Annotated in this window: 51 protein-coding genes and 4 pseudogenes; 27 read left to right on the top strand and 28 right to left on the bottom strand. The window is 41.8% G+C overall.

The features are described 5' to 3' along the window. The first annotated feature begins 259 nt into the window (after positions 1-259). Together PI95_RS14015 and PI95_RS14010 are read left to right on the top strand one after the other, a co-directional pair. Positions 260-1102 carry a cyanophycinase gene (locus PI95_RS14015; RefSeq protein ID WP_039747761.1) on the top strand — a complete coding sequence of 281 codons (843 nt, stop codon included), beginning with the start codon at positions 260-262 and terminating at the stop codon, positions 1100-1102. A gap of 167 nt (positions 1103-1269) precedes the next feature. Next, positions 1270-2940 carry an alpha-amylase family glycosyl hydrolase gene (locus PI95_RS14010; RefSeq protein WP_039747759.1) on the top strand — a complete coding sequence of 557 codons (1671 nt, stop codon included), beginning with the start codon at positions 1270-1272 and terminating at the stop codon, positions 2938-2940. An 8-nt stretch (positions 2941-2948) separates the two neighbouring features. Here PI95_RS14010 and PI95_RS14005 read toward each other — a convergent pair whose 3' ends face one another. Beyond that, positions 2949-6551, bottom strand: coding sequence for an AAA-like domain-containing protein (locus PI95_RS14005; RefSeq protein ID WP_039747757.1), 3603 nt, complete (start codon positions 6549-6551; stop codon positions 2949-2951). A gap of 452 nt (positions 6552-7003) precedes the next feature. Between PI95_RS14005 and PI95_RS35215 the strand changes: the two genes are divergently transcribed. Together PI95_RS35215 and PI95_RS13995 are read left to right on the top strand one after the other, a co-directional pair. Then, on the top strand, positions 7004-7951 hold the full coding sequence (locus PI95_RS35215; RefSeq protein WP_201280444.1) for a hypothetical protein: 948 nt from the start codon (positions 7004-7006) through the stop codon (positions 7949-7951). A gap of 333 nt (positions 7952-8284) precedes the next feature. Continuing rightward, a complete protein-coding gene (locus PI95_RS13995) occupies positions 8285-8710 on the top strand; it encodes a mannose-binding lectin (protein WP_039747755.1) in 426 nt (141 codons plus the stop codon). Positions 8711-8896: 186 nt separating this feature from the next. Here the strand turns inward: PI95_RS13995 and PI95_RS13990 are convergent, their stop codons facing one another. Beyond that, positions 8897-10315, bottom strand: a complete 1419-nt coding sequence (locus tag PI95_RS13990) for an AAA-like domain-containing protein (protein WP_039747753.1) — start codon at positions 10313-10315, stop codon at positions 8897-8899. 266 nt (positions 10316-10581) lie between these two features. Here PI95_RS13990 and rpsO point away from each other — a divergent pair, with 266 nt between their 5' ends. From rpsO to aroF, 3 genes are all read left to right on the top strand, one after another. Further along, entirely contained in the window at positions 10582-10851 is a 270-nt protein-coding gene (gene rpsO / locus PI95_RS13985; protein WP_039747752.1) for a 30S ribosomal protein S15, read from the top strand. Positions 10852-10862: 11 nt separating this feature from the next. Beyond that, the gene (locus PI95_RS13980; protein WP_039747750.1) at positions 10863-11324 is read left to right on the top strand and encodes a PAM68 family protein; all 462 of its coding nucleotides are present in this window, start codon (positions 10863-10865) and stop codon (positions 11322-11324) included. A gap of 225 nt (positions 11325-11549) precedes the next feature. Then, the gene (gene aroF, locus PI95_RS13975) at positions 11550-12605 is read left to right on the top strand and encodes a 3-deoxy-7-phosphoheptulonate synthase (RefSeq protein ID WP_039747748.1); all 1056 of its coding nucleotides are present in this window, start codon (positions 11550-11552) and stop codon (positions 12603-12605) included. Between the two features lie 48 nt (positions 12606-12653). Here the strand turns inward: aroF and PI95_RS13970 are convergent, their stop codons facing one another. From PI95_RS13970 to PI95_RS13955, 4 genes are all read right to left on the bottom strand, one after another. Beyond that, on the bottom strand, positions 12654-13541 hold the full coding sequence (locus tag PI95_RS13970; RefSeq protein WP_039747747.1) for a hypothetical protein: 888 nt from the start codon (positions 13539-13541) through the stop codon (positions 12654-12656). A 70-nt stretch (positions 13542-13611) separates the two neighbouring features. Further along, a complete protein-coding gene (locus PI95_RS13965) occupies positions 13612-14202 on the bottom strand; it encodes a DUF1517 domain-containing protein (protein WP_039747745.1) in 591 nt (196 codons plus the stop codon). Further along, the gene (locus tag PI95_RS13960) at positions 14178-14321 is read right to left on the bottom strand and encodes a hypothetical protein (RefSeq protein WP_163518882.1); all 144 of its coding nucleotides are present in this window, start codon (positions 14319-14321) and stop codon (positions 14178-14180) included. Before PI95_RS13960 ends, PI95_RS13965 begins: the two co-directional genes overlap by 25 nt. 62 nt (positions 14322-14383) lie before the next feature. Next, positions 14384-15940 (bottom strand): pentapeptide repeat-containing protein, encoded by a 1557-nt coding sequence (locus tag PI95_RS13955; protein WP_039747743.1) that lies wholly within the window; start codon positions 15938-15940, stop codon positions 14384-14386. Positions 15941-16016: 76 nt separating this feature from the next. On the opposite strand from PI95_RS13955, the gene PI95_RS13950 reads away from it, so the two are divergent. After that, complete coding sequence (locus PI95_RS13950) at positions 16017-16856, top strand: prephenate/arogenate dehydrogenase (protein ID WP_039747742.1); 840 nt, start codon at positions 16017-16019, stop codon at positions 16854-16856. A 57-nt stretch (positions 16857-16913) separates the two neighbouring features. After that, positions 16914-17219: a Uma2 family endonuclease gene (locus PI95_RS13945; protein WP_336507213.1), complete on the top strand. Its 306-nt coding sequence runs from the start codon at positions 16914-16916 to the stop codon at positions 17217-17219. A gap of 15 nt (positions 17220-17234) precedes the next feature. On the opposite strand, the pseudogene PI95_RS13940 reads toward PI95_RS13945, so the two are convergent. From PI95_RS13940 to PI95_RS13930, 3 genes and pseudogenes are all read right to left on the bottom strand, one after another. Then, positions 17235-17897, bottom strand: a pseudogene (locus PI95_RS13940) (DnaJ C-terminal domain-containing protein); the annotation flags it as partial. 969 nt (positions 17898-18866) lie between these two features. Beyond that, a pseudogene (locus tag PI95_RS35940) lies at positions 18867-19475 on the bottom strand (caspase family protein); the annotation flags it as partial. Next, the gene (locus PI95_RS13930; protein WP_039747739.1) at positions 19444-19878 is read right to left on the bottom strand and encodes a sugar ABC transporter permease; all 435 of its coding nucleotides are present in this window, start codon (positions 19876-19878) and stop codon (positions 19444-19446) included. The pseudogene PI95_RS35940 and the gene PI95_RS13930, both read right to left, overlap by 32 nt. Positions 19879-20090: 212 nt before the next feature. Between PI95_RS13930 and PI95_RS13925 the strand changes: the two genes are divergently transcribed. The 3 genes from PI95_RS13925 to PI95_RS13915 all read left to right on the top strand — a co-directional run bounded on the left by PI95_RS13925 (position 20091) and on the right by PI95_RS13915 (position 22296). Further along, positions 20091-21341, top strand: a complete 1251-nt coding sequence (locus tag PI95_RS13925) for an HhoA/HhoB/HtrA family serine endopeptidase (protein ID WP_039747737.1) — start codon at positions 20091-20093, stop codon at positions 21339-21341. An 18-nt stretch (positions 21342-21359) separates the two neighbouring features. After that, positions 21360-21539: a hypothetical protein gene (locus PI95_RS13920; protein WP_163518881.1), complete on the top strand. Its 180-nt coding sequence runs from the start codon at positions 21360-21362 to the stop codon at positions 21537-21539. A 172-nt stretch (positions 21540-21711) separates the two neighbouring features. Continuing rightward, positions 21712-22296 carry a DUF1003 domain-containing protein gene (locus PI95_RS13915; RefSeq protein WP_052325229.1) on the top strand — a complete coding sequence of 195 codons (585 nt, stop codon included), beginning with the start codon at positions 21712-21714 and terminating at the stop codon, positions 22294-22296. Positions 22297-24404: 2108 nt separating this feature from the next. Here PI95_RS13915 and PI95_RS13910 read toward each other — a convergent pair. The 3 genes from PI95_RS13910 to PI95_RS13900 all read right to left on the bottom strand — a co-directional run bounded on the left by PI95_RS13910 (position 24405) and on the right by PI95_RS13900 (position 27051). Then, a complete protein-coding gene (locus tag PI95_RS13910; RefSeq protein WP_039747734.1) occupies positions 24405-25517 on the bottom strand; it encodes a sensor histidine kinase in 1113 nt (370 codons plus the stop codon). Next, positions 25518-26228: a response regulator transcription factor gene (locus tag PI95_RS13905; protein ID WP_039747732.1), complete on the bottom strand. Its 711-nt coding sequence runs from the start codon at positions 26226-26228 to the stop codon at positions 25518-25520. It abuts the gene before it with no gap. Positions 26229-26364: 136 nt separating this feature from the next. Then, positions 26365-27051, bottom strand: coding sequence for a LabA-like NYN domain-containing protein (locus PI95_RS13900; protein WP_039747730.1), 687 nt, complete (start codon positions 27049-27051; stop codon positions 26365-26367). A gap of 898 nt (positions 27052-27949) precedes the next feature. On the opposite strand from PI95_RS13900, the gene PI95_RS13895 reads away from it, so the two are divergent. After that, a complete protein-coding gene (locus PI95_RS13895; RefSeq protein ID WP_163518880.1) occupies positions 27950-28180 on the top strand; it encodes a hypothetical protein in 231 nt (76 codons plus the stop codon). Between the two features lie 357 nt (positions 28181-28537). Next, the gene (locus tag PI95_RS13890; protein ID WP_089127712.1) at positions 28538-28738 is read left to right on the top strand and encodes a hypothetical protein; all 201 of its coding nucleotides are present in this window, start codon (positions 28538-28540) and stop codon (positions 28736-28738) included. Positions 28739-28844: 106 nt separating this feature from the next. Here the strand turns inward: PI95_RS13890 and PI95_RS13885 are convergent, their stop codons facing one another. After that, entirely contained in the window at positions 28845-29372 is a 528-nt protein-coding gene (locus tag PI95_RS13885) for an SH3 domain-containing protein (protein ID WP_039747727.1), read from the bottom strand. Between the two features lie 150 nt (positions 29373-29522). Between PI95_RS13885 and PI95_RS13880 the strand changes: the two genes are divergently transcribed. Beyond that, positions 29523-29978, top strand: coding sequence for an endonuclease domain-containing protein (locus tag PI95_RS13880; RefSeq protein WP_163518879.1), 456 nt, complete (start codon positions 29523-29525; stop codon positions 29976-29978). A gap of 183 nt (positions 29979-30161) precedes the next feature. Beyond that, on the top strand, positions 30162-30503 hold the full coding sequence (locus PI95_RS13875) for a hypothetical protein (RefSeq protein WP_163518878.1): 342 nt from the start codon (positions 30162-30164) through the stop codon (positions 30501-30503). On the opposite strand, the gene PI95_RS13870 is transcribed toward PI95_RS13875, so the two are convergent. From PI95_RS13870 to PI95_RS13855, 4 genes are all read right to left on the bottom strand, one after another. Beyond that, the gene (locus PI95_RS13870; RefSeq protein ID WP_039747723.1) at positions 30500-31285 is read right to left on the bottom strand and encodes a hypothetical protein; all 786 of its coding nucleotides are present in this window, start codon (positions 31283-31285) and stop codon (positions 30500-30502) included. The two genes, PI95_RS13875 and PI95_RS13870, sit on opposite strands and share 4 nt — an antisense overlap. Positions 31286-31328: 43 nt before the next feature. Continuing rightward, a complete protein-coding gene (locus PI95_RS13865) occupies positions 31329-31703 on the bottom strand; it encodes a transposase (RefSeq protein ID WP_039747721.1) in 375 nt (124 codons plus the stop codon). A gap of 191 nt (positions 31704-31894) precedes the next feature. Further along, positions 31895-33403 carry a UbiD family decarboxylase gene (locus PI95_RS13860; protein ID WP_039747720.1) on the bottom strand — a complete coding sequence of 503 codons (1509 nt, stop codon included), beginning with the start codon at positions 33401-33403 and terminating at the stop codon, positions 31895-31897. Positions 33404-33516: 113 nt separating this feature from the next. Further along, positions 33517-33663 (bottom strand): hypothetical protein, encoded by a 147-nt coding sequence (locus PI95_RS13855; protein WP_163518877.1) that lies wholly within the window; start codon positions 33661-33663, stop codon positions 33517-33519. A gap of 111 nt (positions 33664-33774) precedes the next feature. On the opposite strand from PI95_RS13855, the gene PI95_RS13850 reads away from it, so the two are divergent. Beyond that, positions 33775-34461 (top strand): MotA/TolQ/ExbB proton channel family protein, encoded by a 687-nt coding sequence (locus PI95_RS13850; protein WP_039747718.1) that lies wholly within the window; start codon positions 33775-33777, stop codon positions 34459-34461. 7 nt (positions 34462-34468) lie between these two features. Here the strand turns inward: PI95_RS13850 and PI95_RS13845 are convergent, their stop codons facing one another. Continuing rightward, on the bottom strand, positions 34469-34777 hold the full coding sequence (locus tag PI95_RS13845; RefSeq protein ID WP_163518876.1) for a hypothetical protein: 309 nt from the start codon (positions 34775-34777) through the stop codon (positions 34469-34471). A 191-nt stretch (positions 34778-34968) separates the two neighbouring features. Between PI95_RS13845 and PI95_RS13840 the strand changes: the two genes are divergently transcribed. Both PI95_RS13840 and PI95_RS13835 read left to right on the top strand, forming a co-directional pair. Continuing rightward, the gene (locus tag PI95_RS13840; RefSeq protein ID WP_163518875.1) at positions 34969-35586 is read left to right on the top strand and encodes an IS607 family transposase; all 618 of its coding nucleotides are present in this window, start codon (positions 34969-34971) and stop codon (positions 35584-35586) included. Continuing rightward, positions 35510-36736 (top strand): RNA-guided endonuclease InsQ/TnpB family protein, encoded by a 1227-nt coding sequence (locus PI95_RS13835; RefSeq protein ID WP_236117061.1) that lies wholly within the window; start codon positions 35510-35512, stop codon positions 36734-36736. The genes PI95_RS13840 and PI95_RS13835 overlap by 77 nt, the downstream gene beginning before the upstream one ends. A 41-nt stretch (positions 36737-36777) precedes the next feature. Here the strand turns inward: PI95_RS13835 and PI95_RS13830 are convergent, their stop codons facing one another. Both PI95_RS13830 and PI95_RS13825 read right to left on the bottom strand, forming a co-directional pair. Continuing rightward, positions 36778-37221: a hypothetical protein gene (locus PI95_RS13830; RefSeq protein ID WP_236117058.1), complete on the bottom strand. Its 444-nt coding sequence runs from the start codon at positions 37219-37221 to the stop codon at positions 36778-36780. Positions 37222-37258: 37 nt separating this feature from the next. After that, positions 37259-37954, bottom strand: a pseudogene (locus PI95_RS13825) (chlorophyll a/b binding light-harvesting protein); the annotation flags it as partial. 352 nt (positions 37955-38306) lie between these two features. Between PI95_RS13825 and pstS the strand changes: the two are divergent. The 6 genes and pseudogenes from pstS (at position 38307) to PI95_RS13795 (ending at position 49754) form a co-directional block, all read left to right on the top strand. Further along, complete coding sequence (gene pstS, locus PI95_RS13820; protein ID WP_039747710.1) at positions 38307-39344, top strand: phosphate ABC transporter substrate-binding protein PstS; 1038 nt, start codon at positions 38307-38309, stop codon at positions 39342-39344. A gap of 306 nt (positions 39345-39650) precedes the next feature. Next, complete coding sequence (gene pstC / locus PI95_RS13815; RefSeq protein WP_039747708.1) at positions 39651-40628, top strand: phosphate ABC transporter permease subunit PstC; 978 nt, start codon at positions 39651-39653, stop codon at positions 40626-40628. Between the two features lie 93 nt (positions 40629-40721). Then, positions 40722-41597 carry a phosphate ABC transporter permease PstA gene (pstA, locus tag PI95_RS13810; RefSeq protein ID WP_039748849.1) on the top strand — a complete coding sequence of 292 codons (876 nt, stop codon included), beginning with the start codon at positions 40722-40724 and terminating at the stop codon, positions 41595-41597. A gap of 99 nt (positions 41598-41696) precedes the next feature. Beyond that, complete coding sequence (gene pstB, locus PI95_RS13805; protein ID WP_039747707.1) at positions 41697-42476, top strand: phosphate ABC transporter ATP-binding protein PstB; 780 nt, start codon at positions 41697-41699, stop codon at positions 42474-42476. Positions 42477-42864: 388 nt separating this feature from the next. Continuing rightward, positions 42865-45696, top strand: a pseudogene (locus PI95_RS13800) (esterase-like activity of phytase family protein); the annotation flags it as partial. A 104-nt stretch (positions 45697-45800) separates the two neighbouring features. Then, positions 45801-49754, top strand: a complete 3954-nt coding sequence (locus tag PI95_RS13795; RefSeq protein WP_039747703.1) for a phytase — start codon at positions 45801-45803, stop codon at positions 49752-49754. A gap of 119 nt (positions 49755-49873) precedes the next feature. Here the strand turns inward: PI95_RS13795 and PI95_RS13790 are convergent, their stop codons facing one another. The 4 genes from PI95_RS13790 to PI95_RS13780 all read right to left on the bottom strand — a co-directional run bounded on the left by PI95_RS13790 (position 49874) and on the right by PI95_RS13780 (position 53128). Continuing rightward, a complete protein-coding gene (locus PI95_RS13790) occupies positions 49874-50149 on the bottom strand; it encodes a ribbon-helix-helix domain-containing protein (protein WP_039747701.1) in 276 nt (91 codons plus the stop codon). A 52-nt stretch (positions 50150-50201) separates the two neighbouring features. Further along, positions 50202-50336, bottom strand: a complete 135-nt coding sequence (locus tag PI95_RS36805) for a hypothetical protein (protein ID WP_268896771.1) — start codon at positions 50334-50336, stop codon at positions 50202-50204. 5 nt (positions 50337-50341) lie between these two features. Then, entirely contained in the window at positions 50342-51544 is a 1203-nt protein-coding gene (locus tag PI95_RS13785; RefSeq protein ID WP_039747700.1) for a tetratricopeptide repeat protein, read from the bottom strand. Between the two features lie 249 nt (positions 51545-51793). Beyond that, complete coding sequence (locus PI95_RS13780; RefSeq protein ID WP_039747698.1) at positions 51794-53128, bottom strand: P-loop NTPase family protein; 1335 nt, start codon at positions 53126-53128, stop codon at positions 51794-51796. Positions 53129-53554: 426 nt separating this feature from the next. Here PI95_RS13780 and PI95_RS13775 point away from each other — a divergent pair, with 426 nt between their 5' ends. Further along, complete coding sequence (locus PI95_RS13775) at positions 53555-55228, top strand: outer membrane protein assembly factor BamB family protein (protein WP_052325227.1); 1674 nt, start codon at positions 53555-53557, stop codon at positions 55226-55228. Between the two features lie 734 nt (positions 55229-55962). Continuing rightward, positions 55963-56193, top strand: coding sequence for a hypothetical protein (locus PI95_RS13770; protein WP_201280443.1), 231 nt, complete (start codon positions 55963-55965; stop codon positions 56191-56193). Positions 56194-56195: 2 nt separating this feature from the next. Here PI95_RS13770 and PI95_RS13765 read toward each other — a convergent pair whose 3' ends face one another. Genes PI95_RS13765 through PI95_RS13750 form a run of 4 tightly spaced genes read right to left on the bottom strand, consistent with a single transcriptional unit; the run spans position 56196 to position 57542 of the window. After that, positions 56196-56348: a hypothetical protein gene (locus PI95_RS13765; protein WP_163518873.1), complete on the bottom strand. Its 153-nt coding sequence runs from the start codon at positions 56346-56348 to the stop codon at positions 56196-56198. 1 nt (position 56349) lies between these two features. Beyond that, positions 56350-56658 (bottom strand): hypothetical protein, encoded by a 309-nt coding sequence (locus PI95_RS13760; protein WP_039747694.1) that lies wholly within the window; start codon positions 56656-56658, stop codon positions 56350-56352. A gap of 12 nt (positions 56659-56670) precedes the next feature. Further along, on the bottom strand, positions 56671-57231 hold the full coding sequence (locus tag PI95_RS13755) for a hypothetical protein (RefSeq protein ID WP_039747692.1): 561 nt from the start codon (positions 57229-57231) through the stop codon (positions 56671-56673). Next, positions 57231-57542, bottom strand: coding sequence for a hypothetical protein (locus PI95_RS13750; protein WP_039747690.1), 312 nt, complete (start codon positions 57540-57542; stop codon positions 57231-57233). The genes PI95_RS13755 and PI95_RS13750 overlap by 1 nt, the downstream gene beginning before the upstream one ends. Between the last annotated feature and the right edge of the window lie 129 nt (positions 57543-57671).

Genomic DNA, 57671 nt, shown 5'->3' with positions numbered 1-57671 from the left:
AAATTAAGGTGCATTTTCTCACATCTTACTCACGATTCGATGAAAGCGATCGTCAGTAAGATGTTTTTGATTCAACCAGAATTAGAAAAACTTTATAAGCAAAACTATCAGTTTTCTTTCTTCAGCTTTAGCAGCGTGCCGTAAAAATATACTACATTTGATATTTAATTTTTGTATCTAAATCTACCATATGGATGTTTTTCTAGTTTAAATTGTCGTGTTTTATTAAAAATAACAGACTTAAAAATCCGGAGGCATCATGGCGGCGACTGAAACCAAACGGCAGTTGGTGATTATTGGCGGTGCAGAAGACAAAGAAGGCGATTGCCAGATCCTGCGTGAGTTTGTGCGACGTTCTGGCGGCACCAAAGCCAGAATTGTCATTATGACAGCAGCAACCGAACTGCCAAGAGAAGTAGGGGAAAATTACATCAGAGTGTTTGAGCGGCTGGGAGCAGAGAATGTTAGGATAATTGACACCGAAAGCCGTGAAGATGCATCTTCATCCACAGCGCTGGAAGCAGTTGACAAAGCTACAGGCGTATTTTTTACAGGAGGCGACCAAGCGCGGATTACCAGCATCCTCAAAGGCACTGAACTTGATACCGCAATTCACAAACGCTGCGCTGAAGGAGTTGTCATCGGTGGCACAAGCGCCGGAGCAGCTGTCATGCCAGATGTGATGATTGTGGAAGGCGACTCAGAAACAAATCCTCGGATTGACATAGTAGACATGGGACCCGGTATGGGTTTTTTACCTGGGGTGGTGATTGACCAGCACTTCTCACAGCGCGGACGCTTGGGACGCTTAATTTCAGCTTTGCTGATAGAGCCTGCTGTGTTGGGATTCGGCATTGATGAGAATACGGCAATGGTTGTTACTGATAACCAATTTGAAGTGATTGGGCAAGGTTGCGTCACCGTCGTCGATGAATCAGAAGCTACACATAGCAACATTGACGACATTTTGAAAGATGAGCCTTTGGCGATTTGCGGAGCCAAGCTGCACATTTTGCCAAATGGATATAAATTTGACTTAAAAAACCGCAAACCTATTTTAGATAATCAGCCTGTGGCAAATGCCTCTGTACCTGTTGGTTAGATAAATACTAACTTTTAGCAGATGCATAAAGATTGAGCGGGAAGTAGCGTTAACAACTTCCCGCTTTTTTATTTATTAATATTACTTTAGAAAGAAGCTTAACATAAATTTATATTAGAAAATAATTTTCAGACCAGGAACTATAGTATTTTTTTTAAAAGGTGGAAATGGCAAGTGTAATTGAATTTAATTTGTTTGCTCCTCGTAACAAAAAAGCAGCTTTAATTGGGTCTTTTTCTGATTGGAAAGAGATTCCAATGCAAAAAGGCGAAGATGGTTATTTTCGTACTGAAATAGAAATAGAAGACGGTGTTTATGAATATAAATTCCGCGTTCAAAGCAAAAGTCCAAATTTTCAACCAGATGAATGGGTGGATGTAGTTGACCCTTACGCCACAGATGTAAATGATGAGAAAAAAGTCAGTATAACGCGGGTCAAAGATGGTCAGCGAATAGTTGATACTTATGTTTGGCAGCACGACGATAAATTATTGCCAGGAAATCATGAATTAGTAATATATGAAATGCACGTTGCCGATTTTACAGGTGGAGAAGTTGATCCTCACAAACGCGGCAAATATTTAGATGCGATTGAAAAGTTAGATTATCTGCGCGAATTGGGAATTAATGCAATAGAATTAATGCCAGTAAATGAGTATCCTGGCGATTATAGCTGGGGCTATACAGTGCGGCACTTTTTCGCTACAGAATCCAGCTACGGATCAACAGAAGATTTGAAGCGGTTTATTGACGAGTGTCATGCTAGAGGCATTCGGGTTTTCATGGATGGAATTTACAACCATACAGATGGAGAATGCCCGCTAATGCTGATTGACCGGAATTATTGGTACTACGAACACATGCATTATCCGGAAGACCAGAATAATTATTGGGGACCGGAATTTAATTATGATAATTATGACGAAAAATTAGACGTTAAACCTGCTTGGAAATATGTTGGGGATGTGGTTCGTTATTGGGTTCAAGAGTATCACATTGACGGAATTCGCTTTGATGCGGTGCGGCAATTAGCTAACTTTGAATTTTTGGATTGGCTGGCACAACAATCAAAAAAGAATACTGCACCCAAGCCATTTTATAATATTGCCGAACACATTCCCGATACAAGCACCGTGACAGCGCCAGAAGGACCGCTGGATTCTTGTTGGCATGAAAGTTTTCGTTACTTTATGCTTCCTCACATTTGCGGTGAAACATTTGAATTAGACCATCTGAAGGAGGTTTTAGACCCGAAACAGCAAGGTTATGCGACTGCGATAAATGTGATAAATTATTTAGCAACTCACGATCGCGAACATTTATTTAGAGAATTAGGCGATCGCGGCATTTTTGATGAAGCTGCATTTGTCCGCGCCAAGTTAGGTGCTGTACTGTTAATGACAGCAATGGGTATACCAATGCTGTGGATGGGTGAAGAATTTGGCGAACATAAGCGCAAAAGCCAAACCGTGACTCAGCCGAAAAAAATAGCCTGGGCTTTGTTGTCAAGAGACGAAAATCGCGATTTATTTGAATATTACAAAAAACTAATCGCCCTACGCAAGCAAATTCCAGCTTTGCAAAGCGATAATATTGAGTTTTTCCACGAAAATCCGGAAGCGAAAGTACTCGCTTACACCCGCTGGAATTTCCAAGGTTCTCGCGTCGTCGTCGTGGTAAATTTCTCTGACCAGAATTTCCCAGAATATCAAATTCCCAACTTCCCAGCGGCAGAATCTTGGCAAGATTGGTTGACTGAAACTTCTGTAAAAGTTGATGAAAATACTCTAACCACTGAGATAGCGCCATTTACGGCAAAAATATTCGTTTCTCAGTAGTAATTCTTCTAAAAATTTGGAGAGGCGATCGCCTTCTTTGCATCCTTCCTTCTATTATTGCAAAGGGAGCGATCGCTCTTCTCCACTTCTTTATTAGTTTTCAAATAATCCCGCACCAGACCGCAACCATAACTCAATGCATCTAGGTTGAGAATTCGCGGCAGATTCCACAGAATGAGTGTGTTGTCATCACCTCCTGAGACAAGCATTGTCCCGTCTGGGCTAATGGCAATATCCCTAATAGCTGCGGTATGTCCTCGCAGAGTCGTTAGTTGGGTACCATCAAGTTTCCAAAGCTTGATAGTATTATCCACGCTGCCAGAAGCCACGATCCCCCCTTCGCCCACGCCCCCCTTTTTAAGGGGGGTTGGGGGGATGGGACTAAACGCAACTCCCCAAACCGCAGCTGTGTGACCTTTGAGAGTTTTCAGCAACTTGCCATCAAGCGTCCACAGCTTAACGGTATTGTCGCCACTTCCAGTAGCTACCATTTTACCGTCTTGGCTAAAACCAACTCTCCATACTGCCGCTGTATGTCCTACAAGGGTTTTAAACAATTTACCATCAAGCGTCCACAGTTTAGCAGTACCATCGCCACTAGCTGAACCAACCAGCCGACCGTCCGGACTAAATACGACATGCCACACTTCCGCTTGATGTCCTTTGAGAACCTGCGGGGAAGGACGATCTCTATGCCATATCTGAGCAATCTTGTCAACATTTGACATTGCGATCGCTTGTCCTGAGGGACTCAATACTGCTGCTAAGAGTTTACCGACAGGATCTTTGTAAGTAGCAACCAAAGTGCCGTCTGGCTTCTGGAGTTTTATCCTATCCCCGTAAGTGCGAAGAGCAATTAACTTGTCATCGCCACTGAATGAAGCTTCTGAGATTGCGCCCCCAGATTCCGTGAAAGTTTTCAGCAATTTACCTTGGCGACTCCAAAGTTTAGCGGCGTTTTCGTGGCTTGCTGTGGCGATAGTCGAACTGTCGGAGGCGATCGCTATTGACCAAATCCCGGCTTGATGGGCAATGATAGACTTCTGGAATGGATTCTCTTTCTGCCAGAGTCTGACAACGTTTTCTGCACCTGCCGAAGCAATAAAGCTGCTGTCAGGGCTAAAAGTTACTCCCCAAACGGACGCACTGTGTCCTCTAAGCGTCCTCAGTTGGGTGCCATCAATGTTCCAAAGTTTAATCGTTTTGTCGAGACTGGCGGTGGCAATAGTCTGACCGTCGGGACTAAAAGCAACTCCCCAAACCCCGGCACTGTGACCAGTAAGAGTTTTATACTGACGGTAGCTTCCATCTGTGCTGTCTCGCTGCCAAAGTTTGACGGTTGTATCTTCACTCGATGAAGCAATAATCTGACCGTCAGGGCTGAAAGCGACTCCTACAACCCAACCGGTGTGACCTTGGAGAGATGGTAGGCGCTTGGCATTTTGCCAGCCCGAAGCGTCTCGTTTCCACAAGTTTACTGTCCCGTCTAGACTTGTGGCAGCAACGATATTACCATCAGGACTAAACGCGACTCCCCATAACGCCCTTTTGTCACCTTGAAACGTTCTTAGCAGCTGACCGTCTCGCTTCCAGAGTTTCACAGTTGTGTCCCAACTGGCAGAGGCAAAAAACTGACCATCCGGACTAAATGCTATCCAGACCGAAGCAGTGTGACCTTTGAGAGTTCTTAGCAGCTGACCGTTTCGCTTCCAGAGTTTAATGATACCATCTTCACTAGCCGAGACAAGCAGCTGACCGTCAGGGCTAAAATCGACTGCCTTAACTGCTGCGGTATGACCTTTGAGAGTTGCAACTTCTCTACCATCACGTCGAATTAGCTTAATTGTTTTATCTATACCTGCTGAGGCAATCAGAGAACTGTCAGGACTGACATCTACTGCCAGAACAGCTGCTGTATGACCGGAAAAACGGTTGTACTCATCTGCTCCATAAACTGCTTGCCGTAATGCATTTTCTACCTGACGCTCAAGATTTGTCTCTGGTTTACGTAGTTTTTGCAGTCTACGTTTGGCTTTAATTGCTTCTACAAGCGCATCTAATCTGCGATTTGAGGCAAAAAGTCCTTCAGAAGAAGATACAAGCGCTTCAATTTCGCTGCTTCTGGCTTGAGTTTCGCTTTTGATAGCTTGGCGGTACAGAATGAAACTGCCTAGCCCCAAACTGCTAGAAACGAGCAAGCCGATACACACTGCAACTAACAAAAACCTTTGTAATTTAGCCGTTTTTTTTTCTTGTGCTAGTCGTGCTTCTACCTCTTTCGCTCGTGCTGCCTCTAATGCCGTTTGCACTGCTCGCTGTTCGCATTCAATACTTGCGGCGAAAAATTGATAATCCAAATCGCTCAGACTTTTGCCCTGCGCCCAATTTTGAGTATCTTTTAGAGCCTGTCCTCGCAACAGACGCGATTCATCTTTATAGCCAGATGCTACCCATGCATTAAATGCTTGAGAGTAAGGACGCAGATTGTCTAGTTGTCTTAACACCCATTGAGCATTAAAAACACTTTCATATATGGGATTTTTAATTTTGAGATAGCCGTTGTGTTTCTCGACTAAACCAGATAACAACAGTTCTGTCTGTTCTCGACTGTCGTCAGTCGGGACACCAGAAGTTTGATTCTCTTGTGCTTGCAACACCCGCTGATAAAGACCTAACAACCGTCCTGCCCGCTGTTCCTTGAAAAGTAGGCGATCGCGAATCGTGCGGAGGTGTTCCGGTTCATCTTGTGATTCCCAGTGTTGTATAATGTGCGATCGCACAAATTGCTCTACCCAATATGCTGCGGTTTCTGGAGGTAAAACAATTTTTCTATTTGATGTCTCTAAAGCTGTTCGGACAATTAACTGACAGAGTTTTTGAGTCAGAAATGGTTGTCCCCCTGTCCAGTAGATAATTTCCCGCAGCACTGAAGAGGGTTGGCTGATAACTTCCTCTAACCCTTTGAGCAATGGTTTGGCTTCATGCAGTTGAAACCCATATAACTCAATCGCTGTACCAATGTTAAAGGGTGTTCGACGTTTATCAGCAATTAGGTCAGATGGACTAGCTACCCCAAATAGGGCAAATCCCAAGCGTTGGAAATTCCGGTCATGTGCCTGCTGATTGTAGCAATGACGAATCCAGGCAAAAAAGTCATTGACAGGAAAACTCAAACTCAGCAGACTATCAATCTCATCAATGAAGATGAAAATGCGATCGTTTTGAATATTTGGCAGTAAAACTCCTTCAACAAACTGGTGTAGTTTTTGCACTGGGGAAATACCGACTTGCATATCCCACCAATTTTTAAACTTGACGTGTTCCCCTAGATTGAAGTCGTAGAACAAGCTGAGGATGATACCTTTGTACCATTGTTCTGGTGTAGTATTCTCGCTACCCAATCGAGTGACATCCAAGTAAGCACAGCTATAGCCTTCTTCCACCAGACGATAACTCGTGCGTTGTAATAACGATGACTTGCCCATCTGGCGAGAATTTAAGACATAACAAAAATCGCCGGCTTTCAAGCTGGTATAAAGTTGTTCGTCTGCTTGACGGACAATATATGTGGGATCGTTACTGCGGAGGCTGCCTCCTACCTGGTATCTCATCTCAAAGTGTGATTAAAATTAGCTCTTTCAAGGTGAAGCGTAAGCACAAGCTCTATAAAGGGAGAGCAAAACTTGCCATTTTCGTCTGGTTTAGCAACTATTGTCTCACTATTTCCGATCTGCTGCTCCTGTATTCTCTTAACTGTCTTAACTGTCTTAACTGTCTAATTGTAGGTTATTAAATTCTTTTTAACTGTCTACTTAACTGTCTTATCTGTCCTTGCATTTTCTCTATAAAAGCAAGAGTATGTATATACGGAGTTAAGGCAACTTCTACTCACAGCTTTGTCAAACAGGACACGCGCTCAAAGCGCGATTATATACTCTGCTGCAATAGTATTGAGCCACAGACTAATGTCTTGTGGCGAACTATTGTACTGAGTTGTCTGTGTGTTGACAAAGAAGGAAAAAGCCTCAATATCCATAATTCAGTCATTTAGGAAATTCAAATTATGACAACCACAACCGCACCAAATCAGACAACCAATAGCACACAAGTAACAACCGTGTTGACAGTTGCCAAGATTGCATCGGGAAGAACCCAACCAGGTGCAACCAATTGGCAACAATCTAACGATTATGTTTATGTGGATGTTGACACCAGTGCTGCTGGGTTTGCTCAAACACCAGTATACGTAACATCAATTGGCGGTGATAGCAACCATTTCGGAACCACTGGAGCTAGTTCTGTCTACAGTGCTACCGCCACAGGCTTTCGTATATTTATTAGATGGGAGAAAGACTACAAGACTACAGCTATTACCCCAGAAGAAGCCAATGGTTATAAATGGCATATCAATTGGATTGCCATTGAGCCTTTCTCACAGCAAGGACAAGGAACCAGCACTCAACCATCCTCAACAACTGCTCTTATTTATGGTAAAACGTACCATATTCAGAACGGTTACGCAAATTGGGGAGGAGGGTACTTAGACACTTGCAATCATGCCGCTGGAAATAAATATGATGTATCAACAGCTAATACCCCCACTAGAGCTCAGGGTACTGGTACATGGAAAATAGTTTCCGCCAGTGGCAAGCAAAATGGTACTCCTGTCCTAGTTGGTGACAATATCTACTTGCAGAATCAATATCAGGGTGATGGTGGGTACTTAGACACTTGCAATAATGCCACTACAGGAAATAAATATGATGTATCAACAGCTAATACCCCCACTAGAGCTCAGGGTACTGGTACATGGAAAATAATTTCCAGTGGCAAGCAAAATGGTACTCCTGTCCTACTTAATGACGATATCTACTTGCAGAATCAATATCAGGGTGATGGTGGTTACTTAGACACTCGCAATCAAGCCACTGGAAATAAATATGATGTATCAACATCTAATACCAAGGAAAGAGACAATGGTAGTACTCACTGGCGTTTTATAGACTTGTAGTAAGCATTCAGGTGGTCGGTTAGGGCAACAGAGATGGCTGGGCTGTCGAACAGCAATCTTTGGTAGTTCTAAACATCTAAAGGCAGGCAACATTATCCCATAATCAAGGAGATTTGTAACCTTCAAATCTCCTTGATTCTTGAATTTTGTTAAACAATTGTTGATAGTTGTTTTGCAAAATAGGCACGGTAGAGTTCGCAACGCGGTAAAATGCGATGTCTACGACGGGCGTAGCTGGGGCACTCATGTTTGAACCTTAATTATTGACAAAGCTCAAATAACCATTTAGTCTAAACACTTAGAAACATTTCAAACAAAAGAGGTTAATAGAAAATGAAGAAAGTCTGGCTACTACTGAGAGTTGCTATGGTCTTTTTGTTTGCTTTCGTTATGTCACTTAACTTTGTTGTTGATAAAGCGATGGCGACAGGTCAATTTAGCCTAAGCTGTGACAAAGACAACATAGAGCTTGATGGTTCAACCCTATCAACGAAGTGCCAAAAAAGTAATGGCGATTCTCAGCAAACCTCCATCGACTTAAATCGATACATTGGCAACCACGATGGAAAGTTATCCTGGGGTGATAAGGATTTTTCTAAAACATGCAAGAATACTGGTCTAGCACAGTTGCTGAATACCAGACAATTAATACTCGTTGCTGAATGTCAACCAGCAGACGGAGGAAATACATATTATCCATCAGAGCTTGAGCTAGATGCTCACATTGTCAACGCTGAAGGCACCCTAAAATACGAATAATTGTAGTCAGCGTGTGTGCAGGTTGGGAAAATCTCAACCTGTAATTTGTTTAGGTCGCTTCTTGTAGCAGGTCTTCTAGGGTGATTTTTTGACAGCACAGATAATTTGGTAAAAACTTTAATGGGATGACTGAACTCTTGTAAGCCGATTATTCAGGGAATTAAGAGTGGTTTTAAACCTCCATTATTAAACAATTGCCGATAGTTGTTTTGCAAAATAAGCGCGGTAGAGTTGGCAACGCGGTAAAATGCGATCGCCCTCAAAGCAAATCAATCCCATACTTTCGAGCTTATAAGCCTCTATAGGATCAAGAGAAATACTTTCCTGGGTCGTGACAACTTTCTCATATATCTTTGCCAGACTGGGTGTTTCTTGCAGTTTCGCCCACTGTCGCCATAAAATATAGCGGTAAATGCCCCCGTTGTCAAGTACCTCCTGCATTAAATCTTCTAAAGTAATTACCCCAGAGCAAATATAATACAGAGCAATCCGAATCAGCGCTGGATGACCCCCTACAAGTGACATCAGTTGAGCAGATTCTTTACCACTACTCCAGTCTAGCCCGTGCCGCTGGGCTAAATATTCTACTTGTTGCTGAGTAAATTCGCTTAGACGGATAGGTAGTCCGATATTAAATGGCGATCGGTTGATATCCAGAGTGGCATAATCTTCTGTAGAGTAAACCACCACTAGCTTGAGCTTCTGCCAATTAATATTTTGTCGTGCTGACTCGCACCACGATCGCAATAAGGCAAAGAACTCACTAGCAATGTGAGGATATTCAAAAAAGCGGTCAACTTCGTTTAACACCAGAACCACTGGACTTTGAATCTGCTTGAGCAAATAGCTCTGCAAGTAAAGGCTACAACTCAACTTACAACCAACTTCCTCATCCCATATATCATTCAGGTTGGGGTCAATGCCTAATTCTGTTGCAATTTGCCAGCAAAAATTACGTAAAAGCTTATTTAAGTCAGTTAGACAATCAGAATCTATCTGGTAGCAATTTAGATTTACTGTGCTATACCCTTGCTTTTGTGCAAAGGCTAACAGTCGCAGCACCAGAGAAGTCTTACCCATCTGTTTGGGGGAGCGAATCCGAATCACACAGCCAGGTTGATGTACCTCATGATAAACGAGTTCCTCAATTGGGGGACGTTCGATATAGAAGGGAGAATCCAAAGGTACGGGTCCATCTGGGTATGACCAGAGATTTTCAAGTTGGTCAGGCTGTTCATTAACAAATGAGTCTACGGATAAAGACTCAGACGAATTTACTTCTTCTGTATCTAAATTCAACGAGAGCGCATCAGAAGTTTCAGTATTGTTCGGTTCACTTAGTATTGCATAGTCTTCATTGCGTAATTCCAAGTTAAAGGTGCTAAAGCACAATTTTAAAGTTTTTTGGTCTACGCCTGTATCTAAAGACCACAATCGCGAGAGTGTTTTGCTAGAAACATTCATGCGATCGCCTAGCTCGTCGAGAGTCAAGCGGATGCCGTTGTTCTCTGCCATCTCCACAGCCAAAATCGCATCCTGTAAACGCTTCAGCCCAACAGGAGTCAGCACAAATCCCCGCCTTCGCGTGCCCTTAAGTGCTTTCATATCGCTATTTATTAACCTGTTTTTTGTTAAGTCTATATCATTCTTCCACTTTTTAATCAGTTATAAAACTGTTACTTAACGTACATATAATTAAACACAAGATGCTTTCTGGCTTGTAGTTGGGGTTTTAGTGCTAAAACGCCAAACACTAGCATTAATTTATTCATGCGTATCTACTTCAAAGCGTAGCAGCAAACGTGATTCCACATACAGCGTGAGGGCTATGATATTATGGGAAACTGCTGCATATATAAATAGAATCCATCATGGCTTTAACGCAAGAGCGCAAACAAGAGATCATCACCAATTACCAAGTTCACGAAACCGATACAGGCTCTGCCGATGTGCAAGTTGCCATGCTGACAGAGCGGATTAACCGTCTCAGCTTGCATCTCCAAGCAAACAAGAAAGACCATTCTTCGCGCCGGGGATTGTTAAAGCTTATCGGTCAGCGCAAGCGCCTTTTAGCTTACATCCAAAAAGACAGCCGGGAAAAGTATCAAGCTTTAATTGGTCGTCTCGGTATTCGTGGATAGGGACTACGCTTATGTCTGCTGAAGAATCCGAACGCAGTCAATTGCCCTTTGAACCGAAGAAAAAACGCCAAAAAGCGGCTAAATCTCAAAATAAGCCGATTGTTAAGCAAGAAGCTGAGAAGGTTGACAAAAAGCGTTACACCAAAGAAGAAATGGCAATCCCCAAGGTTGTCAGTCAGCGCATGATTAGACGGGTCGCTGGCTTCTGTGGTGTACCAACATTTTTAGGCATTGCCACCCTAGTTGTTAGCTATCTGCTAGCTATTTACGCCCACATTAGGCTACCTGCGATCGCTGTGTTACTAGTTAACATGGGATTATTCGGTTTAGGAGTGTTAGGGATAACTTATGGTGTCCTATCTGCCTCTTGGGACGAAGAGAGAGTTGGGGGTTTGGTGGGCTTAAGTGAGTTCAGCACCAACTGGGGACGAATGGTCGAAGTTTGGCGGGAAACTCGTCAAAAGAACGTATAATTATCAGCGCTCAGGTATTAGCTTTTGCACTGTTGGGTAAATTTTAAAGTAAATGTTGAAGTTGAAATTTTAGATAATTTTTAGAACTTCAACATTGCTAATTAAAAATTTATAATTTTTTTGAAACCCAAAATACAGTTACAAAACAATCTGAGCGCTATATTTTTTCATAGATTTTGTTAAGTAAATATAGATAATAGCAATTAGCGATAAAGGAAATTTAACATGATTGTAGTCATGAAAATTGGTTCCCCAACCGAAGAAATTAACCGCATTGAAGAGGAACTGACTAGCTGGGGACTGACACCCGAAAAAATTGTTGGTAAACACAAAGTTGTAATCGGCTTAGTAGGTGAAACCGCTAATTTAGACCCACTACAAATTCAAGAAGTCAGCCCTTGGATTGAGCAAGTGTTGCGGGTAGAATTGCCTTACAAACGCGCTAGCCGCCAATACCGCCACGGTGAAGCTTCTGAGGTAGTGGTGGATACACCTAATGGAAAAGTTGTATTTGGTGAACACCACCCAGTTGTCGTTGTAGCCGGTCCCTGCTCGGTAGAAAATGAAGAAATGATTGTGGAGACGGCACAGCGCGTAAAGGCGGCAGGAGCGCAGTTTCTGCGGGGTGGAGCGTATAAACCCCGGACTTCGCCTTATGCTTTTCAAGGACACGGCGAAAGTGCTTTGGAATTGTTAGCGCAAGCGCGAGAAGTCAGCGGACTCGGTATTATCACGGAAGTGATGGACTCTAGCGAGTTAGATAAAATTGCCGAAGTTGCTGACGTGATTCAAGTTGGGGCGAGAAATATGCAGAATTTCTCGCTGCTGAAAAAAGTGGGAGCGCAACCCAAACCGGTGCTTTTAAAGCGGGGAATGGCAGCGACAATAGAAGATTGGTTGATGGCTGCTGAGTATATTATGGCGGCAGGAAATGCGAATGTGATTTTGTGCGAGCGGGGTATTCGCACCTTCGATCGCCAATTTACTCGCAATACTTTAGATTTGTCGGTGGTGCCAGTGTTGCGAAAAGTGACACACTTACCGATTATGATCGATCCCAGCCACGGCACAGGTTGGTCTGAGTTTGTGCCTTCAATGTCAATGGCTGCGATCGCATCCGGATGTGATTCTTTGATGATAGAGGTTCATCCCAACCCCCCCAAAGCCTTATCTGATGGTCCCCAATCTCTCACACCAGAACGTTTCGACCGTTTGATGCAAGAACTTGCCGTGATTGGTAAAGCAGTTGGACGTTGGCAGCAGGCGATCGCCATAGCATAAAAAAATTAGGAATTGTAGAGACGCGAGGAACATCGCGTCTCTACTTTATTAACGTCGTCTACCAGAACCAAACGAGCGGCTTGGTGCAGAACGCCTGCCGCTACCAAAACCACTACTAGAAGGACGTCTGATGGTGCTGGATCTGCCAGAAGGTCTTAAAGTACTGCCGCCATAACCTGAACCGGTGGCGCGGCTGTTGCCCGTGGAAGGACGCGGTACAGTACGTACATTAGAACTACCAGGATATGACCTTCTAATCGATCCTGTACTGCGGAAAGCAGTGCGGTTTCTCTCGACTGCGGGTGGCGCATTGTAACGAGTTCGGTAATTACTAACCGCTTCACCGTAGCTGCTACCATAGCCGCCGTAGCCTCTGAGCACCCCTCCCGGCTGATAAGCTGGCGGTACATAGTACTGAGGTCTAAACAACAAACTACCGATCGCCTGTCCTGCTATGCTACCAGCCACAGATCCAGCAAACGGCGCCCAGAAGCTATTTTGTTGTCTGACTACAACTGTTTCCTGCTGTCCGGTTTGCGGATTTGTTCTATTTTCGGTGACATTATGGACATATTCAATTTTGAAGTCTGGTGTCAAATATAAAGCTGGCTGACCGTTTTCTACTTTTAGGTAACTTTTCTTACCTTGGTTAACTTCATCATCGGTAAGCCGTGCCATTTGCAGATTTTGCGATTTAAAAGCTGGGGGGTTAGCATTAAATAAAAATAGCGTGTATTCCCCATTGCTATCGTCGAATGTAGCTTGTTGCACATCATACTGACCATCACTCAGCTTTGTGTTAGTTGATGTTTGGCTAGCATTCCTAGCTTGAGGAGTAGTAGCTTGATTTGAATTGCCGCCGCACCCGACAGTTGTCAAGCACAAACTCAGTGCTAAAAAAACGGCTGTAAATTTACGCATTATTGACATCAGCATTTTACTATTATCCTATCTTCGAGCTTAACAAGTTATTCATTCCGGCAGTAAGTAGGGACTACCCTACAAGTTACAAGGGAATCAATTCTGGGTAATATTGCAACAACTGATCGTTGCTTAGTTCGTCACCTAGCTGCGCGGGCGAAAAATGTACCTGGACTGCTCTTAGTTTATGTTTGTAATGCAAGTTTATAATCGCTTTCAATCCATCTTTTAGGGCTGCAATGTTAGAAAGGTCGCTTTCTAATTCTGGTACTTCTCCTTCATAAGCTAATGTAATCATTACAATTACATTGCGCGTCACAGGTATAGATAAAGGTTCATTCGACCTATTAGAACTAAAATCTGGTTCACTCAGATAACGTTCGGCGGAGTCGGTAAATAATTCATTTACATAATCTCCTGCCTCACCTTCACTCCAAAATACATCTCCTTCATTCGCCGCAGAAGTCCAATATTCATCGTATTGCAGTAGAGTTTGGCAGAGTTCTACCAATCCTTCTCCTAAAACTTCTACGTCGCCATCGACATCAATTGCTTGGCGTGCCCCTCGATTTAATTGTCCCAAAATCGGTGCTACTTCAGATCCTGCTAAATGTATAAACAGGCGACAGACTACATAGCGAGTCCGACCCATCATTCTATTAAAGCCATCGCGCATTTTTGATTCTCCTTCAATTTGTTGGTTGTTGGTTGTTGGTTGATAGTTGTTAGTTGATAGTTGTTGGTTGTTGGTTGTTGGTTGTTGGTGGTTAGTTGTCCCAAATAACTCTTAGCCACTAACCACTAACTACTATCCACTAACCACTATCCAAATTCCACTATCCACTCTCCACTCTCCACTAACTAATATAATGAAATCCTTTAACGAAATCGACAATTGTGTTTAACGAAGGTAGTATAACATTGCTAGATGTGTTAGAGCTTTCATCATATGAAGGATTAATTGCTCCGCGATTAATAAATTTTTTCCCAAAGTTGGGATGGTCATGCACAATCAAAGTGTGAGCGCTGGAATTTGTTAATATAGTTTGGGTAGGTGTTTGAAAGAAGTTTAATTTTGCTGCTATTTCTAGAATTTTTTGCATTTGTCTAATTACATCGGCATTATTTCTAGCTTCTTCTATCAAAGCAGATAATTGCTTGGTGCGATCGCTCTTATTTTCTCTCGCAGAAATATCTTCATTTTTAACTATTTCTACAACTTCATGAATATTTCTTTGGGTAGTTGCGGCATCTTTAAAAGGAAGAATGGCAATGTAAGCTGTGGGAAATAAAGCTGCGTCGCTATCTACGCGAAAGGTGAAAACAGTCCGACGCCGCCCGATTTCCATGCTGGGGGGTTGTCTGAGTTGCCGATATTGCTGACTTATTTGATAATAAGCGCCAGCAAGGGCAAAATGTGCTTCTGGTTCTAGAGCCGCATCTACGATAATGCGGATTGTCGGCGAAGTTTCGTTAAAAAAGTCTGGTGAGTCAACAGAGGTAAAATGTTGGATAATTGAGCGATCGCCTGTCGGACTCAAATCAACCCATTCGCAAGTTATACCTTCAGTTTTTAAACCAAATCGTGAGGTAGCGTAAAGTTTTGCCCCAGTTAAAGTCGCTCCGGTTAAATCTGCGCCTACCCATTCTGCCTTAATTAATCTTGCTTCTGATAAATCAGCGTGTACCAAACTCGCATTTGTTAAATTTGCATTACTCAAGTCTGCGCCAATTAAGTTTGCGCCACTCAATTTTGCCTCGCTTAAATCTGCCCATCGCAGATTCGCACCGCTTAAATCTGCCCATCGCAGATTCGCTCCACTCAAATTAGCACCTTTGAGGTTAGCTGCTTTCAAATTCGCTTGTCTGAATTCGGCTTCTCGGAAATTTGCACTTTCTAGGTCAGTACGACCCAGATCGGTGACGTTGAAATTAGCTTGCTCGCAATTAGCTTGCGTCAAACAAGCACCTCTAAGGTTCGCCTCGCTCAAATTAGCGCGACAAAGTACGGCACGACGCAGTGTAGCTTCTCGTAAATCGGCGCTGCTAAGATTTGCTTCTAAAAGGTCAGCGTGACTGAGATTAGCGCGAATTAACTCGGCGCGGATCAGCGTTGCAAACCTGAGATTAGCGCGACTGAGATCGGCGCGAATTAAATTTGCTACGTTGAGACTGGCACCCTTTAAGATAGCATCGCTGAGATTAGCACCACTCAATCTTGCTACATTCAGCTTGGCATAGCTTAAATTTGCTTGACTGAGATTTGCCCCACTGAGGTTTACCACACTCAAGTTAGAGCTCGTAAGATTCGCACCACTGAGTTTAGTGCCACTCAGATTCGCTTCCTTCATGTCAACACCACTAAAGTCTGTGACTCCGAAAGCGTATTTTTCCAGTAATTCCTCTACAGTCATGAATGTCACCCCTCGAATGCCAAGGCTAATAGTTGGTATATGTAGAAATTATGTAAAAGCAATGTGAAAATCACAGATGAACATTGGTATTTTAGGATTGGGATTGATCGGTGGTTCTTTGGGTTGGGATTTGCGATCGCAAGGACATCATGTTTTAGGAGTCAGCCGTCGTGAATCGACTTGTGAAAGAGCGATCGCCCTCGGTAGTGTTTCCGAGGCTTCAGTTGACTTGAGCCTGCTGTCAAAAGCAGATGTGGTATTTATTTGCACACCTCTAGGGCTTATTATTCCCAAATTTGAGGAATTAATTGCTTATTTGTCGCCTTCTACAATTGTTACTGATGTCGGTTCGGTGAAAGCACCGATAGTGAAAGCGCTTTCTCCACTTTGGGATAATTTTATTGGCGGACATCCAATGGCAGGAAACACAGACAACGGGATAGAAGCGCGAGAAAGTAATTTATTTGTCAATAAGCCTTATGTGTTAACACCGATATCGACAACGCCAGCTTATGCGATTGAAGTTGTCGAGAAAATTGTGCGATCGCTTAATGCTAATATCTATTATTGTCAGCCAGAACAACACGACCGCGCCGTTAGTTGGATTTCTCATTTACCAGTCATGGTCAGTGGTTCCTTGATTGCTGCTTGCATGAGTGAAACTGACTCAGAGGTATTAGAATTAGCCCAAAAATTTGCAAGTTCCGGCTTTAAAGATACAAGCCGCGTCGGTGGTGGAAATCCCGAATTAGGCTTAATGATGGCACGATATAATCGGCAAGCATTGCTTAATTCCCTGCAACAATATCGCCACAATCTCGACGATTTAATTAACTTAATTGACCAAGAAGATTGGACAGCCTTAGAAGAAAAGCTGAACTTAAATCACAAAGCGCGACCTGATTTTCTTGAATAATCTTACTGTAGTCGGCGCTTCAGCGCTGAAGCGCCGACTACAAAAGTTTTTTTACTTATTGAAGTAGCTGATTCTAGTCTGAGATACGATCGCGAAGTGAAAGCGATCGCTTATGCCAAATCAGGTATTGCTGATTACTGGATTTTAGATGTAAATCAGCGTAAACTGCATGTATATCGCTTACCAAGTTCAGATGGTTATCAAAGTGAGACGATACTTTCGTTTATATGTGACGATTTCACCGCTGGCATTTGGTGCTACAGCGATCGCTCCACGGCAATTATTACGACCTGCAAGTTAAGATCAGGCGATCGCTCTTTTCACTCAACCAGTAGCGTGGCTTTTTTGATTTTTGGGCACTAGTACAAATTAGGTAACAATTTGAACGGTGATCAGATGGTCACCCCGACTTGTGGGATTTCCCAAATGAGGTACACCGCGATTTTTCAGCTTCATTACCGCATTCGGCTGGGTTCCAGGTGGAATGATCAGTTCCACTGAAGAACCATCTATCGTATTTACCTGCAAACGGCAGCCTGAAGTCGCTTGCAATTGGCTAATTTTGATATTTGAGAGGATATTAATGCCATCGCGCTGGAATTCCGCGTCCTCATTCACAAATAAATAGATGTACAAATCCCCAGAAGGTTTACCATATTGACCTGCATCCCCTTCATTTGCTACTCGCAAGCGCATCCTATTATCCACCCCAGCAGGAATAGTAATTTTCAGTTTCTTTGTTACTTGATTTGCGCCTTTGCCGTCGCAAGCATTACACTTATCTTTAATTACCATTCCCGTACCATTACAAGTGAAACAAGTCGAAACTTGAATAAAGCTGCCAAAAGGTGTTCTGGTGACGCGACGTTTTTGACCCGAACCGCTACAAGTCGAACAAGTCCGGGGGCGAGTTCCTGATTTTGAACCAGATCCGCTACAGATATCACAAGTTTCTGTATGCGAAATGCGAATTTCTTTTTCACCGCCAAATATCGCTTCCCAAAAATCCAGTTTCAAGTCTAACTTTAAGTCGTCTCCCCGAACTATTATTTTTTCCTGCTGTTGGTTTAATCTTTTTGATTCCTGTTGTTGCCGCTCATACTCGGCTTCTTTTGGGGCAAGCACTCGTTGTTTTATAGAGGCTATATCTTCATCTCCTAACCCTAAAAACTGTTGAAAGTTTTGTAATACAGTGTAAGCAAAGTCATCTAACGGATACCCAGCTTTGAGCGCATTACACAATTCCTGTTCATAACGGTGCAGCTTATGCTCGTATTTGGCTTTTTGCTGCTGTTGCTGACGCTCATACTCAGCTTGTTTTGGGACAAGCACTTGTTGTTCTATAGAGGCTATATCTTCATCTCCTAATCCTAAAAACTGTTGAAAGTTTTTTAATCCATCGCGGACAAATTCATCTAACGGATACCCAGCTTTAAGGGCATTAAACAATTCCTGTTCATAACGTTGTAGTTTATTTTCGTATTCAGCTTTTTGTTGGGCAAGCACTCGTTTTAATTGCTGGCGCTCATATTCAGCTTGTTTTTGGGCAAGCACTCGTTGTTTTATAGAACTTATATCTTCATCCCGTAGTACTAAATATTTCTGATATTCTTGTAAATCTTGTTCAACCGCCTGGTTAAAGGGATATTCTTCATTTATTGTTGCCTCCTGTAGCGCCCGCTCATACTCATCACGCTTACGCTCATACTCTCGATAGGGTTGCAATACCTCTTCTTCAATTATTGCTGCTTCTCCTAGAGATAACCGTAACTCATCCCGCTTCAAGTCTATAATTCTACGTGCAAAGATAGAAAACTTACCTTGATTTTGTTTTGCACGACTTTCTACTTCCTTACGATATTTTACCTTTGGGTCATCTTTATGCGACTTTGCCAGTAAAATCTTACTACCTTCCTCTACAGGATAAAACTTAGGAGTCATTGCCGGAGCCGCTTCTTGCACCTTGCTGCTAGCATACTCATGCAGTTCATCAACGGAAATCCAGCCATCTCCATCTTTATCAGCCGCACCTTTTTCAATCCCTTCTACCAGATAGCGGGTGTAAATAGATAGTTCTGAACCTTCTTGCTCAAAAGAGTACTGCGTAGAAGTAGAAGAAGTGAGAATTGCCCTTCCCTTACCGCCTAGCTGCTCTTGCACATTTACGCTATTATCATCCTTGACGGTCATGCCTTGGGCGATCGCTCCACTAAAACAACAATCCAGGATAATTACAATTCTTTGAGAGCGGCTATCGTTCATATTATCGTGCAAAACACTACCTGCGACGGCTGAGGGTGTTACTAGCTTGCCATTTAGTTTTTTAGTAGTGCAAGTTGACAGATGAAGCTTACCTCTGTCATCTTTAATTCCATGCCCAGAAAAGTAAAATAGCAGCAAGTCATGTTTCTGGCGATTGTGAAATAGATTAAAGATCGCATCTTCTATATCCTGCCGTTGAGGATTTTTCAGCATCGTAATATCTGCCTCGGTAAAGTTCCCCATTTCTGGGTTTACTAAAACTCGCTGCATCGCTTCGACATCTTTGACAGCACATGGTAGCGGGTTGAAATCAAGCTCATATTCACTAACCCCGATTAGTAGTGCTATCTTCGCCATCTTTACTGTTTGATGTATTCTTGGTATTGTTGAGAAAATCCTGCGCTTGCTGCATGGCGAATTCAAACTCTTTGCGACTACCCGCTTCTAAGTTGAGTTCTCTACCATCAGGAGTTTTAAGTGCCAGCTTAATTGGTTTGTTGCCGAAGCGATCGCTCAAAAATCCAAACAAAGCTTTTATATTGGCTGGCTTTACTTCTGCACTTAACACCCCTAACAAAAAGGTACCCAAAGCCTTTGCACTTCGCGGGGTTTCTGTAACTGCCACTAAATCTGCTTGTTCTACCCCATCCACTTCTCTAACTTGCGGTAGCAAATTTTCTACTTCTGCTTGCAACTCCTGGTCATCTAAATCCGGGTCTGATAAGGAAATTGTCACCTGAAGATTAGATGTGGTTGCCATATAAATCGCCTAAATAGTTTCAGTAGCTTCTCTAATAAATTGTATAGGTTATTCTGGTATATCTAAGGAATATCCGGGTAAAAAGCTCTTAACTATATTAAAAAACTATAAATAACCGTTTTCACATCGATGCCACAGTCCTGACACAGGAACGTCATAATGTATATCTAGATTGGGACTATATCTAGATAACCTTATATCTTTCCAGACAAATGCAAAACCAGCCACAAGACAAAGATAAATTTAACACTTATTCTCAAAAAACCCCTAACGCTGCACCTTGGAAGAAAACAGCTTTTAATCTATCGTTGGTGCTGCTGGGATCGGGTATGACATTTGCCGGCGGTTATTTGGCGTCGCACCAGCAGGACATATCTCAAAGCGCATCTAAGTTGGCAGTGAGTCCGGTAAATGCTGCCCCTCCTTTACCTGCTTCCACAGATCCTAACTTTATCACCGGGGTTGTGCAAAACGTCGGTACAGCGGTGGTACGAATTGAGGCTTCCCGGACTGTAAAAACCCAGTTACCAGAAGAATTTAACGATCCAGCTTTCCGACGCTTCTTTGGATCTCAACTACCAACTTCACCAGAAAATCGGGTACAACGGGGTACAGGCTCTGGTTTCATTATCGGTGCTGATGGTCGCATTTTGACCAATGCCCATGTGGTAGATGGTGCAGATAAGGTGAAGGTAATACTCAAAGATGGGCGCAGCTTCCAAGGTAAGGTGATGGGTAAAGATGAGTTAACAGATGTCGCTGTTGTCAAGATTCAAGCCGAAAATTTGCCAACATTGAAATTGGGTAACTCAGACCAGCTACAACCAGGACAATGGGCGATCGCGATCGGTAATCCCCTTGGTCTTGACAATACCGTAACTACCGGCATCATCAGCGCTACCGGACGCACTAGCAATCAAATTGGCGCACCCGATCGCCGAGTACAATATATTCAAACAGATGCCGCAATTAACCCAGGTAACTCTGGCGGACCTCTGCTAAATGCCCGTGGCGAGGTAATTGGCATGAATACTGCTATAATTCAAGGAGCGCAAGGACTAGGTTTTGCGATTCCCATCAACACAGCGCAACGCATTTCCAATCAACTCATAAGTACAGGTAAAGTACAACATCCTTATTTGGGAATTCAGATGCAGGCTTTGACACCTGAGTTAAAGCAAAACATCAACTCAGATCCCAATAGCGGTTTGACCGTGAATGAAGATAAAGGTGTGTTAGTGGTTAAAGTTGTGCCTAATTCACCAGCTGCAACATCGGGAATACGTGCTGGTGATGTGATCCAAAAACTAAATGGTCAATCAGTTGCCGATTCTGCCAGCATACAACAGGCAGTAGAAAATAGTCAAATCGGCACTGATGTGCGCCTAGAATTGCGTCGCAACGGGCAGAAAATCAACTTATCTGTGCGTCCTGGTGCTTTCCCTGAGCAACAAGCGCAATAGGTTTTTGCAAGGGACAAGGTGACAAGGGGACAAGGGGACAAGGAGACAAGGGGGACAAGGGAGACAAGGGGACAAGGGGACAAGGTGACAAGGGGACAAGGGGACAAGGTGACAATTCTTTCTCCCCATCTCCTTGTCTCCCCATCCCCCCATCCCCCCCTCTCCCCACTCCCCCCCTCTATAAATTTCCTGGGATAGGCATGTTTTGCCTGTCCCTATTTTTTTCTATGCTGTAAGTGATTAATAAACCTCTTGCACTCATTCTATAAATGCACTATGAGTGTGTAAAGGAATGCATTTTCTTTCATACCCCTTTCCCCTTTCCCCTTTCCCCTTTCCCCTTTCCCCTTCCCCTTACAGGTGTTGAGCTATGCGTCAGCCAAAATGGATGCGTCCTCGCGTTAGTAAAGAAGAATTTCAGATGCTGCAACGGTTGCGCGATCGCCAGCCAGCACGACACCCTCCTAAGAGTAAGATGACGATGGGCGATCGCGTGGCTGATACTGTGGCTTCTACAGTTGGCTCTTGGCGATTTATCATCATTCAAAGTATCCTGCTCTCGTTGTGGATTACTCTGAACGTTATTGCCACAATTCAGCATTGGGACCCTTATCCCTTCATTTTGCTTAACCTGATGCTGTCATTTCAAGCAGCATACACCGCACCAATTATCATGATGAGTCAAAATCGGCAGTCTAACATTGATCGAGAGCGTTCTGAACATGACTATCAGGTGAATGTGAAAGCCGAACTAGAAGTTGAGCTGCTGCAAGATAAAATGAATATTTTGCGGGAAGTGGAAATTGTCGAGTTGACGCAGTTGGTGAAAGACCAGCAACAGCGACTGCAACGAATGGAAGAATTATTATTACAGAGATTAGATGCAATTACAGCATCTAAAGATGAAAATAATCTTAATTCTTCGCGATCGCACCAGGAATCAAGTCCTGATTGAATTGTGCTTTTATTAAAAAGCGATCGCGCTTATAAATGCAATCGCGATCGCTTTTATCGTTATTGATGCTTTTTTAGGTAACGCATAAATCAGGATGGTAGATGCCTAGACTGTCTCGTTACGGCTTCCAGGCTGAGTAGTGACGTGAACGTAAATACTCACTGTAAAATTACGAAAAGCAAGTTGGTCTAATTTTCGGCTAAAGATGAGGCGAGGGGGAAAGTAAAATAAACAGATGTAGTTGCCACTTCCAACTTGACTGAATATTGGCTTGATCTATTATCACTATTCTCTGATCTGTCCCCATTTAATGACGCACTTATCACGTCCGCTTAATCCCTAGATAAAGGAGTGAAAATTTCGGCAATGATATTGTGTCAAACGCAGAAATTTATACCACAACACAAATGAATGCATTCAACTCAGATAGAACGAAACACTAAACGCAAACGCTGCTAATATCACAGGAAACACAGCACTAAACTCTAATTCCCGTGTTTTAATCATTTGTAGACAATTCAGGGGAAGAAGTAGAGGCCATAATGCAGTCGAGATAAAAAACATTACCAAAGATAAAAACTTATCTTCTGGCGAAGAACTGGGATGACGTAAGGTAAATCTCAGCCAATTGCTAAAAAAATAGCAGGTCATCAACAGGTAACTAATAACTAAAGCTAATTGAATCTTATGCACTGTTAGCACTCCTAATTGTATTTAATATTTACCAAAAATGATTTTGAGGAAATTATTACACGATTTTGTCGGGGGACATTCATATGTTTGAACAGCGGTAGTTAATTTTTGAGTTTGATCTCAATGATACATTTTTCAATAAGATAAATGTTAGTAGAAAACCTAATACATATAAATCAGTACTTACACTTATTTTGTTATATTACTCAATTGGCTAGCAATTATACTGATGATTTTAACTAGCTCAATCTTGTTATTATCAAAATTTTAAAGTGTTTCTGGCAGAAAATTTATCTACTGTTAGTCTAATTTAAACAAAGTACTGCTACATATTTTGTTAAATTACTGCGTGTATAAAAATTTTTATACGGGTAGCAGATAAACTTAAGTAAAAATTTTCCTTAATTGCCCTTGTCAGTAATCGCCAATCAGGGTTTGATTTTCACAGGCTGCACTTTGTTCATATACAAACAAATATATGGTTTTGTTTATTGCTCTCGGTTTTCGTAGTCTTACTGTGAAAAATAGTTAGATACAATTGATGAAACAATCCGATTAACAAGGTGTGTGGCTTCTAAAATAGTGTTTTATATTTTTTATTTTTTGGTATAAAATACTCGTAGATTCGCTTTTGTTGATAAGTTTCCAGCATAACTAAAAAAACAAATCCATGTTGCCATTTTGGCACTTTAATAAAAGTATAAAGTTTGACATTTGTCTGAATAAAAATGCTGATTACAAGTTGAATGCAGCTTGTAGCACCAAAAATGATTATCAAATGTGTATATAAATATTCGCAACAATATTAAAAACGAGAATTATTTTTGACAAGAAAGCGAAAATGCGCCATCACATGATGACGCAAGGCAATGAAGTTTATCAGATATGGTGGGTTTCACAAACGATAGACAAAAATGGACAGCCTTCACGACTAGGGTATCGTTGGGTATCGCGGATCTAAAAAACAAGGAACCGTCTCATTTTTGTCCAGGTTCAGTCCAAGGGAGTGATGGAAAAAAGGTATTATGAGTTACTTACCTGGAACGATCTTGCGGAAACAGGTAAGCGATCGCTGCACAACCAAATAAAGTTAGTACACTAACAAAAAATCCAGCAAAGAAAAAAGTAGACATATTGAGAAAGGGTGTATGTTAATTGAAAAATAGATTACACAATGAAAGTCTGTTATACTGAGTTTCTACCGAGCAAGAGGAAATAAAGCGTAACATGCAGCTTCGTTTTTTGTGCTAAGATTTGGCTTATAATGACAGAATTACGCATAAAGTAGTAATTACCTCTAATATTTGTGAGAAGTTAGAAGCATTATTTTCTATACTTTCAAGCTAGCAACTGGATATGACGTGACTGTGGCTAGCTTGTGTCAATAAGTTGTATCGTCAAATATATTTGCAGCGTCAAGCTAAAGGCAGCGAAAAACGAAACGTACTCCCAGACCCGAGTTCGCTTTCTACCTCAATTTGACCGCTTTGCAGTTCCACCAAACTGCGGGAGATAGTTAAACCAATACCAGTTCCTCCAGAATAGCGATCGCGTGAAGTATCGGTTCGCCAAAAGCGCTCAAACACATGAGGTAAATCGGATGCGGCAATCCCAATACCTGTATCAATAACTGCAATCCAAAGTTTTGATTCTTCAGTCCAAACACGAATAATAATCGAACCTGTAGGAGTATAACGCACCGCATTCCCCAGCAAATTGACCAAAATTTGTTCTGTGCGGTCAATATCCGCCAAAACAAAAGGCAACTGTAAGGGACATTCTAAACGCAGAACTGGACCATCTTCTAGCAACTGGTCGGCAAATTTCTCTACTAATGACTCTAATAACGGACGCAGATTCATTGGTTGGATATTAACTGGCAAATAACCAGCTTCTGCTTTAGAAAGTTCTTGCAAATCGTTGACTAACCTTTCTAAACGCTTAGTTTCTTTTGTTAACCGTTGATAAATCTCAGGAGTCGGCTTAATTCCGCCATCGGCAAGTTCTTCTAAGTAACCGCGCACAACTGTTAGAGGTGTCCGCAGTTCATGGGTCATGTCTTGAATTAATTCTCGGCGTCGCGCTTCTACTCCTTCCAAACTTGCTGCCATTCGGTTAAAAGAAGCACTCAGTCGATTTAGTTCGGGGACACCAGATAAAGGTAGTCTTTCATCAAGCTGACCGGCAGCAATCTTTTGAGTAATTTGTTCAATTTCCGTCAACTGCTGCATAATTCGTTTAGAAACCCAGTAACTCAATCCCCCAGCAGCTGTAGTCCCCACCAAGACTGACCAGAGAGTACTTCGTCGCCAAGCAATTTCAAATCCATCAACCAAATCAGTACGGACATCGATTAAGTTGATACCTCGATGTTCTAGTTTTTCTAAGTGCAGGACAAAAAAGCGGGGTGAAGAAACTTTGCTGATGATGACGAGACTAGCTACCCCCACCATCATCACTACTAAGTGGGAGAAAAATAGGCGCGATGCCAAAGGCAAAGATTTCGTTTTCCTGGAGCTTATTTTCATCTAAACCACAGGGGCATCTTCAAATTTATAGCCTACCCCAACAACAGTTTTAATAAAACTAGGGTGAGCAAGGTCAGGCTCAATTTTTTTCCGCAAGCGAGCAACATGAGTATCTACCACCCGCTCATCACCAAAAAAGTTATCACCCCAAAGTTTGTCAATTAGCTGGCTGCGGTTCCAAACTCGACCCGGATTGCTGACAAAGGTGCTTAATAAGTTAAATTCTAAGGTAGTTAAGTCCAAAATTTCCAATTCCTGAGAATTTTTTTGGCGGCTGGCGGTGCGCTGCTCTACATCTACGATAAAATTTTGTGTACGGTACACCTGATTTTGTCCCCCTTGGCGGAGACTGCGCCGTAATAATGCTCTGACTCTAGCAACTAACTCTCTAGGGCTGAATGGTTTTACCATGTAGTCATCAGCACCAGTAGATAAGCCAATTACGCGATCGATTTCCTCGCCTTTGGCGGTGAGCATTAAAATATAAGGATCTTTTGCACCAGGTTTCTGACGAATTCTGGCACAAACTTCCAGCCCATCCAAACCAGGAATCATTAAATCTAGGATGATTAAATCTGGTGGTTGCTCTTGAAACATCCTTAAGGCATTTATACCATCGCGACTAATGCGACAGGAAAATCCTTCTTTTTCTAAAGAAAGTTGGATTAATTGAGCGATTTCTAGTTCATCTTCAACAATTAAAATGTCCATCTGGCTACAGAGAGATTTCCCCGGTTGTCATTTTACTAGGGAAAACGCTCAAGCTGCAATTTTGGTAAACCGGGACGCGTGAAATTTTTGAGTCAGAGTGATTTTATTGCCGACGGTGGCAATCGTTGATTGCTTCTTAAAGGCTGGAGTTTGAGAGCGATCGATAATTATAGCCAGAATGAGGATCTTTTTGAATATATTGTTTAATGCTATCAAGGTCAATGAAGCAGTCAGCAACATCAATCAAGCTGTCGCTACTGATTCCGCGCAAGCTGACGACTTCAACCCGAACTCCTTTGTAGCTCAAAGCATTAACCGCGTAAGCCAAATCTCCATGCCCACCGACTAAGACCGCAGTATCGTAGTAGGGTGATAAAGTTATCATATCTACAGCAATTTCTACATCCAGATTTGATTTTTTAGAACCATCCGGAAGCGAAATTAGCTCTTTGGTGACTACGCGATAACCATTGCGACGCATCCAGAAGAGAAAACCCTGTTGCTTGTCATTGCCGCGCTCCATTCCACTGTAAAAGAAAGCACGTAATAATCTTGCATCTTGAGTCAAATGGCAGAGTAATTTAGCATAGTCAATTTCAATGCCGAGTTGCAAAGCTGTATGAAATAAGTTTGAGCCATCAATAAAAATCGCCACTCGACCGCGATTTGAGCTATTGCAAATCAATTGGTCAGCTGAAGTATTTGGTTTATTGGTATTTTCACTTTCGACACCAGTGTTCATAAGGCGTTGCCCTTGCCTACGTGGTTTCTCCTTAAGTATTTTATCTTGATTTGTTTCTTTGTTAAAAGTAGTAATAGTCATTGATACCTCTATATTTTAAATCGGGAATGTTTTTTAGGCGAATTGGCATTCTTCTAATCTATGGGTTTGTTCTCACTTTAATAGCAAATTGTCTTCAGCAACTAAGGAAAGATCCTAAAGTCCACAGTCAAGAAAAAATAACATTAATTCTTAACTTTTTTCAGCAGAAAAAGCAACTTATCTGCTTCTAATTTTATTCTACCTTCCTTCATTACTTATTGCTTTCATGCATAACTTCTGTTAATAAACAGTTAATAAATAACTAATGTATTCTGCACGAAAGTTAAATGTGCAACAGATTATTATGAGAATAAGATTACATTTTCTCACGTTGATTTCTCAGGTAATTTCCAACTTGGCAGCAAAGTATGAAGAATCATTTGCAAAAAATATTTAGTTAAGAAAGTTAGGAAATGTCCAATTTATGTCTCCAAAAATTGTTTTTTTGTCAAATCAAGGCAAAAAGAGGGTTTTTATAATGATAATTACCGTTATATAATACCGTTTGATGCTGATGCTAGCTATAAAGAAGAAAAAGGTTTGTAATCTACGGCTTTATTGCCGTAGATTAAATGACGAATGCCGAGTCTAGCCCAGGCAACACAGCTCAAAGCGGAGTATATACACAAAAATTTACTGGTGTCAAGCTTTAATTGAGTATCTAAAGTGGTATTTTTCTATTCGTTATAAAAGTTACAACAAAAAAAATGAATAATTTCTCTAGATTAACAAAACTATGTAAAATAAATGTTGACTGATTCGAGTCGAAAGCTTTTTTGAGGCGGGTGCAAGGGTGTAAGGCGAAGATTAGCAAGGCGATTAGGGTTTCATTAAAGATAGACAAGAATGGCACAAGCGTTCGTTTTAAAGATCCGCTTGGACCAACGATACCCTAGTCGTGAAGGCTGTCCATTCTTGTCCGGAGTTAGCCCAAGGGCAGAAAAACCTGCACGCCACAGACACAAACTTAGGCGAGACGACAATTCGCATTGCCTCAAGTAGCATCAAGTACCAAGCAAAAAGTGCAGCACAATCCATTAAGCGGCATTTTCGTTGTCAAGCTGTATCGTTTGATTGTGCCAATTTTCAGTTTGTAGTTGCCTGTAGCAGGATAAAGCTTTGTTTGTAGCGAACGTTAAAAGCTACTAAATTGCAGAGATTATCCGATTATTTTCATTATCGCATAAATCTTTGCAATGCTTAATCAAAATTTTTCGTAAATATTTATACGAAACAATCATTACATTTACTCTATATTTATCATTGAGTCTTCAATTAAGAAGTTGCCTTTACAAATCTTTATAAAAAATCAAAGCTTTCCTCACAAGTTCCTCAAATTTGATAGTTATTCTGAAAAAAGAGCTAAGTACGTGGACTTAAATGAAGTGAATATTTAACTTTATTTCAACCAACTTACTTAATTTGCTGCATAGGCGATCGCTCTAATTTAGAATTCACACCTTTATTATTAGAAGTTTGACAAATCATGAATAACTGTCCTTGCTGTTCTGGATTACTTTTGCGACATATACGTGGTTCCGAAGTTTACTACTTTTGCCGCAACTGCTGGCAAACAATGCCAGCACTGGATTTTGAAAGGCACAATTTATCGCCAGATTTGGTATCGAGTTTATCAAAAAAACGTTTCCGAGGAGAACTCGGTAATGCGGGTGTTGCTTTGTGTTAAAGAAAATTAATCGGTTAACATGTTTAGATAATTTGCGTTGTATTATTTGAGGAATATTCCTTCTAGCCCCCTCATTGTTGGCTTTGAGGGGGTGAGGATTTGAATTTTAAGAACAACTGGTAAGGGCTGCACCACATTGGTCAAGCCTAGCCAACCAACCCTTAATACCTTTATATTCGACTTGCGCCCATTGTCCCTGACAGCCCAATAATTTAACACTGGTATTAGCGGGAACTCTGCCTAATTTACGACTTGTTGGATTGGTGCTGGTGTAAATATTTACGCCATTTGTATTGTAGCCCCGCGTCGATATGCCTAAGTTTGGTAAATATGCCCAACCAGTTCCTTTAAAACCGCTACCTATATTTTTTATCTGTGCCCAACTTCCGGAAGTAGCGATGATTTGAACTGTCTCGTTACCAGGTACTTTTCCTAAAATTCTGTTATTGGAACTTGCGCCATTCCGCACATTTAATCCTTGGGGATCTTTGTCGGTGACATAAACAGAAATATCACACTTTTGTTGCTTGGTTGCTTGGGCGAAAACTATTTGATTAGCTATAGCAGTATTGGCGATCGCACTCATAAAACTGATTGCTAATCCGATTGTTAGCTTTGATGCTTGATTTTTCACTTTTGTGTCCTAATTTCTTCATGACAATACCAAAATTATGCATGATAGAAGAGCTTTGTCATTTTCAGGGGCACGTAGGGGTGCGATGGTATTTTAGTTCCGTTGTGCTGGGAACAATAAAAAAATGTTCATTACTCTAACCACCAGCCAATGACTCAACATCAAAACCCCAAGCCAAACCCTCTAAACAACTCCAATCCCCCCTCCCCGCAAGCGGGGAGGGGGTTAGGGGGTGGGGTTCCGGTGCCTTGGCAAACCCCGCCAGAACTCTGGGAGAAACTCAAGCCACTAGCGCGACAGATGCGATGTGAACCTACCCCAGCCGAAAAGCTGCTTTGGCAAAAGTTGAGACAAAAGCAACTTTTGGGGTTCAAGTTTCGCCGTCAACACGCAATTGACCGTTTTCTTGTGGATTTTTATTGTGCGGAAGCGCAGTTAGTTGTGGAGGTGGATGGGGGAATTCACGACTATACGCAAGAGGAAGATGCAATCCGTCAAGAATTTTTGGAATCTTTGGGGTTGCGAGTGGTGCGGTTTAGGAATGAGGATGTTTTACTCTTGATTGAGGGGGTGTTGGAGGGGATTGCAGTTTGGTTGCATAGATAGAACCCCACCCCCAACCCCCTCCCCGCAAGCGAGGAGGGGGCTAAGGATGCGATGGTGAGAGGGTTTTTTGGGGTTTTTGGGGGGTGCAAACAGACACTCTTGACAATACTTCAGGCTTTCTAATTTTACCTTTAACTAAACGCATAAATAAACTAGTGTCCTAGTTAGCGGTAGTGACTTTCTATGAGGCAATCAATAATATTTTATGTAGATAATTTTATAGAAAAAATCATAATACTGGATTTCCAAATGACAGAGCAGACCCTATTTCAATCTTATAAAGATTACTTACTGAAGCTACAAAAATTTTTTGAGAAGGAAAAGCAAAATTTTATCCAAATCAAAACTCCAAATAAAGATAGCGATTATGAAAAGATAGTAAAGGAGGCAAATCAGAAAGCAATCGCTCAACTAGATGCCGCTATTCAACAAATATCTAAATTTGTAGAAACCTTAGAAGTGGAAAAGCAACGTAAAATTCAAATTGCCCGTGATAATCGCCCTTCAAAACAAAGCAAAAGTTAGGGTAGGCTACGAATTAAATAATCAAAATAATTTTTTAGTTCCTCTTGTGAATCTAGAGACAAGTTACTTTCAGGAATTTTGTCATTGATAAGAAATTGGAGTGCTTTCTTATAATCGCTGCTGTCTAACACATGGTGACTAGCTAACTCATTTACTAATTCATCAATGTAATCAGTATCGCAAATTTCAAGAAGAGATTCTTGAATTCCATGCAGGTAGTCATTGAGATGTGAATATAATTTCTCTTTGATATCCTTGTTGGTAATAAATTTATCGGATAAAGCATGTTGGACTGCTTCCTCTGCCAATCGTTCTCTACGATCTTTTAGCCATTTTCCAGCCTTTTTGCTAGCATCCGATCTTTTTGTTAATGCTCTGAGTTCCTCTTCAAAAAATTTTTTCTGGTCTAACAGCCTTTTTTTTTCTATTGGATCTTTACTTTGTTTTATCAGAGAATCAAAATACTTGAATATTTGCTTGGATAATAAGTCGTTAATTTTCTCATTATTCTGTGACTTTCTAAGAGCAAGAATTGCGGCAATTCCAGATAGTAAACTACCAAAGGCAGCAATAGCAGCAATAAGTTGCGAATCCTGTTTAGGTTCAACGCTAGATGATGTTTGATTTTGGCTTGCAGTATTACTTAGAGATAAAGTTGGAATAGCAGTTGGAGAAGATATTTGAGCATAGATAAATTTGTTGGCGTTCAGTAACCAAAGCAGAAAAATTACAGCTACTGGCAAAGATTTCAACCATACAACCAGTTTATTTTGTTTTTTCATAGATGCAATTTCCTTTTAAAATACAGTGTTTGGTATATCTAATCTAAACTTCATAAAGCTTGATCAATGCTTGAACTAATCCTGGTTCCTCATCCATCGCTTTCCGAATACGCTCAATCATGTAGCAGGCTGTATTCTTATTAACCCCAATTTCTTTGGCTAGCTGACGCACAGTGATACCCTTCGGTGAATTCAACACAAGGTCAATCGCTACAAACCACTTTTGTAATTCTACATGAGTTTTGTGAAAAAGAGTACCTACTGTAACACTATATGAAATGTAGCAAGCATTACAATGATATCTGCGCTCATTATTGTATGCAGTAGCGTTGGTTGATTCACAATAAGGACACTTTGGCTTTCCACTCCAGCGAATTTGCTCAAGCAGGGCAAGACAATCTTCGTGATTTTGTGACATCGTTATACCCAGAATTCTGTGTATAACGATGTAAAAAATTAATATTTAGTGTTGTTACAGATTGTATCAAATCCCAAATAAAAAGCCAAAATAATTAAACTTGGCATTGTGTAAGTATATACTTAACGAAAATTTAAAAAATATTTCATAGCCCCCTCCTCGCTTGCGGGGAGGGGGTTGGGGGTGGGGTTCTACCTCATATCGTACCCGAATAAATTCGGATCAACTTCTCCTAATTGCAAATCTGCTAAACCATATTCTGCCCATCGTCTTTCTACCATCGCTGCTATATCTGCATCCGATTCTAAAGGTGCCCCCCATTCATGTTCGGTTTCTGGGGGAATCTTCGTAGTAGCATCAATTCCCATTCTTCCGCCTAAACCGATTTTTTCGCTGGCAAAATCTAAAGTATCAAAAGGCGTATTCGGTAAAATAAATACGTCCCGTGTAGGATCTACTTTAGAACTAATTGCCCACACGACTTGACGCGGATCGCGAATATTTATATCTTTATCGACAACAATCACAAATTTGGTGTATGTGAATTGTGGCAAAGCACTCCAAAACGCTAAAGCTGCCCGTCGCGCTTGTCCGGGATATGCTTTATCAATAGATATAATTGCCGCTTTGTAAGATAGCGCTTCCATTGGTAAGAAGAAGTCAACAATTTCTGAGACTTGTTGCCGTAAAATCGGGGTGTAAATGCGATTGAGTGCGATCGCCATCATTGCTTCTTCTTTGGGTGGACGACCGCTAAATGTTGTTAAGTAAATCGGATCTTTGCGGTGTGTTATGCATTGAAAGCGAATTAACGGCGAATCTTCTACACCACCGTAATATCCCATATGATCGCCAAAGGGACCATCAGGTAAAACTTCCCCTGGTGTAATTGTTCCTTCCAGCACAAATTCTGAATCTGCGGGAACTTCCAAATCTACGGTTTTACACTTCGCCAAACTTACCCCAGAACCGCCGTAAAGTCCAGCAAACAGCCATTCTGATAAGTCTACCGGAATCGGCGTGGCAGCTGCCATGATAATTAAAGGATCTACCCCCAGAGCGATCGCTACTTCTAATTTTTGACCACGTTCGGCAGCTTTTCGCAAATGTCTTGCCCCACCCCGCACCGATAACCAATGAACTGTCATCGTGTTCGGAGATTGCAGTTGCAAGCGATACACACCGACATTCGGCGTACCTGTCTCACAATCCTTTGTAATTACCAGCCCCAGCGTGATAATTTTGCCAGCATCACCGACATAGGGACGTATCAACGGTAACTTATTTAAATCCAACTCGTCGCCTTGGATGACAACTTGCTGACAAGCAGGGAAAAAGTCCCGTCCCGGTTTCGCTTTCAGGACATCAAACAGCACTTTACCAAAGTCTATCGCTTGGGAAATCTTCTTTGGCGGCTTTGGTTGTTGCAGCATCGCTAACTTTTTCCCCAAATCCTCCAACTCTAGGGGATGCTGCATATTCATTGCCCAGCATATCCTTTCCACTGTTCCCATCAAATTCACCGCTACTGCAAACGGTGAACCTTTGACATTCTCAAATAACAGTCCCGGACCACCCTTTTGCAGCATTCGGTTAGAAATTTCCGCAATTTCTAAATCTGGGTCAACTAAAGCAGAAATCCGCTTTAATTGTCCCTTTTCTTCTAAAATTTTAATGAATCCCCGTAAATCTCTTGCCATTGTTTATAGTAAATAAATGTAAAGCACTCTTTATATTATTAGTTATTTGTTAGTTGTTGGTGGTTGGTGGGAGCGTTGTTGGTTGCTGGTTGTTAGTGGTTAGTTGCTGGTTGTTAGTTGCTGGTTGTTAGTTGCTGGTTGTTAGTGGTTAGTTGTTGGTTGTTGGTTGTTTCCATGCCCCCTGCCCCCTGCCCCCTGCCCCCTGCCCCCTGCCCAATGCCCAATGCCCAATGCCCAATGCCCAATGCCCAATGCCCCATGCCCAAATGCCCTATAATTTATTATTTTTTAACGATCGCAAACAAAATATTCAGGTATCCTAGCCGGAATCTGCATTAATTTTTACAACCATTGTGCCTAGTTAATTAAATATGACGAGAATATATGACATTTTACTGGCAGGCGGTTTTGTTATGTTTCCCCTGTTGGTTTTATCTGTTGTTACGTTTGGCTGTGCTGTAGAACGCTGTTGGTTCTGGTTTAAGCTAATTATCCAAGAAAAACAGATAGTGCAGGAAGTGTTGAGTGCAGCTCGGTTAGACTTAGAAAAGGCAGAAGCGATCGCATCTCGTTCTCAAGGTTTAGCGATTGGTCGCTTTTTGTTAGCACCGCTAAGACTGCGGAAAGCTTCTCCAGAAATCTTTCACCTGGCAATCAAAGCATCATCTGATAAAGAATGTGTCGAGATGTATAAAGGTGATAAAGTGCTGGAAAGCGTGATGGCGATCGCTCCACTACTGGGTATATTAGGCACATCAGCCGGTCTATTCACCACCTTCCAACATTTAAGAACTGGTCAGGTAAGCAGTGTTCATCTGTCTGCGGTTGCAAGTGGTATCGCTCAAGCGCTGATTGCGTCTGCAACTGGGATGAGTGTAGCGATTCTGGCTTTGGTGTTTTTGCGAATTTTTATAATTGTGCGATCGCGCCAAATGAACTATTTTTCTCAAGTAGGTAGCGAACTCGAACTAATTTATCTTGAATTTTGGCATGAATCTTCAACAGCCGATGTAAGCATTCAAGAAGTTAGCGAAAAGTCAAATAGTAAAGAAGAGTAATTATGAGTTATTTATACGAAACGTTGCGATCGCCTCGATAAAAAATCATCATCAAAAAGCGAATGCCACCGTTATGAGTACGCAATCTACTTAAATTATTAAGCGATCGGGCTTTTTGTTTACCGAATCTATTGAAATGAGTGCGCGATCTACTGAAATGAGTAAGCAAAAAGGCATTTGACTTACTCAAAAAGGCATTTGACTTACTCATTTTAGTGTTTTCCGCAAGCAAAAAGGCATTTGACTTACTCAAAATGGCATTTGACTTACTCATTTTAGTGTTTTCCGCAAGCAAAATGGCATTTGACTTACTCATTTTAGTGTTTTCCGCAAGCAAAATGGCATTTGACTTACTCAAAATGGTGTTTTCCGCAAGCAATAGCGATCGCCTTGATAAAAAATCATCATAAAAAAGCGATCGCTCTGTGCTGCTGATACTAAATAATGAAATCGTTGGACAAATCCGGACATCGTGCTAGGATATCAATGTAGTCTAAAATTGTTGCGATGTCCGATAAATATGTATCACCAGCAGATGCAGCTAGAACTCTTGGGGTTAATGAACGAACCCTGCGACGTTGGGAAAAAGAAGAGAAAATCACGGCAATCCGTACTGTCGGAGGTCAAAGACGTTACGACATCACAGCATTTACAACTAAACCTGTTCGATGCACCGTTATCTACGCCAGAGTCTCAAGTCCTAAACAGCGAGAAGACTTACAGCGTCAATGTGATTATCTCGAATCTAAATACCCTAACTCAGAAATTATCGCAGAAATTGGAGGAGGTCTTAACTACAAAAGAAAGAAGTTTCTCGCCTTATTGGAGCGAGTTATGCAAGGAGATATCGAGCGTATTGTTATCGCGTATAAAGACCGACTTGCAAGATTTGGTTTCGATTTCTTCGCCTGGCTCTGTTCCCTTAACTCTTGCGAAATCGTGGTTCTCAACCAAGTTGAATTATCTCCCGAACGTGAAATGGTTGAAGACATCCTTGCCATCCTCCACTGCTTTAGCGCCCGACTCTACGGACTTAGAAAATACAAATCTGAAATCTCTAAAGATAAGAATTTACCCAGAGCCGAAACTCCATCAAATCTGGAAAAAATGGCTCGCGGCAACTAAATATTGTTATAACGAAGCAATAGCATATCTTAGAAAACATGGTAAGGTTTCTAAGTACGATTTAAGGAAATTAATCCTTAAAAACACTCCTCAATGGGTACAGGAAGTGCCTTACAATCCGAAAGGTGAAGCAGTTATTGATGCTTACGATGCGTTTGTGAAGAGTAGAAAACAAGGTACTAAGCAGAGTGAGGCAGGTAGATTTAGAAGTTGGAAAGATGCAAAACGTGCTATTAAGTTTCAGCCTGAGAATTATTCCAACGCAACATGGTATTCTACGTTTGTAAAAGGCTTAAGCTTTGAAGCTTCAGAGCCATTGCCATCAAAGGATATAGAGTATCAGGCTAAACACAAAGATAAGTCATTCAAGCTTCGTGTTCGCAAACAAACATGGGAACAATCTACTCAGCTTGTTTATGATAAAAAGCGTTGGTTTGCAGTGTTCCCAGTTGAGTTTATACCTCAACTTTCGGACAAACAGACAATGATTGCTCTTGACCCAGGCGTGCGTTCTTTCTTGACGGGATTTGACGGGGATAAATTTATAGATATTGGTAATAACGACATAGCCAAGATATATAGATTGTGCCGTTTTATTGATGGATTAATTTCTCAAAAGTCAAAGCTAAAAGGACGAGCAAATAAACGTCAAAGACAGAGAACACAATCTAAAATTGATAGTTTATTTATTCGTGTTCGTAATTTGATTGATGAATGCCACAAGAAAGTTGCTAAATGGTTGACTACGGAGTACAGATTAATCTTCCTTCCGACTTTTGAGACTTCCCAAATGGTAGCCAAGACAGGAAATAAAAAAAGAAAGATTAATTGTAAAACTGTGCGCCAAATGCTTAGATGGTCGCATTTTAGATTTAAACAAACATTAAAGTTCCAAGCATTAAAGCGTGGTTGTACCGTGATGGATGTAACCGAGGAATACACCTCAAAAACTTGCACATCTTGCGGACACGTTCACTTATTATTAGGGAGTTCTAAGAAGTTTAAATGTCCTAAATGTGGACACAAACTTCCTAGAGATTGGAACGGCGCTTTGGGGATTTTCCTCAAGGCATTGCGAGATATTGCCGAGTTAGGGGCTTCGGTTTCTAGCACGCTATGTCCGGAGAAATCCGCTGATTACCGGGCTTGAAGTATCTGAACGCACCATTTCTGTTATTTCTGCTTTTTTGCTTAAACTTTCAACAAAGAACAAACTGAATCCAACTGACGTAGAGATTGCCAGAAGTCGAGAATCTGTTCTGCAACGATTTCCGGCTCGAATAAGTGAAAAAAATGCCGTCCTTTTTGACATTCCCAATAGCGATCGCCCTCCATCAAAAACGGTCGCCATCCTTGCAGGGCATCGCGTTCTACAATGATATCGTCAGTGCTACCACAAACCATTAAGGGCACAGGGACTGGACAAGGAGGCACGCTTAACCGTTTAAATAGCGAGTGAGGTGAGAGCGAGCAATTCTTATCTTGCTCCAAAATACTTTCTAGACGCTTGACGGTGTGTTCATTCTGATAGCCAAATAAGTTGTACACCATCGCAGTCAGAATCTTTTGGTGACTCAAGAAAGGGAGATGGGTATAGTAATGAGCTTGCCAGTCAAGAGCTGCATCAGCACCCACAGCTAATAAAGTTAAAGATTTAACTTTTTCTGGATATCATAGCTTTAATCGGACCATAGAAAACTTCAGGATAGACGGTGTTATTGACCGACGCAAAGTATGCCGCCAAAAAGCCCATGTATGCTACAGCACCAATGCTGTAAGACAGATACGCTTCTCCTGAGTAAATCAAAATTCGGCGTGCCCAGGCAAACGGCTTAGTCAAAATGTGGAAAATACCACCGCCAATTAACATCAAACCAACCCAGATATGACCGCCGACAACATCTTCTAAGTTATCAACAGCTGCCATTCCCTCTGGTCCCCAAGCCCCAAACAGATAGCCAAAGATGCGGACAGGGTTGAGCGTTGGATGATTAATTACCCTTACATTTCCACCCCCAGCTACCCAAGGGTCAAACACTCCACCCCAAAACATCGCCTTGGCAACCAAAGCCAAAGCACCTAAACCTAAAAGCGTTAGGTGAATGCCTAGGATTGTTGTCATCTTGTCTTTATCTTTCCAGTCGTAGCCAAAAAAGCCAGCCCAAGTAGGATTGTCTTCTAACACCTCTGGTCCTAGCAGGGAGTGGTAAATACCACCGGCTGCCAGAATAACTGAAGGGATTAGATGCAAGACGCTGATTACGAAGTAGGGATAGGTGCTAATCACTTGCCCACCAGCACCAACACCAAAACCAAGAGTCGCTAGATGAGGCAGCAGAATTAATCCTTGAAAATAGGGCTGCATGGGAGGCAGTCGCTTGGGCGAACTGGCGTTGTTAGGGTCAAGAAAAGAAAAATTGTCATCCAACGCTTGTAGGCGATCGCTTTGAAGAGCAAGATTGCACTATGAGTAAAGAAAGGGTGCTTGGTTATTAAGGAAGGGTTTTTTATTATTTTTTATCATTTCCAGATTTCAATTTTTAGGAAAAAATAATAATTGTATTTTAGAAAACAATTAATCACTAATTTGATACCAAAAACTAAAGTTAACTATTATTTAATAAGTACTTAAACCTTACTTAAAGTCTTGATCGGTATAAACGATGTAATTTTATTTCTGGTTGTATCTTAACAATACCATTTCCAGAATACGAGGTAATATGATTTTTTCTATCAGCTCCTTGAATCGTGCTGTTACTACTTCATTGGTAACAGTAGCTGTTGCATTTAGTCCAATTTTTGGGGCGATCGCTTCTGCTGTAACTTTAAATGGTGCGGGAGCAACCTTTCCGGCACCGCTTTATGAAAAATATGCCCGTGAAGTTACAAAAACCATCCCAGACTTAAAAATTAACTATCAAGCAATTGGTAGCGGTGGTGGTGTCAACCAAACAATCGCCGGCACAGTTGACTTTGGTGCAAGCGATGCAGCAATGAGCGATGCAGAAATAGCTAAAGTCAAGCAAGGTGTCATTTTAGTACCTACCGCAGGTGGTGCAGTTTCCGTTGTTTACAACGCTCCTGGTGTTAATAACTTAAAATTGTCTCGTACTACACTTCCAGCAATTTTTTCTGGTCAAATTACTAAATGGAACGACCCGAAAATCAAAGCTGATAATCCAGGAGTTAATCTCCCAAATAAACCAATTAAAACTGTTGTTCGTGCCGATGGTAGCGGTACAACCTTCATTTTTACAGACCATTTAAGCGCTATTAATCCTTATTTTAAAGGCAGAATTGGTGTTAGCAAATCGCCAAAATGGTTGACAAATAGCCTCAAAGGAAAAGGAAACCCAGGTGTAGCTGCAATAGTAGCTCGCACTCCCGGTTCTATTGGTTATGTTGAATATCAATTCGCTAAATCAGCCAACCTGAAATCAGCAGAAGTGCAAAACAAAGCGGGACAATTTATTGCTCCTTCTTTACAGACTGCAAATGCAGCTTTATCAAATGTGCAATTTCCTAGCAATTACCGCGTTTTCGTAGCAGATCCAGGACAAGGTTATCCCATCGTGGGAATGACTTGGATTATGGTTTACAAAAGCTATAAAGACCCAGCTAAAGCGAAAGCTGTCAAAAGCTTGGTTCAGTGGATTCTTACAAAAGGTCAAGATATCAACGATGACCTTAACTATACCCGCATTCCTAGTGGTGTAGCAGGTCAAGTGATTAATACTGTTAACAGCAATGTTAAATAGTTTGTAATTTGCAGATATATCTCGGTAGAGAATAAACCCTCTACCGAGGAACTCAAAAAATAACGGCGTTGCTGATTATAAGTATGAATTTACCTCACGCAAAGGCAAGCCAGCGCGTTGCGGTGAGTCCACTCGGCGGTTGCCTGTACCGTCCCGTCGAAGTGGCGAACCCGAAGGGGGGTTGGAGGAGTTTGAGGCGACTGGCGCGCAAAGAGTAAGAGATTGAAATAGTCGATTTTTAAATTTCATACTCGAATTCAGCAACGCCAAAATAACATTTATGTAGTCAAGCTATATTAATTATCTATGGCAAATGTATCCGAAGAAGTTCCTAATCCAGTAAATATTGATCTTGATATTACAAATAAAAAAGGGGAAAATTTATCTATAGATGATGGGTTTATATGGCTAGTTCGTAGCTTTGCTTTTTTGACAGTTGCCCTGCTGTTTTGGATAAGTTGGGTAATTTTTGACAAAGCTCGCCCAGCGATCGCTAAATTTGGATTAGGATTTTTCTGGGGCAAAGATTGGGATGTACCCAATGAAATTTATGGTGCTTTGCCTTATATTTATGGGACAATAATCAGTAGCGCCCTTTCTTTGCTCCTCGCCGTACCGATAGGATTGGCAGTAGCTTTAGTTACAAGCGAAGATTTTCTGCCAAATTGGGTGCGATCGCCTATAGCGTTTGTTGTCGAACTCATCGCTGCCATTCCCAGCGTCATCATTGGATTGTGGGGAATTTACGTTTTAATTCCGTTCCTCACACCCTTGCAGGACTGGTTATACGATAAATTTCAAGTTATACCCCTATTTAACACTCAAGCCTCAGGTCCGAGCATGTTGATCGCAGGTATCATCTTGGCTATCATGATTTTGCCCACGATGGCAGCAATTAGTCGAGATGTCTTGTTAGTAGTTCCCCGTGAATTGCGAACCGGATCTATGGCTTTGGGTTCCACCCGCTGGGAAACAATTTTTAGAGTATTGCTACCCTCAGGTGCTTCTGGAATCGTCGGTGCAGCGATGTTGGCTTTAGGGCGAGCTTTGGGTGAGACAATGGCTGTAACTATGGTAATCGGTAACTCTTCAGTTATCAGTTCTTCCTTACTCGACCCTGGTTACTCAATTCCTGCCGTATTAGCTAATGAATTCCCGGAAGCAGCAAGCGCATTGCACATTGGCTCTTTAACTTATTTAGCTTTGATTTTATTCGCTTTAACTTTAGCCGTGAATATTGGTGCCGTTATGTTGGTGCAGTTACTTGGTGTAAAGAAAAAATAGGGAATGGGGAATGGGGAATGGGGAATGGGGAAAAAGAAAAAACAATTACCAATTACCAATTACCAATTACCAATTACCAATGCCCAAAATCTTATGAGTAGCTATCAAGAATCAGAAATAAATGAATCATTAGCAAAAGAATTATGTAGTCCTTTACAAGGTAAGCGGCTATTCTTTGACTATGGAATGACAGTTATTGCATTTGCTTTGGCAACTTTAGCGTTGATTCCTTTGCTGTCAGTTGTCTGGGAAATTATCACGCGAGGACTTTCTGGATTGAAACCGGAAATGTTCTTTAAAGAAGTGATTGATAACGGCTTTGCTAATGCGATTGTCGGAACTTTGGTAATGGTGGCGATCGCTTCTTTAATTAGCATTCCCTGCGGAGTGATGACAGGTATCTTTTTATCAGAGTTTGGTCAAGGTTCTAAAATTGCAAGTGGTGTTCGTTTTATCACCACTATTTTGACTGGCGTGCCTTCGATTGTTGTGGGAGTATTTGCTTATGGTGTGATAGTTTTGGTACAGAAACAATTTAGTGCTTTAGCTGGTGGTTTTGCTTTAGCCGTCATCATGTTGCCGATTGTCGTACTCACCACCGAAGAAGCTTTAAAACTGATTCCCGTTCCCCAACGTCTCGCTTCCGCTGCCTTGGGAGGTAATCGTCTGCAAACTACTTTTCGCGTCGTCGTTGCCGCTGCATTACCAGGTATTACCACTGGTGTTTTATTAGGTGTATCTCGCGCTGCGGGTGAAACAGCACCGTTAATTTTTACTGCTTTATTTAGTCAATATTGGTCAGAAAGTTTATCTAGTCCCACAGCTTCTTTATCGGTATTAATTTTTAATTTGTACAACGACCCCTCACCAGAAAAAACAGCATTAGTTTGGACTGCTTCTATCATTTTACTCAGTCTTGTATTGTTGATCAGTCTTTTATCTCGCATATTTATTCGTCGGAAAAAGTAGAGACGTTCCATTGGAACGTCTGTACGATAAGCGCAGTAGAGACGTTCCACCGGAACGTCTATACGAGAATTATTTACGTTTTATTTCACATAGCCAAAAATGAATAAATTAATCCCAGCCATTAGAATCAAAAATCTGAGCTTTTTCTACGGCACTACAAAAGCCTTAGAAGCAGTGACAATGGATATTCACCAGAATAAAGTAACTGCAATTATTGGTCCTAGTGGTTGTGGTAAATCGACTTTTATTAAATCCATTAATCGCATTAGTGAATTAGAAGGTAAAGTGCGGGTAGAAGGTCAAGTAGAATTTTATGGTCAGAATATTTATGAGCGTCGCGTTAATTTAAATAGATTACGCCGGCAAATTGGAATGGTGTTTCAAAAGCCGAATCTTTTTCCGATGAGTATTTACGATAATGTTGCATATGGATTGAGAATAGCCGGATTGAATTCCAAAGCTCAATTAGATGAAATTGTCGAAAATGCCATCAAAAATGCTGCTTTGTGGGATGAAGTGAAAAATAAGCTGCATAAATCAGCTTTGGGACTTTCTGGAGGACAACAACAGCGACTTTGCATCGCTCGTGCTTTAGCTGTCAAGCCAAAAGTTCTTTTGATGGATGAACCTTGTTCGGCTTTAGATCCAATCGCGACTATGAAAATTGAAGAACTCATCGATAGTTTGCGTGGTGAGTTGACAATTGCAATTGTCACTCACAATATGCAGCAAGCTGCTCGTGTTTCTGATTTTACAGCTTTCTTTAACACCGATGAAAGTCGCATCGGTCAAATGGTAGAATTTGGAGTCACAAGTCAAATTTTTGGTAGCGCTCTTGATGAGCGCACCCGCGATTACGTTTCTGGACGTTTTGGTTAAGTAGTAAGCACGGAGAGTGCTTAATTAAGCGTTTAAACACTTACTATAACAAAAGCGATCGCCTAACTTAAATACATTATTTAAACACAGGCGATCGCCTTAGTTACGTACATCCTTATTTAGAAAAAATACTGCTTTTAATCCAAACATTTCTTTCTCTTAACCTACGTGTGAGAACTTTGAGACAAGTGTAATGAAAGCTTATTTCAAAGTTACACGTTTTGACGAAGAGTGTATTTTATCACATTATCAATTCAAAAAAGCTAGTTCGAGCTTAATTTTTTACTGTTATTTTTAACTTAGATGAACCACATCGCATAGAAGAATGCAAAAGTAAGAATTCGTATTTTTGGCAAATATTATTACCACAAAACCAGGGAAAAAACATATGTCAAACGTAACACTTAAAGGCTTTGCTACGTTACCAGCCGATACATTTGCTGATAATCTCCCATCCGGTAGTACTATTACAGGTGATACCAACGGACGCACCATTCCCTTTCCCGGACAACCGATTCAAGGTTTTAGCGGAGTTCAGTTTGCTGACAAAAATACCTTCTGGTTTATGCCTGATAATGGGTATGGTGCTAAAACAAACAGTTCTGATTTCCTTTTAAGAATCTATCGCGTTAACCCGAACTTTCGAGGTATAGAAGCAGGTGACGGTAGCGTTAATGTTTTGAACTTCATTCAGCTAGCTGACCCGGATAAGAAAGCTGATTTTAAGATTGTTAACGAAAATACGACAGAACGCTTACTTACTGGTGCAGATTTTGATATTGAATCTTTTGATTTGGCGAAAGATGGTACAATCTGGATTGGAGATGAGTTCGGTCCTTATTTGTTGCACTTTGATGCTACAGGTAAATTGTTAGATGCGCCTATTTCTACGCCTAACTTTGCTCAACTCAACACTTTAAACGGAAAAGCACCAATTGTCATCGGTCATCGCGGTGCAAGTGGCGATCGCCCAGAACATACTCTCGCTTCCTACAAATTAGCGATCGAGCGCGGTGCTGATTTTATTGAACCAGATTTGGTATCAACTAAAGACGGCGTTTTAATTGCTCGTCATGAAGTCAATATTAAAGATACCACCGATGTAGCAACTCGTCCAGAATTTAGCGATCGCTTCACAACTAAAATTATCGATGGTGTTGCCGAAACTGGTTGGTTTGCTGACGACTTTACTTTAGCAGAAATTAAAACTCTACGAGCAAAAGAGCGTCTTGACTTTCGCGATCAATCTTACAACGGGCAATTTGAAGTTCCCACTCTTCAGGAAATCATCGATTTTGTTAAGCAAGTTGAAACAGACACAGGTAAGAAAATCGGTATCTATCCAGAAACCAAACATCCGACTTATCACGATTCTGTCGGACTTTCTTTGGAAGAACCGTTAGTTGATATCCTGAAGAAAAACGACTTCACCGATCCAAGTCGAGTTTTTATTCAATCGTTTGAAGTTGGAAATCTCAAAGAACTTAACCAACTCATTGATGTACCACTGGTACAATTATTAGATGCAACCGATGTTGCTTTAGATGGTACACTAATTGAGAAGCAGCCTTATGATTTTGTGGTAAGTGGCGATTCTCGCACTTATGGCGATTTGCGGACTCCCGAAGGTTTAAAGGAAGTTGCAACTTACGCTGATGGAATTGGTCCCTGGAAGCGGATGATTGTTTCGGTGAAAGGAACTGATGCTGATGGTGATGGGAAAGCGGATGATATTAATGGTGATGGTGCAGTTAATGATGCTGATAAAACCACTTTACCACCAACATCTTTAATTACAGATGCTCATAACGCCGGGTTATTAGTACATCCGTACACCTTCCGTAACGAAAATGTCTTCTTAGCAGCAGATTATCAAGGCAATCCGGAACTGGAGTTTCAGCAGTTTATTAAGTTAGGTGTGGATGGCTATTTTACCGACTTCCCCGGAACCGGAGATAAAGTTAGAGATCAAATTGCTGGGGATAAAGTGCGATCGCCTAATAATCCTGATGTGCTTGCTGGTACTGCTGTCTCTAACCTAGCTGCTTCTAAAGGTTTTGAGGGTATGGCAATTAATCCTGACAAAACCAAATTATATCCTTTATTAGAGGGTTCTGTTGTCGGCGATCCGGCAAATGCTTTGCGAATTCATAAATTTGATATCGCAAGTCAACAATTTCAAGGTTTGGTTGGATATTATAAATTGGAAGACCAGAATAATGCGATCGGCGACATGACCGTTATCAACGATAATGAATACTTGGTGATTGAACGTGATAACGGACAAGGTGACACCGCTAAATTCAAGAAAATCTTTAAAGTTGACTTCTCCCAAAAAGATGCAAATGGGTTTGTTGCTAAAGAAGAAGTAGTTGACTTGTTGAACATTCAAGATCCGAATGACTTGAATCAAGATGGTAGCACCAGCTTTAAATTTCCCTTCCAAACCATCGAAGATGTTTTGGTACTCGATGAAAATACCATCTTAGTTGCCAATGACAATAATTATCCCTTCTCTGTAGGTCGTCCTCCCGGAATTGATAACAACGAAATCATCCAACTACAGCTTGACAAACCACTCAATTTAGATCCGCGTGTCGGTCTTGCTGGATTGAGCTTACCAACATCGCGTCTTAATGGTGGTAATGAAGATGATACCATTAACGGTACTTCATCTGACGATTTATTAGATGGTGGTGAAGGTAACAACACACTTTACGGTAACGAAGGTAATAACATCTTTCTTGCTAAAGCTGGAAATGATGTTGCTTACGGTGGTGCGGGGAATGATGTCTTCTTTTTGGGCAATGGTAATAACTCTGTTTACGCTGGTGAAGGTAAAAATCGGGTTGTTACAGGAACTGGCAATGACATTATATATGCAGGTGCGGGTGATGACACTATATCTACAGGTGCAGGTGATGACTTGATTTATGGTGGTGAAGGTAATAACATCATATCTGCGGGAACGGGTAATGATATAGCTTATGTGGGTAGTGGAAGCGTTCCCGCTTCGGGTTGCCGTAGGCATCGCTTTATTCTTGATGCAGGTGTAGGTGCAGTTACCATCTTCGGTTTCTCTTCTAATGACCAAATTACTCGCGGTAGCGGTTTCTCAAGCAGTAATTTTACGGTTAGTGTTAGTGGTAATGATACCTTACTTAGCGCGGGTAGTGACTTGCTTGCGACGTTGAAGTATGTGCAGTTAAGTAGCTTATGAGTTCGTAGTGAGCGCTTCAGCGCTCAAATAAGCAATAAATTGCTTACTACATCAAACCACAGATAAATCATCTGTGGTTAAAAATCTTACCCCAGAATAAATATATGGTAACTACGAATACAATCCGGTTTTCACAGTTTAACGCATCCTTGAACCGCAACGCTGAAGGTGAATTAATCAGCGATTTATCTACCCCAAATAATCCCCAAGCGAAATCGGTAGCAGAAATTATTCAGCGCACTAATGCAGATGTACAGTTAATTAACGAGTTTGATTACTTTGCAGAAGATCCGCTGAAAGCTGTTGAATTATTTCAACAAAATTATCTTGGGGTGAGTCAAAATGGGGCGACTCCGGTAGAATATCCTTATGTCTACATTGCTCCCTCGAATACGGGTATCGCTTCCGGATTTGATTTAGATAATGATGGGAGGGTAGTTACGAATCCAGCAGAAGCGGGATACGGTAATGATGCTTTCGGATTTGGCAATTTCCCCGGTCAGTATGGGATGTTGTTGCTGTCGAAGTATCCTATCGATACTGCGAATGTGCGAACTTTCCAGAATTTTTTGTGGAAAGATATGCCAGATTCGTTATTATCGACAATTAGCACTCCCGGTTCGGGAATTCCTTGGTATTCGTCAGAGGAACAAGCTGTTTTACGACTTTCTTCTAAAAGTCATTGGGATGTTCCTATCATAGTGAATGGTGAGACGATTCACGCTTTAGTTAGTCATCCCACACCCCCGACTTTTGATGGTACAGAAGACCGTAATGGTAAGCGCAATCATGATGAAATCCGCTTTTGGGCAGATTATATCACGCCAGGAAAGGGCGATTATATTTATGATGATACTGGAAAAAGAGGTGGTATTTCTCAAGCATCGAGTTTTGTAATTATGGGCGATCAGAATGCAGACCCTCTAGATGGTGACAGCTTCGATAATGCGATTCGCCAATTGTTACTAAATCCCAATATCAATACTAACTTTATTCCTACGAGTGAGGGCGGTCCGCAACAAGCGATATTACAAGGTGGTGCAAATCTAACTCAACGGGGAAATTCTGCTTTTGATACGGCAGATTTTGCAGATACTACACCGGGAAATCTCCGAACAGATTATGTTTTACCTTCTACTGATTTGCAAATCGAAAATTCTGGTGTATTTTGGTCGTTAAATACTGACCCGACGTTTTCTTTGGTGGGTACTTTTGATCCGAAACTTCCTGGTGGTTTCCCCTCTTCTGACCATCGTCAAGTTTGGGTAGATTTGCAGCTAGGTGCAACCGAAGCAGGTAAAACCATTTCTAGTGTAGGATATGAAGGACAGAAAGTTTTTCCTACAGGCTTTATTCCTTCTGGTGTAGCGGGAACGGTGAACGGTGTACAAACTCCTGTGGGTGGGTTGTCTGGTGTAACTTACGATGCTGTAAATAAACGCTTTTACGCTATTTCTGATGATAGATCGCAAATTGCACCTGCGCGTTTTTATACGTTTACTGCTGATTCAACAGAAGTGAATTTTACCAACGTTACCACACTCAAAGACGGAAATAACAACTTGTTTCCCCTCAACAGTTTAGATACAGAGGGAATTGCTTTAACCAAGAATAACACTGTTTTTATCTCCTCTGAAGGTGAGGTGAATCCGAGTGTGGGTAGGGTGACGAATCCTTTTATTAATGAATTCTCGCTTTCCACAGGACAGCAAATTCGCTCTTTACCTATACCGAAGAAGTTCCTTCCAATGGTAAATGACACGAATAATAACGGTGTCGTCGATGCGGGTGATATTCAGGTATCGGGGATTCGGAATAATTTGGCTTTTGAAAGTCTGACGATCGCACCTAACCAAAAGACATTGTACACCGCTACTGAAAGCGCTTTATTTCAAGATGGTGCGATCGCTTCTTTAACTAACGGTTCTCGTTCGCGCATTTTGCAATATAATCTGGTTACGGGACAACCTGAAAAAGAATATCTATATAATGTAGATGCGATCGCTGCACAACCAAATCCCCCTACAAGTTCAGCTGATAATGGTTTGGTAGATTTACTCGCAATTGATAATCGAGGTACACTACTCGCGTTAGAACGTTCTTTCTCTGCTGGCGTTGGCAATACGATCAAAATCTACGAAGTCAGTTTGCAAGGTGCAACTGATATCAGCTTTACCGATTCCCTCAACAGTTTGAGTTCTGACCAAGTTGCTGCAATCGAACCTGCCCAAAAGCGCTTGCTGTTAAATCTCAACTCGCTCGACTTGCCTAATGGCACAGATAATATTGAAGGTATCACCTTCGGTCCCAAGTTACCAGATGGTCGTCAATCGATTGTGTTGGTGAGTGATAACAACTTCAGCCAAAGTCAATTTACCCAAGTTCTGACTTTGGGTGCAGATTTAATTCCTACCGCAACACCAACGGTAGAAACTCGTCCTGATTTATTTGACGACGAAACACTACCCATAGACCAACGTGCTGATGCTGACGATCCGGCAATCTACGTTAATTCGACTAATTCAGAAAAAAGCTTGATATTAACGACGGTGAAAAATGCCGGTTTGCGAGTTTACGATTTATCAGGCAACTTGGTACAAGAAGTCAATCCTGGCAATATTCGTTATAACAATATCGACTTGCAGTATGGATTTAAGTTGGGTGGTGAGTCGATTGATATTGCCGTCGCAAGCGATCGCAATAACGATAAACTCGCAATCTTCAAAATTAATCCGAATAATCCCGGTGAATATCTAGAAGACATCACCGATAGCAGCATTGGTACTTTATTCCAAGATTTACCCTTTGAACCTCCTTATTCACCATCAACGCGCAGTGCTTACGGTTTAGCATTATATCGCAGTCCTGTCACCGATGATTACTACGTCTTCACCAATCGCCGAGCAACTGGAGATGTCGCGCAGTTCAAACTAATTGACGAAGGTAATGGTAAGATAGGGGCAGAACGAGTACGCGAATTCACTTTACCTTCACCGACAACTCCCGGACGTTCTCCGCAAACAGAGGGAACAGTCGTAGATCAAGAACTTGGTTTTCTCTACATTGCCCAAGAAGATGTCGGTATTTGGAAGTTTCAAGCTGAACCTAACGGTGGTACAACTGGTACTTTAATCGATCGCGTCCGCTTTGAGGGGGGAAAAAATCTCACCGATGACGCAGAAGGACTAACTATATATTACGGCAAAGATGGTACAGGCTACTTGTTAGCATCCAGCCAAGGTGACAGCACCTTTGCAGCTTACACCCGTGAAGGTAACAACGATTTCTTGGGTAGATTTGCCGTTGGGAATAACGGGTCAATTGATAGTGTACAACAATCTGATGGTGCAGATGTAATTAACGTTCCCCTAGGTGCTAATTTTCCCTTTGGTTTGTTTGTTACCCAAGATGGTAATAATCTCCCAGCAAAGCTTGTCGATGGCGAAAACGTCAAAACTAACTTTAAACTAGTTCCTTGGGAAAACATTGTTAACGCTTTACCCAATGCGTTGACGATTGACACTACCAGCTATAATCCTCGCAATCCCGCTAACTTATTGGGTATTCAAGGAGGTGTCGGAAACGATACACTGTATGGAACTGATAATGATGACACCATTTACGATTTAGGTGGCAATAACACGATTTATGCGGGTGAAGGCAACAATACCATCTACGCACGCAATGGTAATAATACTATATACGCTGGTGCTGGTAATGACATTATAAATGCAGGGTCAGGAAATAACATCATCTTTGCTGGAGGAGGTAACAATACAATTACCTCAACTGGTGTTGATACGATTTTTGCAGGTAATGGAAGCGATCGCTTTATTTTGGGTGAAGGTGCTGGGGTTGCGACAATTATTAAGTTTGATGAAGGCGATGCCTACGGCAACCCGAAGCGGGAACGCATCACTTTAACTGGTAATTTAACTTTCAACAACTTGAACATCAGCCAAAGCGGTAACGACACCCTCATTAGCGCAGGTGCAGATTTGCTAGCAACTCTGAAATATACGCAATCTAGCACGATTACTAGCGGTATCTTCGCTTAGTACAGCATTAGAATCAAGTTCGGATGATTAGTTGTAATATCCCCAGTCACTGAACCCCACCCCTACCCCTCCCCGCTAGCGGGGAGGGGACGTGAAGCGCAGCTTTACGGGGGTGGGGTTCAGTGATTCGGAGAATTATAACTGTAGCGCGATCGCACATTGGCGCGAATTTGAGCCATTGCAGTCACTCTATCAACAACTTCACCCCGCTGCGACGCTTCCCACCCAATGCGTGCTTCTTGTTGCAGGTTTTGCAGTCGTCCTTGATAGATGTCTTCTTGCTGTTCTAGGAGTTTTATGCCTGCAAGAATAACTTCGATGGCATTCTGATACTTACCGCTACTGAGTTGGCGTTGCACCAGGACTTCTACTTCAGGTGGTAGAACGATTTGCATGAATTTTTGGGGGAATTAGGATCAACTTTATTGTAAGCGTTCGCTTTTATGGTCAGATCGGCAATCCACACACAGCAGGCAAAATTTTCGGTGAAGGTGCTGGAATTGCCACAATAATTAAGTTTGATAAAGGCGATCGCATCACTATTATGTCCCCTTTTCCTGCACCCTCTTGACAAATGTGCAATCACTCTAACCTCTTACGAGTGAAATCAGGTTTAATTGCAGTGCTTTATAGTATGATTTGATCGCTTCTTCATCGCGTCCTAATTTCTCTAGCGCATACCCCCGGTTGTACCAAGCTTGGTGGTCATCAGGTTTAATGGAGAGTGCTTGATCGTAGGATGCGAGCGCTTCTTCATCGCGTCCTAATTTCTCTAGCGCATACCCCCGGTTGTTCCAAGCTTGGTGGTAATCAGGTTTAATGGAGAGTGCTTTATCGAAGGATGCGATCGCTTCTTCATAGCGTCCTAAATCTCGTAGCGCAATCCCCCGAAAGTTCCAAGCGTAGTGGTCATCAGGTTTAAATTCCAAAGCTTTGTCATAGGATGCGATCGCTTCTTCATTGCGTCCTAAATTCTCTAGCGCATACCCCCGAAAGTTCCAAGCGTAGTGTTCATCAGGTTTAATCTCTAAGGCTTTGTCGTAGGATGCGATCGCTTGTTTATAATCTTGTCCAGCAGACTGCAATTTTCCCAGGTTAATCAGTAAATCATATTGACGTTCAGGTACTTGATGGTCTTCTGCTATTAATTCTTGATATTTTATTATTTGTTGAGTTCTTTCTTCTGGTGTTAGAGTGAGATATTTTTGATAATCTCCATCCTCGATTATGCGTGATGACTCTTGTGCTAAAGTTTCTGAATCTATAGGGAATTCAAAGAACCCAGAACGCCAATCAAAGAAATCTGGCGCACGTTGAATAAAATATTTAATTGCAAATATCGGTAGCAAGAACACAAAACAGATATTAAAGTTCTCCTTAAACCGTTCTCGCTGTTGGTTAAGGTTAATTAAAACAGGTGGTACACCCTTCCAACTATATGAATATCTATCTATGCTATCCCAACCTGCATAGCTTTTGCACTCTTCATATTCATAAAATGAATGCTCTAATCCTGTAATAAATAAAATATTTATCTTGTTTTTATTATCTAATTTATCAATTATTTCATATAAATTATTAACAGCTTGCTTCAGCCGTATAACTTCGATATTTTTATTAGTAATATCTTCTTTTATTTTGGCAATTAACTGCTCACCCTCAGCCGGAGAACAACGGACAAATAATAAGCCAAAGCCTTCTGTAAAATTCAGCGTGCGGACTAAGGCTTGATATTCTTCATCTCCTTGTGATGGTAAATCTTGATCCCACTTTGTCAGTTCTAATGCCATAATCTTAGCCGTGTAATACCTAATAGCCTGCGTACTGCTTTGCAGTATGTGTAGGGTGTGTTATCGCGGAGCGTAACGCACCAGCCTTTAGTATATGTAAGGTGTGTTATCGCGGAGCGTAACGCACCAGCCTTTAGTATATGTAGGGTGTGTTATCGCGGAGCGTAACGCACCAGCCTTTATGTTTTGGTGCGTTAGCCTTCGGCGTAACGCACGCTACTGGCTAATATTAACCAATGACACAGTGATTTATTTTTCTGATGGATACAGTCGATTAAAGGTATCTTGAAATTCTTTAATTCCCTTAATCAGAGGATGAATATCATACCAAACTTGACTTTCTCCGTCTTCATTTAAATAACGATATTCTAAAATACAGCGATTAAATAATAAGCCTCGGTACAATGCATCGTTTTCTACTTCTTTAGAATGATACACATTTGCCAGAGCTGACCATTCATTAGCAAAAACAGTATTTCGATAAGTATTTCGCAACTCGCTAATTGAACGCTGTAAGGCTCTGGTAGGAATGGGCAGGCTGTTAGTATTTTTAATTGCCTCCTTCATTAATAATAACAAATTTCGCACATGACCTCCACTCATGAGGCATAGTCTTTCTAAAGCTTCCCGCTGCTCAAACATATCTACGATAGATTTACTATAATCTATCAAACTCAGACGTTTTTGCAGTATTTCTATAACTTTATTAATACCGCGCTGATACGGTTGATTATCCGGCGTTTGCACCATAATCATCGGCAATACCTGAGTATTACCATAAGTATTAGCTAAGTCTGTAGCGCGATTAGAATACAACAAAGAAATAGGTACTGTGTAAAGCAAATGGCAATCTAAAGCTTGGAGTTGTTCGCTACGGTCGAGAAAAATTTGGTCGTGATTGCTGCGTCCATCTTCTTGAGGTATAGGTACAATCCGGTCTAAGTTATCAGCAATTAATACAAGTTGAGAATATCCTGAAGGTAAATTATTTTTCGCATCTTGAATAAACTCATTTAAAGCTGTAATCAAAGTAATTGTATGTGGATTGACACGCTCACGAATTTTTTGGCGTTGAGTAGGTTCTGTTCGTAAATTTGCTGTTAATTTGGCAAATTGGGAAATCTGCCCTTCTATACTTAAGCTTTCTAAAGAGACTTCAGTTAATGCCAAATCTTTTAAATCTTGCCAACGATCGCTTAACCAGTTCAACAAACTAGCTGGATTGGTATCTTTTAATTTTTCTAATAAATGACGGGTACAAGCTAAAAGAATATCAGTATATTGGGCATCTTCTGGATCAATATCTTGTTCATCGGCGGGAAAATAAACAACAAAGCAACCTTCCTCATCTAAATATTGCTGAAGACGCAGTAATTCTGTAGATTTTCCAGCACCGCGATGACCTGCATACAGTTGAGAGGTCATTCTGTCTGAATACAAAATCTCTCTACCTACTTCTACTAATATGTCACCTTCTCCCCGCACTTCTGTACAATCAACGTAAGCGGGATCTCCTGCGGGTAAGGGGCGAAATGGGTCAAAAGCATTGTATATCCGCTTTAAAAAGGCAAAATCCTGGATCATAAATCTAAATTTCTCAGGTTAGCGCCATATTATCGCAAACTTACAGAGATAGGTAGAAAATTAAATTGTCACTTCAAGAGGCAGGGGAGCAGGGAGAAGGGGGCAGGGGAGAGACTGGGACGAGGCGTATGTTTCCCCTCCCCAGTCAAGCGTCCTGGAAGGACGGGGCTTGTGACCCATGTTCCGCTTCGCTCCACGCAGAGGGGAAGGGCTTGCTCCCCCTGCTCCCTGCCCCCTTCCCCTCTGCCTCTTCGGTCAGGTGTGTTATTACTCAGAGTAGGGCACAATTGACAAATTACGGTGCGCGATTCTTACGGCATAACACACCCTTACTTTATGGTAGGCTATCAGCAATTATGGCTTTTTTACCAAAACTACAACACAGCCATAACAGATTGTCTTTAGTAGTAGTAGTGGAATTTGGTAATGGTGACTAAAAGTTATTCGTTTTGCCTTCGAGCAGTTGGAATTGTTACAATCGCATCGATACTACTCGTGCCAACGATTGCTAGTCGTGCTAATGATGGTCAGTGGAAGTGGGATGGCGAGTGGAAGTTAGGTGGCGAGTGGAAGTTGGGTGGTCAGAACTTAAACAATACCCGCAATCAAGCGACTGAGAGATATCTCAAACCAGAGAACGTAGCTTCCTTATCCCCCAAATGGGTTTTTACTACAGGTGGTGAGATATCAGCGACACCGGCGGTTGTAGATGGAGCTGTATACCTGCCTGACTGGGCTGGAAACTTGTTCAAGATCGATGCACAGACGGGTGCCCAGATTTGGTCAAATACTATCGCCAACTACATTAATGACCCAAGTATCCCACCAGCGAGCTCGGGCACACCTTACTCAACTATCCCAATAGCGATGTCGCGCACAAGCCCAGCGGTCAAGGGGAACAAAGTGATTATCGGCAGCCAGGGAGGTGCTTACCTGATGGCAATTAACAAAGATACGGGCAAGCTAATCTGGAAGACAAAACTTGACTCTCATCCAACCGCCATTATCACTCAGTCGCCAGCTATTTATGGCAACCGTGTATACGTTGGGGTTGCCTCACTGGAGGAGGGAGAGGCTTTCGTAAATCCAAATTACGAATGCTGCACCTTCCGTGGCAGCATGGCATCAGTCGATTTGACCACCGGAAAGATATTGTGGAAGACCTACACCGTACCGGACAACGGTGGTCTACCGGGTGGCTACTCAGGCGCATCAGTGTGGGGCAGTACACCAGCAATCGACCCCAAGCGAAATTCGGTATATATTGCAACAGGCAATAACAACGACGTGCCCCAGACGGCAAAAGATTGCATCGCCAATCTCTCTTCGCCAACGCCCAGCGATGAGTCGCAATGCCTCGATCCCAACAATCATGTTGACGCGATCATGGCACTCGATCTCGATACCGGCGCGATTAAGTGGTCGAATAAGCTGGAGGGTTACGATACGTGGACTGTTTCCTGCCAGTTTGGCATTGCGCGGAATTGCCCTGACCCCCAAGGAGAGGATTATGATTTCGCCCAAGCACCAATGCTATTTACTGTTAAAAATGCTGGACAACGGCGCGACTTAATCGGCGCAGGGCAGAAAAGTGGTGTCTTTTGGGCGCTTGACCCGGATAGCGGGCAAATCGTCTGGAGCCAAATCGTTGGTCCTGGTGGCACATCAGGTGGAATCCAGTGGGGTTCGGCTACGGATGGTCAACAAATTTATGTCGCGATCGTAAACACCCAATCCCAGGAGTACAAGCTACAACCCTCGGGTGAGACTACCACAGCTGGGTCATGGAGTGCGCTCGACGCAGCGACTGGCAAGATTATCTGGCAAACTGCGGACCCAGCAGGTGCGAAGGATGAGGGTCCAATGACGGTAGCGAATGGAGTAGTGTATGCTGGCTCAATGGCATCAGGGCAAGGCGCGAATAACATGTATGCATTGGAGGCAAAGACTGGTAAAATTCTCTGGGGTTTTAACAGCGGGGGGTCAGTGGTTGCAGGTGCTGCGGTGGTTAATGGTACGGTGTATTGGGGTTCCGGCTACAGCCGCTACGGCAAAGGCACGTTTAATAATAAGCTATACGCATTCACAGTCTCCAAATAGAGAGCAGCGGTAGTACTAAACAAGTAATGATGCATTACATCAAAGTAGATCAGATATCTTCTGTGCCATTTGTCGCTGCAAGTCTTGACAACCCCACCCCGCATTTGAAGAGCGCAAACGCGGGGTGGGGTGTTAGGGAATGAGTGCAAGAGGTCTATTGAATTCGGACAGTCGTTTACTGAATTCGGACAGTCGTTTACTGAATTCGGACAGTCGTTTATTGAATTCGGGCAGCCGTTTACTGAATTCGGACAGTCGTTTATTGAATTCGGGCAGTCGTTTATTGAATTCGGGCAGTCGTTTACTGAATTCGGACAGTTGTTGATTGAATTCGGGCAGTCGTTGATTGAATTCGCTTAACCACCAAGAATTTACATAAAGCCATTCGATATTTTTGTAGTAAATAATTACAAATATACTGAATAATGCGGGTGTCAAGTAACCTTAATTCTGTTTATCCTAGTGCTGTACAGTTCAGGGTAGAAGTCAAAAAGAGGACAAGGGGCAGGGGGCAGGGGGCAGGGGGGAGAACCCCATACATAAATGTATAGGGGCTTGTATCCCTTTTTGCAGGGGAATCCTACAATCTTTCTCCTCTGCTCCCTGCTCCCTGCTCCCCTGCCTCTTCGGTCAGTTTTTATCCTGGCGCATTATTAATAACAGGAAAGTGATTTATGTCACGTCCAAAACGCGGGTCTAAAGTACTTGATAGAGCACAGCGTCGGATTGCGTCTTTGAAATCGATCAGTGCCACCTTAGACTTAGGCAATGGGGTAACAATTGACTCGTTTGCAACCGCCATCAAAACAACCCAAGACAAGTTGGAAGCTTATAACTCAAGCCTCTCCACCGTGGATCTGACTCAGGGAGCCTTAGAACTTGCCGAAAAGTCGCTGATGGAACTAACAGAACATATGTTACTCAGTGTAGCTGCAAAGTATGGCAAGAATCCCCACGCTTATTAGCCTCAGGCAGTAGTTGCGCCAAATACCCGCCGACACCAACTGAGCGCCAAGTCTCCAAAGGTAGGGCGGAAGTTATGGTCTGCGATCGCTAACACCAGCGCACCGATTACCAGAATAATTACAACTACAGACCTGACGGTAATGCGTGATAACATCTTAACCCTCATCCGATTTTTGCTTTGACTTTAGCTCTCCTTTGAGTTCTTTAATTTCACCCAAAAGCCGATTAGCCTTATGGTCAATTTCCTCTTGAAGGGCGTGTATTAAATAATCAATTTGCTCTTTACGCTCGGCATAAGCAGCCATATGCATACCGAAACTAAGCTCATTTGCAGCAATCCGATTATTGACCGTATCCTTTAAATCCTTAATCGTATTGTAAATTGCAGTTTCAACTTGAAATACCCGGTAGATAATTCCAATCAACGCTATAATTCCCAAAATAATATCAAGATTATTTTTCATATATTTTTTAATTTATGCAGTTTTTAACCAAAAGAGAGGACTTTGCGCCGCAGTGATATTACTTGTAATAGCGACATTCGGATATGCAGATGAATAGGATGAAACAACTCTATAACCATTAAAGTTCCCGGCGGCTACAGATGGAAATCCGATTAAATGTGGAATGTTGTTACCAGGACATATAAAACTAGTTGATGATTCATTCGTTGCTAGTGCAATCGCGTACCATCCGGCAGTGAGAAAAAAAGAATTAAAGGTTTCTTTGACCCCAGCAGTAGTAAAAGAAATTTCGCCAAAATCTTTGACTAATGTAGAAGGTAGCCCATTCGTAATTTTATAAATGGCTACCTTAACTTTTTGAGTACTACTATTAACCGTGTTTAAGTGAAATGCAAGACTACTAAAATTTTGATCAAAGGGATTTAAAAAATAGCTGTAGTAGATATATCCAACATTAAGAGTACTTCCTGAAAAGGAAGTAAAAAAACCACTAGAAGCGTAATACTTATTAGGTAAATATCCAGGGTGAATTAAATTTAATGAAGAATTTGGAATATCATTAAATAAAGGCATTATGTAAACTCTCTTACTAACGCCGAACCATTAGCCGCATCCCAAATACCGCTAATAGCACCAGTATAAGTAAATGGAATTTCATAATATCCACCAGCCCCAACCCTAGCAGTAAAAGCAGAAGTGGTGGCAGTCGCACCCAATTCAACATACAAATTAGCAGTTGAATTATTCCAAATAGTTGTCCCCTTCCTGGCAAAGTTTGCAGCTAGAAGAGAAACCGAAGTAGTACTAGCAGCAACACTTGTAGGGGTTGCAGTGCCGCTTGTAGAGGGCGTAACCGTAACTTGAGATGGGTTATATAAAGGCATAATTTTTGTAAATTTACTCGAAGCCTTCTACGAAAGAAAGCTGTGTAATAACTGTGCTGATTGCAGAAACCTTGCCCGTGTAGAGGTTTAATGAGGTGATTTCATAACTCCCGCCATAACCCCTAATAA

Source organism: Hassallia byssoidea VB512170 (genome assembly GCF_000817785.2).
GTDB lineage: Bacteria > Cyanobacteriota > Cyanobacteriia > Cyanobacteriales > Nostocaceae > Hassallia > Hassallia carrinoi.
The sequence above is the reverse complement of the archived record's forward strand: the minus strand, read 5'-3'. Positions and strand labels throughout refer to the sequence as shown.

Bases quoted from the DNA above. Each gene is read 5' to 3' on its own strand.
- PI95_RS14015 (WP_039747761.1), top strand. From the start codon at position 260: ATGGCGGCGACTGAAACCAAACGGCAGTTGGTGATTATTGGCGGTGCA.
- PI95_RS14010 (WP_039747759.1), top strand. From the start codon at position 1,270: ATGGCAAGTGTAATTGAATTTAATTTGTTTGCTCCTCGTAACAAAAAA.
- PI95_RS14005 (WP_039747757.1), bottom strand. From the start codon at position 6,551: ATGAGATACCAGGTAGGAGGCAGCCTCCGCAGTAACGATCCCACATAT.
- PI95_RS35215 (WP_201280444.1), top strand. From the start codon at position 7,004: ATGACAACCACAACCGCACCAAATCAGACAACCAATAGCACACAAGTA.
- PI95_RS13995 (WP_039747755.1), top strand. From the start codon at position 8,285: ATGAAGAAAGTCTGGCTACTACTGAGAGTTGCTATGGTCTTTTTGTTT.
- PI95_RS13990 (WP_039747753.1), bottom strand. From the start codon at position 10,315: ATGAAAGCACTTAAGGGCACGCGAAGGCGGGGATTTGTGCTGACTCCT.
- rpsO (WP_039747752.1), top strand. From the start codon at position 10,582: ATGGCTTTAACGCAAGAGCGCAAACAAGAGATCATCACCAATTACCAA.
- PI95_RS13980 (WP_039747750.1), top strand. From the start codon at position 10,863: ATGTCTGCTGAAGAATCCGAACGCAGTCAATTGCCCTTTGAACCGAAG.
- aroF (WP_039747748.1), top strand. From the start codon at position 11,550: ATGATTGTAGTCATGAAAATTGGTTCCCCAACCGAAGAAATTAACCGC.
- PI95_RS13970 (WP_039747747.1), bottom strand. From the start codon at position 13,541: ATGCTGATGTCAATAATGCGTAAATTTACAGCCGTTTTTTTAGCACTG.
- PI95_RS13965 (WP_039747745.1), bottom strand. From the start codon at position 14,202: ATGCGCGATGGCTTTAATAGAATGATGGGTCGGACTCGCTATGTAGTC.
- PI95_RS13955 (WP_039747743.1), bottom strand. From the start codon at position 15,940: ATGACTGTAGAGGAATTACTGGAAAAATACGCTTTCGGAGTCACAGAC.
- PI95_RS13950 (WP_039747742.1), top strand. From the start codon at position 16,017: ATGAACATTGGTATTTTAGGATTGGGATTGATCGGTGGTTCTTTGGGT.
- PI95_RS13930 (WP_039747739.1), bottom strand. From the start codon at position 19,878: ATGGCAACCACATCTAATCTTCAGGTGACAATTTCCTTATCAGACCCG.
- PI95_RS13925 (WP_039747737.1), top strand. From the start codon at position 20,091: ATGCAAAACCAGCCACAAGACAAAGATAAATTTAACACTTATTCTCAA.
- PI95_RS13915 (WP_052325229.1), top strand. From the start codon at position 21,712: ATGCGTCAGCCAAAATGGATGCGTCCTCGCGTTAGTAAAGAAGAATTT.
- PI95_RS13910 (WP_039747734.1), bottom strand. From the start codon at position 25,517: ATGAAAATAAGCTCCAGGAAAACGAAATCTTTGCCTTTGGCATCGCGC.
- PI95_RS13905 (WP_039747732.1), bottom strand. From the start codon at position 26,228: ATGGACATTTTAATTGTTGAAGATGAACTAGAAATCGCTCAATTAATC.
- PI95_RS13900 (WP_039747730.1), bottom strand. From the start codon at position 27,051: ATGACTATTACTACTTTTAACAAAGAAACAAATCAAGATAAAATACTT.
- PI95_RS13890 (WP_089127712.1), top strand. From the start codon at position 28,538: ATGAATAACTGTCCTTGCTGTTCTGGATTACTTTTGCGACATATACGT.
- PI95_RS13880 (WP_163518879.1), top strand. From the start codon at position 29,523: ATGACTCAACATCAAAACCCCAAGCCAAACCCTCTAAACAACTCCAAT.
- PI95_RS13875 (WP_163518878.1), top strand. From the start codon at position 30,162: ATGAGGCAATCAATAATATTTTATGTAGATAATTTTATAGAAAAAATC.
- PI95_RS13870 (WP_039747723.1), bottom strand. From the start codon at position 31,285: ATGAAAAAACAAAATAAACTGGTTGTATGGTTGAAATCTTTGCCAGTA.
- PI95_RS13865 (WP_039747721.1), bottom strand. From the start codon at position 31,703: ATGTCACAAAATCACGAAGATTGTCTTGCCCTGCTTGAGCAAATTCGC.
- PI95_RS13860 (WP_039747720.1), bottom strand. From the start codon at position 33,403: ATGGCAAGAGATTTACGGGGATTCATTAAAATTTTAGAAGAAAAGGGA.
- PI95_RS13855 (WP_163518877.1), bottom strand. From the start codon at position 33,663: ATGGGGCATTGGGCATTGGGCATTGGGCATTGGGCATTGGGCATTGGG.
- PI95_RS13850 (WP_039747718.1), top strand. From the start codon at position 33,775: ATGACGAGAATATATGACATTTTACTGGCAGGCGGTTTTGTTATGTTT.
- PI95_RS13845 (WP_163518876.1), bottom strand. From the start codon at position 34,777: ATGAGTAAGTCAAATGCCATTTTGCTTGCGGAAAACACTAAAATGAGT.
- PI95_RS13840 (WP_163518875.1), top strand. From the start codon at position 34,969: ATGTCCGATAAATATGTATCACCAGCAGATGCAGCTAGAACTCTTGGG.
- pstS (WP_039747710.1), top strand. From the start codon at position 38,307: ATGATTTTTTCTATCAGCTCCTTGAATCGTGCTGTTACTACTTCATTG.
- pstC (WP_039747708.1), top strand. From the start codon at position 39,651: ATGGCAAATGTATCCGAAGAAGTTCCTAATCCAGTAAATATTGATCTT.
- pstA (WP_039748849.1), top strand. From the start codon at position 40,722: ATGAGTAGCTATCAAGAATCAGAAATAAATGAATCATTAGCAAAAGAA.
- pstB (WP_039747707.1), top strand. From the start codon at position 41,697: ATGAATAAATTAATCCCAGCCATTAGAATCAAAAATCTGAGCTTTTTC.
- PI95_RS13795 (WP_039747703.1), top strand. From the start codon at position 45,801: ATGGTAACTACGAATACAATCCGGTTTTCACAGTTTAACGCATCCTTG.
- PI95_RS13790 (WP_039747701.1), bottom strand. From the start codon at position 50,149: ATGCAAATCGTTCTACCACCTGAAGTAGAAGTCCTGGTGCAACGCCAA.
- PI95_RS13785 (WP_039747700.1), bottom strand. From the start codon at position 51,544: ATGGCATTAGAACTGACAAAGTGGGATCAAGATTTACCATCACAAGGA.
- PI95_RS13780 (WP_039747698.1), bottom strand. From the start codon at position 53,128: ATGATCCAGGATTTTGCCTTTTTAAAGCGGATATACAATGCTTTTGAC.
- PI95_RS13775 (WP_052325227.1), top strand. From the start codon at position 53,555: ATGGTGACTAAAAGTTATTCGTTTTGCCTTCGAGCAGTTGGAATTGTT.
- PI95_RS13765 (WP_163518873.1), bottom strand. From the start codon at position 56,348: ATGTTATCACGCATTACCGTCAGGTCTGTAGTTGTAATTATTCTGGTA.
- PI95_RS13760 (WP_039747694.1), bottom strand. From the start codon at position 56,658: ATGAAAAATAATCTTGATATTATTTTGGGAATTATAGCGTTGATTGGA.
- PI95_RS13755 (WP_039747692.1), bottom strand. From the start codon at position 57,231: ATGCCTTTATTTAATGATATTCCAAATTCTTCATTAAATTTAATTCAC.
- PI95_RS13750 (WP_039747690.1), bottom strand. From the start codon at position 57,542: ATGCCTTTATATAACCCATCTCAAGTTACGGTTACGCCCTCTACAAGC.